This window comes from Streptomyces sp. L500 (assembly GCF_054551825.1).
Genome location: NZ_JBTOLC010000002.1, coordinates 1 through 57424, shown reverse-complemented (window position 1 = coordinate 57424; position 57424 = coordinate 1). Strand labels below are relative to the sequence as shown.

The 57424-nt window shown below is 72.1% G+C and carries 49 protein-coding genes and 1 pseudogene (1 of these 50 cut by a window edge); 17 read left to right on the top strand and 33 right to left on the bottom strand.

Going from position 1 to position 57424, the window contains the following annotated elements; genetic code table 11:
- Positions 1-689: the 3' portion of an FAD-dependent oxidoreductase gene (locus ACX9I7_RS03160; RefSeq protein WP_459386424.1), read on the top strand. 535 nt of this gene lie to the left of the window's left edge; 689 of the gene's 1224 nt are visible here — the last part of the coding sequence; the start codon falls outside the window, past its left edge; its stop codon occupies positions 687-689.
- Between the two features lie 51 nt (positions 690-740).
- Here the strand turns inward: ACX9I7_RS03160 and ACX9I7_RS03155 are convergent, their stop codons facing one another.
- The 3 genes from ACX9I7_RS03155 to ACX9I7_RS03145 form a co-directional block, all read right to left on the bottom strand.
- The gene (locus tag ACX9I7_RS03155; protein ID WP_459386423.1) at positions 741-1364 is read right to left on the bottom strand and encodes a TetR/AcrR family transcriptional regulator; all 624 of its coding nucleotides are present in this window, start codon (positions 1362-1364) and stop codon (positions 741-743) included.
- A gap of 145 nt (positions 1365-1509) precedes the next feature.
- Positions 1510-1908, bottom strand: coding sequence for a RidA family protein (locus ACX9I7_RS03150; protein ID WP_358218524.1), 399 nt, complete (start codon positions 1906-1908; stop codon positions 1510-1512).
- Positions 1905-3104 carry an acyl-CoA dehydrogenase family protein gene (locus tag ACX9I7_RS03145; protein WP_459386422.1) on the bottom strand — a complete coding sequence of 400 codons (1200 nt, stop codon included), beginning with the start codon at positions 3102-3104 and terminating at the stop codon, positions 1905-1907. The genes ACX9I7_RS03150 and ACX9I7_RS03145 overlap by 4 nt, the downstream gene beginning before the upstream one ends.
- Before the next feature lie 149 nt (positions 3105-3253).
- Here ACX9I7_RS03145 and ACX9I7_RS03140 point away from each other — a divergent pair, with 149 nt between their 5' ends.
- Both ACX9I7_RS03140 and ACX9I7_RS03135 read left to right on the top strand, forming a co-directional pair.
- The gene (locus tag ACX9I7_RS03140; RefSeq protein WP_459386421.1) at positions 3254-4954 is read left to right on the top strand and encodes an AMP-binding protein; all 1701 of its coding nucleotides are present in this window, start codon (positions 3254-3256) and stop codon (positions 4952-4954) included.
- Positions 4947-5783 (top strand): PaaX family transcriptional regulator, encoded by an 837-nt coding sequence (locus tag ACX9I7_RS03135; protein WP_387571811.1) that lies wholly within the window; start codon positions 4947-4949, stop codon positions 5781-5783. Before ACX9I7_RS03140 ends, ACX9I7_RS03135 begins: the two co-directional genes overlap by 8 nt.
- An 88-nt stretch (positions 5784-5871) precedes the next feature.
- Here ACX9I7_RS03135 and ACX9I7_RS03130 read toward each other — a convergent pair whose 3' ends face one another.
- From ACX9I7_RS03130 to mmuM, 7 genes are all read right to left on the bottom strand, one after another.
- The gene (locus ACX9I7_RS03130) at positions 5872-8142 is read right to left on the bottom strand and encodes a bifunctional salicylyl-CoA 5-hydroxylase/oxidoreductase (protein ID WP_459386420.1); all 2271 of its coding nucleotides are present in this window, start codon (positions 8140-8142) and stop codon (positions 5872-5874) included.
- Entirely contained in the window at positions 8127-8954 is an 828-nt protein-coding gene (locus ACX9I7_RS03125; protein WP_387571817.1) for an enoyl-CoA hydratase family protein, read from the bottom strand. Before ACX9I7_RS03125 ends, ACX9I7_RS03130 begins: the two co-directional genes overlap by 16 nt.
- A gap of 213 nt (positions 8955-9167) precedes the next feature.
- Complete coding sequence (argF, locus tag ACX9I7_RS03120; RefSeq protein WP_459386419.1) at positions 9168-10169, bottom strand: ornithine carbamoyltransferase; 1002 nt, start codon at positions 10167-10169, stop codon at positions 9168-9170.
- 132 nt (positions 10170-10301) lie between these two features.
- Positions 10302-11534 (bottom strand): arginine deiminase, encoded by a 1233-nt coding sequence (locus ACX9I7_RS03115; RefSeq protein ID WP_358629387.1) that lies wholly within the window; start codon positions 11532-11534, stop codon positions 10302-10304.
- 237 nt (positions 11535-11771) lie between these two features.
- Positions 11772-14414 carry a polynucleotide kinase-phosphatase gene (locus tag ACX9I7_RS03110; protein ID WP_459386418.1) on the bottom strand — a complete coding sequence of 881 codons (2643 nt, stop codon included), beginning with the start codon at positions 14412-14414 and terminating at the stop codon, positions 11772-11774.
- A gap of 92 nt (positions 14415-14506) precedes the next feature.
- Positions 14507-16075, bottom strand: a complete 1569-nt coding sequence (locus ACX9I7_RS03105) for a 3' terminal RNA ribose 2'-O-methyltransferase Hen1 (RefSeq protein WP_459386417.1) — start codon at positions 16073-16075, stop codon at positions 14507-14509.
- 34 nt (positions 16076-16109) lie between these two features.
- Positions 16110-17045, bottom strand: a complete 936-nt coding sequence (gene mmuM / locus ACX9I7_RS03100) for a homocysteine S-methyltransferase (RefSeq protein WP_459386416.1) — start codon at positions 17043-17045, stop codon at positions 16110-16112.
- 361 nt (positions 17046-17406) lie between these two features.
- Here mmuM and ACX9I7_RS03095 point away from each other — a divergent pair, with 361 nt between their 5' ends.
- Positions 17407-17637 carry a hypothetical protein gene (locus tag ACX9I7_RS03095; RefSeq protein WP_459386415.1) on the top strand — a complete coding sequence of 77 codons (231 nt, stop codon included), beginning with the start codon at positions 17407-17409 and terminating at the stop codon, positions 17635-17637.
- A gap of 20 nt (positions 17638-17657) precedes the next feature.
- On the opposite strand, the gene ACX9I7_RS03090 is transcribed toward ACX9I7_RS03095, so the two are convergent.
- The 4 genes from ACX9I7_RS03090 to ACX9I7_RS03075 form a co-directional block, all read right to left on the bottom strand.
- Positions 17658-18116, bottom strand: a complete 459-nt coding sequence (locus ACX9I7_RS03090) for a DUF6099 family protein (RefSeq protein ID WP_459386414.1) — start codon at positions 18114-18116, stop codon at positions 17658-17660.
- Positions 18117-18235: 119 nt separating this feature from the next.
- Positions 18236-18595 (bottom strand): nucleotide pyrophosphohydrolase, encoded by a 360-nt coding sequence (locus ACX9I7_RS03085; RefSeq protein ID WP_459386413.1) that lies wholly within the window; start codon positions 18593-18595, stop codon positions 18236-18238.
- A 188-nt stretch (positions 18596-18783) separates the two neighbouring features.
- Positions 18784-19932, bottom strand: a complete 1149-nt coding sequence (locus tag ACX9I7_RS03080; RefSeq protein WP_387571839.1) for an AAA family ATPase — start codon at positions 19930-19932, stop codon at positions 18784-18786.
- Positions 19933-19958: 26 nt separating this feature from the next.
- Positions 19959-20366 (bottom strand): cell division protein SepF, encoded by a 408-nt coding sequence (locus tag ACX9I7_RS03075; protein ID WP_387571841.1) that lies wholly within the window; start codon positions 20364-20366, stop codon positions 19959-19961.
- 241 nt (positions 20367-20607) lie between these two features.
- On the opposite strand from ACX9I7_RS03075, the gene ACX9I7_RS03070 reads away from it, so the two are divergent.
- Entirely contained in the window at positions 20608-21213 is a 606-nt protein-coding gene (locus tag ACX9I7_RS03070; RefSeq protein WP_189448991.1) for a TetR/AcrR family transcriptional regulator, read from the top strand.
- A gap of 32 nt (positions 21214-21245) precedes the next feature.
- Positions 21246-22088, top strand: coding sequence for a putative RNA methyltransferase (locus tag ACX9I7_RS03065; protein WP_459386412.1), 843 nt, complete (start codon positions 21246-21248; stop codon positions 22086-22088).
- Positions 22089-22136: 48 nt separating this feature from the next.
- On the opposite strand, the gene ACX9I7_RS03060 is transcribed toward ACX9I7_RS03065, so the two are convergent.
- Entirely contained in the window at positions 22137-22940 is an 804-nt protein-coding gene (locus ACX9I7_RS03060; RefSeq protein ID WP_459386411.1) for a polyphosphate polymerase domain-containing protein, read from the bottom strand.
- 20 nt (positions 22941-22960) lie between these two features.
- A complete protein-coding gene (locus ACX9I7_RS03055; RefSeq protein WP_459386410.1) occupies positions 22961-23593 on the bottom strand; it encodes a DUF4956 domain-containing protein in 633 nt (210 codons plus the stop codon).
- Between the two features lie 216 nt (positions 23594-23809).
- Between ACX9I7_RS03055 and ACX9I7_RS03050 the strand changes: the two genes are divergently transcribed.
- Genes ACX9I7_RS03050 through ACX9I7_RS03035 form a run of 4 tightly spaced genes read left to right on the top strand, consistent with a single transcriptional unit; the run spans position 23810 to position 31936 of the window.
- Positions 23810-25399, top strand: a complete 1590-nt coding sequence (locus ACX9I7_RS03050) for a TIGR02677 family protein (protein WP_459386409.1) — start codon at positions 23810-23812, stop codon at positions 25397-25399.
- Positions 25396-26631: a TIGR02678 family protein gene (locus ACX9I7_RS03045; RefSeq protein WP_459386408.1), complete on the top strand. Its 1236-nt coding sequence runs from the start codon at positions 25396-25398 to the stop codon at positions 26629-26631. Before ACX9I7_RS03050 ends, ACX9I7_RS03045 begins: the two co-directional genes overlap by 4 nt.
- A complete protein-coding gene (locus tag ACX9I7_RS03040; RefSeq protein WP_459386407.1) occupies positions 26628-30701 on the top strand; it encodes a TIGR02680 family protein in 4074 nt (1357 codons plus the stop codon). The genes ACX9I7_RS03045 and ACX9I7_RS03040 overlap by 4 nt, the downstream gene beginning before the upstream one ends.
- A complete protein-coding gene (locus tag ACX9I7_RS03035) occupies positions 30698-31936 on the top strand; it encodes a TIGR02679 family protein (RefSeq protein WP_459386406.1) in 1239 nt (412 codons plus the stop codon). The genes ACX9I7_RS03040 and ACX9I7_RS03035 overlap by 4 nt, the downstream gene beginning before the upstream one ends.
- 76 nt (positions 31937-32012) lie before the next feature.
- Here the strand turns inward: ACX9I7_RS03035 and ACX9I7_RS03030 are convergent, their stop codons facing one another.
- The 8 genes from ACX9I7_RS03030 to ACX9I7_RS02995 all read right to left on the bottom strand — a co-directional run bounded on the left by ACX9I7_RS03030 (position 32013) and on the right by ACX9I7_RS02995 (position 41460).
- Positions 32013-33341 (bottom strand): class I SAM-dependent RNA methyltransferase, encoded by a 1329-nt coding sequence (locus ACX9I7_RS03030; RefSeq protein WP_459386405.1) that lies wholly within the window; start codon positions 33339-33341, stop codon positions 32013-32015.
- Between the two features lie 139 nt (positions 33342-33480).
- A complete protein-coding gene (locus ACX9I7_RS03025; protein WP_387571882.1) occupies positions 33481-35532 on the bottom strand; it encodes an APC family permease in 2052 nt (683 codons plus the stop codon).
- A 114-nt stretch (positions 35533-35646) separates the two neighbouring features.
- Positions 35647-36774 (bottom strand): cytochrome P450 family protein, encoded by a 1128-nt coding sequence (locus ACX9I7_RS03020; RefSeq protein ID WP_387571884.1) that lies wholly within the window; start codon positions 36772-36774, stop codon positions 35647-35649.
- Positions 36771-38474, bottom strand: a complete 1704-nt coding sequence (locus ACX9I7_RS03015) for a cytochrome P450 (protein ID WP_459386404.1) — start codon at positions 38472-38474, stop codon at positions 36771-36773. The genes ACX9I7_RS03020 and ACX9I7_RS03015 overlap by 4 nt, the downstream gene beginning before the upstream one ends.
- Complete coding sequence (locus tag ACX9I7_RS03010; protein ID WP_387571889.1) at positions 38471-39073, bottom strand: GTP-binding protein; 603 nt, start codon at positions 39071-39073, stop codon at positions 38471-38473. The genes ACX9I7_RS03015 and ACX9I7_RS03010 overlap by 4 nt, the downstream gene beginning before the upstream one ends.
- The gene (locus ACX9I7_RS03005; protein ID WP_126916477.1) at positions 39051-39413 is read right to left on the bottom strand and encodes a DUF742 domain-containing protein; all 363 of its coding nucleotides are present in this window, start codon (positions 39411-39413) and stop codon (positions 39051-39053) included. Before ACX9I7_RS03005 ends, ACX9I7_RS03010 begins: the two co-directional genes overlap by 23 nt.
- Positions 39410-39841 carry a roadblock/LC7 domain-containing protein gene (locus ACX9I7_RS03000; protein ID WP_189449684.1) on the bottom strand — a complete coding sequence of 144 codons (432 nt, stop codon included), beginning with the start codon at positions 39839-39841 and terminating at the stop codon, positions 39410-39412. Before ACX9I7_RS03000 ends, ACX9I7_RS03005 begins: the two co-directional genes overlap by 4 nt.
- A gap of 8 nt (positions 39842-39849) precedes the next feature.
- Positions 39850-41460: an ATP-binding protein gene (locus ACX9I7_RS02995; RefSeq protein ID WP_459386403.1), complete on the bottom strand. Its 1611-nt coding sequence runs from the start codon at positions 41458-41460 to the stop codon at positions 39850-39852.
- A 483-nt stretch (positions 41461-41943) separates the two neighbouring features.
- Here ACX9I7_RS02995 and ACX9I7_RS02990 point away from each other — a divergent pair, with 483 nt between their 5' ends.
- From ACX9I7_RS02990 to ACX9I7_RS02975, 4 genes are all read left to right on the top strand, one after another.
- Positions 41944-42612 carry a potassium channel family protein gene (locus ACX9I7_RS02990; RefSeq protein ID WP_189449203.1) on the top strand — a complete coding sequence of 223 codons (669 nt, stop codon included), beginning with the start codon at positions 41944-41946 and terminating at the stop codon, positions 42610-42612.
- A gap of 85 nt (positions 42613-42697) precedes the next feature.
- Entirely contained in the window at positions 42698-43375 is a 678-nt protein-coding gene (locus ACX9I7_RS02985; RefSeq protein WP_387571896.1) for a potassium channel family protein, read from the top strand.
- 138 nt (positions 43376-43513) lie between these two features.
- Positions 43514-44347, top strand: a complete 834-nt coding sequence (locus ACX9I7_RS02980; protein WP_459386402.1) for an alpha/beta fold hydrolase — start codon at positions 43514-43516, stop codon at positions 44345-44347.
- A 4-nt stretch (positions 44348-44351) separates the two neighbouring features.
- Positions 44352-45068 (top strand): GntR family transcriptional regulator, encoded by a 717-nt coding sequence (locus ACX9I7_RS02975; protein WP_459386401.1) that lies wholly within the window; start codon positions 44352-44354, stop codon positions 45066-45068.
- A gap of 142 nt (positions 45069-45210) precedes the next feature.
- Here ACX9I7_RS02975 and ACX9I7_RS02970 read toward each other — a convergent pair whose 3' ends face one another.
- Complete coding sequence (locus ACX9I7_RS02970) at positions 45211-45603, bottom strand: nuclear transport factor 2 family protein (protein WP_387571905.1); 393 nt, start codon at positions 45601-45603, stop codon at positions 45211-45213.
- Between the two features lie 118 nt (positions 45604-45721).
- On the opposite strand from ACX9I7_RS02970, the gene ACX9I7_RS02965 reads away from it, so the two are divergent.
- A complete protein-coding gene (locus ACX9I7_RS02965) occupies positions 45722-46189 on the top strand; it encodes a MarR family winged helix-turn-helix transcriptional regulator (RefSeq protein ID WP_459386400.1) in 468 nt (155 codons plus the stop codon).
- Between the two features lie 102 nt (positions 46190-46291).
- Here the strand turns inward: ACX9I7_RS02965 and ACX9I7_RS02960 are convergent, their stop codons facing one another.
- Complete coding sequence (locus tag ACX9I7_RS02960) at positions 46292-47764, bottom strand: FAD-dependent monooxygenase (RefSeq protein WP_459386399.1); 1473 nt, start codon at positions 47762-47764, stop codon at positions 46292-46294.
- Between the two features lie 188 nt (positions 47765-47952).
- Between ACX9I7_RS02960 and ACX9I7_RS02955 the strand changes: the two genes are divergently transcribed.
- Positions 47953-48573 (top strand): TetR/AcrR family transcriptional regulator C-terminal domain-containing protein, encoded by a 621-nt coding sequence (locus ACX9I7_RS02955; protein WP_459386398.1) that lies wholly within the window; start codon positions 47953-47955, stop codon positions 48571-48573.
- A gap of 99 nt (positions 48574-48672) precedes the next feature.
- On the opposite strand, the gene ACX9I7_RS02950 is transcribed toward ACX9I7_RS02955, so the two are convergent.
- From ACX9I7_RS02950 to ACX9I7_RS02935, 4 genes are all read right to left on the bottom strand, one after another.
- A complete protein-coding gene (locus ACX9I7_RS02950; RefSeq protein ID WP_459386397.1) occupies positions 48673-49410 on the bottom strand; it encodes a DUF3159 domain-containing protein in 738 nt (245 codons plus the stop codon).
- A 3-nt stretch (positions 49411-49413) separates the two neighbouring features.
- On the bottom strand, positions 49414-49812 hold the full coding sequence (locus ACX9I7_RS02945) for an OB-fold nucleic acid binding domain-containing protein (protein ID WP_126916472.1): 399 nt from the start codon (positions 49810-49812) through the stop codon (positions 49414-49416).
- Positions 49813-49960: 148 nt separating this feature from the next.
- Positions 49961-50650 (bottom strand): response regulator, encoded by a 690-nt coding sequence (locus tag ACX9I7_RS02940; RefSeq protein WP_126916471.1) that lies wholly within the window; start codon positions 50648-50650, stop codon positions 49961-49963.
- A 91-nt stretch (positions 50651-50741) separates the two neighbouring features.
- A complete protein-coding gene (locus ACX9I7_RS02935; protein ID WP_387571920.1) occupies positions 50742-53294 on the bottom strand; it encodes an ATP-binding protein in 2553 nt (850 codons plus the stop codon).
- 286 nt (positions 53295-53580) lie between these two features.
- Here ACX9I7_RS02935 and ACX9I7_RS02930 point away from each other — a divergent pair, with 286 nt between their 5' ends.
- Complete coding sequence (locus ACX9I7_RS02930) at positions 53581-54120, top strand: GNAT family N-acetyltransferase (RefSeq protein ID WP_459386396.1); 540 nt, start codon at positions 53581-53583, stop codon at positions 54118-54120.
- Positions 54121-54201: 81 nt separating this feature from the next.
- Here the strand turns inward: ACX9I7_RS02930 and ACX9I7_RS02925 are convergent, their stop codons facing one another.
- The 3 genes and pseudogenes from ACX9I7_RS02925 to ACX9I7_RS02915 form a co-directional block, all read right to left on the bottom strand.
- Positions 54202-56067, bottom strand: a complete 1866-nt coding sequence (locus ACX9I7_RS02925) for an NAD-binding protein (RefSeq protein WP_459386627.1) — start codon at positions 56065-56067, stop codon at positions 54202-54204.
- A 235-nt stretch (positions 56068-56302) separates the two neighbouring features.
- A complete protein-coding gene (gene kdpC, locus ACX9I7_RS02920) occupies positions 56303-56953 on the bottom strand; it encodes a potassium-transporting ATPase subunit KdpC (protein ID WP_387571926.1) in 651 nt (216 codons plus the stop codon).
- A 5-nt stretch (positions 56954-56958) separates the two neighbouring features.
- Positions 56959-57424 (bottom strand): annotated as a pseudogene (locus ACX9I7_RS02915) (potassium-transporting ATPase subunit B); the annotation flags it as partial.

Sequence of the window (57424 nt, the reverse complement as noted above, 5' to 3'; positions counted from 1 at the left end):
ACGTCGACGTCCCCATGGACGTCTGGCAGATCAAGGTGCCCGCGCAGTCCGACGACACCAAGGAAGGCGCGATCTTCATGCGCGCCAAGGACGGGCAGTTCGCCGCGACGACGGACCGGGGCGATTACTACCAGACGTCCTACCTCATCAAGAAGGGCACCGACCGGGAGCTGCGGGCCAACGGGATCGAGTGGTTCCGGGCCCGGCTCGGCGACCTGTTCGGCTGGGGCGAGGAGGTCACGGACACGATCCGCTCGTGGGACGACGTGAAGCTGCTCGACGTGACCATGGGCAGGCTGCGGCGCTGGTACCGGCCGGGGCTGCTCTGCATCGGGGACTCGGCCCACATCATGTCGCCGACGGGCGGCGTCGGCGTCAACCTCGCGGTGCAGGACGCCGTGGCGGCCGGACGGATCCTCGCGGAGCCGCTGCGGAACGGCTCGGTCTGCGTGCACGACCTGGAGCGGCTGCAGAAGCGACGGCTGCTCCCGGTCGCCGTCATCCAGCGGTCGCAGATCGCCGAACACGAGGCCATGCTGCGGCCCATCCTCGACGGCACGCTCGGCCCCGACCGGCTGCCGGTGCCGGTCCGGCTGATGCGGCGCGTACCGGTGCTGCGGACGGTGTCCGGGTATCTGGGCGGGGTCGGCATACGTCCGGAGCGCGTACCCGCCTTCGCCCGGCGCTGACGGACAACTCCGCGCTGACGGAGACGCCTGCCTGCCGGGACCGTACGGGGGTCAGTCCTGGCGCCGGATCGCGCTGAGCGCGAACGTCTCCAGCTCGTCGGCCGCGGCGTCGAGGTCGTAATCGGGGTGGACGAGCCAGTGGGAGATCACACCGTCGATCGCCCCGCCGATCGCGAGCGCCACGGTCACGGGGTCGAAGGCGCGCACCTGGCCGGTCTCCTGGCAGCGGGCCAGGAGACCGGCCAGGTGGCCCAGGCGGTCGTGGCTGTCGTGGGAGCCCGGATTCTTGAGCCGGGTGCCGCCCTCGTCGTCGAGGAGCATCTCGGTGATGACACGGACGTGGCGGCGGTTGGCCTGCTGGTACGAGATCATCGCGCGGACGTACGCGACGATCGCGGCGCACGGCTCGGTCTCGCGCTCCACCCGCTCGTGGACGTAGGCCCTGAAGCCCTCCAGCACGTGCTCGAACGTGATCCGGGCGAGGTTGTCCTTCGACGAGAAGTGGTAGAGGACGGCGGCCTTGGAGATGCCGGCCGCCTCGGCGATCGCGGAGAGCGAGGTGGCCGGATAGCCCTTGGTGGAGATCAAGTCGATGGTGCACTCGACGATCTGCTGCCGCCGGGCCCGCTCGGTGAAGGTCAGGGCCTGGGGGTCGGCACTCCGACGAGGGGCCATCGACACGCCGCCTTTGCTCTCGCTGATTCCACGAACAGTTTCGCGAACCGCTGCAAACGGTACACCGGGCGCCCCGACCCCAGCAGCACGGCCGCCGGGCGCCCCCGCCCGTCAGAACGGCGGGCACCGCCACCCGGCACCTTCGTCAGGGCAGCACGGCCAGCCCGTCCAGCTCCACCATCGCCTCCTCGTCCCAGAGCCGGACCACGCCGACGACGGCCATCGCCGGGTACTCGCGGCCCGCCAGACGCCGCCAGATCCGTCCGAGTTCACGGGCGTGCGCCCGGTACGCGCCCACGTCCGTCGCGTAGACGGTCACCCGGGCCAGGTGCTCCGGCCCGCCCCCGGCGGCCCGGAGGGCGGCCAGGAGATTGGTCAGGGCCCGCTCGAACTGCTCCGGCAGGCCGCCCGCCACGACCGTGCCGGCCGCGTCGAGCGCGGTCTGCCCCGCCAGGAGGACCAGCCGACCGCCCGTGGCGGCGACGGCGTGGCTGAAGCCGCGCGCCGGCGCGAGCCCGGCGGGGTCGATCCGCTCCAGGCTCACGGGGAGGCCCCCGCGCCCGCCGCCCGGAACAGCTCCTTCGCGATGATCGTGCGCTGGACCTCGCTCGCCCCCTCGTAGATCCGGGGCGCGCGCACCTCCCGGTAGAGGTGCTCCAGGAGGTGGCCGTGGGCCAGGGCGCGGGCGCCGTGGATCTGGACCGCGGAGTCGACGACGTACTGGGCGGTCTCGGTGGCGAAGAGCTTGGCCATCGCCGAGCGCGCGGCCACGCCCGGCTCCCCCGCGTCGTAGGCCGCGGCGGCCGCCTGGACGAGCAGGGCGGCCGCCTCGGTGCGGGTGGCCATCTCGGCGAGCAGGTGGGAGACGGCCTGGAGGTCCTTCAGCGGGCCGCCGAACGCCTGGCGTTCCCCCGCGTGGGCCACCGAGGCGTCCAGGGCGGACCGGGCCATTCCGACAGCGAAGGCCCCGACGCTGGGCCGGAACAGATCGAGGGTGGCCATGGCCAGCCGGAAGCCCCGGCCCACCTCGCCGACGACGTCGCCGGGGCCCACGGGCACGCCGTCGAAGGTGAGCGTGCCCACGGGGTGCGGGCCGAGCATCTCCAGCGGCTCCCCGCCGAGGCCGGGGCGGTCGGCGGGGACGAGGAAGGCGGTGACCCCGGCGGCCCGGGTCCCCGGGCCCGTACGGGCGAAGACGGTGTAGACGTCAGCCTGCGGGGCGTTGGAGATCCAGCGCTTCTCACCATGCAGCCGCCAGCCCGACGAGGCCGACCCAACGCGCAAAGATCCGCCTGCCCCGACCGCCCCTCCCACCCCGGTCGGCTCCGCGCGCAGCTCCAGGGCGGCCGCGTCCGAGCCCGCGCCCGGCTCGCTCAGTGCGAACGCGGCCACGGCGCGCCCCGCGGCGACCTCCGGCAGCCAGCGCGCCCGCTGCGCCCGGGTGCCCTGCGCGACGACGGGGTGGGCGCCGAGGCCCTGCAGGGCGAGGGCCGTCTCGGCCTCCGTGCAGGCGTACGCCAGCGATTCGCGCAACAGGCACAGGTCCTGGGCGCGTACGGGACCGGCGAGGGGCACCACCCGGGAGAGCAGGCCGAGTTCGCCGAGCGTCGCGAGGAGCGGCCTGTTGACCTTGCCGGGAGCGCCCCGGTCCGCGACGGGGCGCAAGCGGCGGGCGGCGAGCGCGCGCAGTTCCACGGAGCCCTTGCGCCGCTCCCCCTCCCCTGTGAACGGTGTGGCCATCCGACCCACCCTTCTCTCGCGTGGTTTATCGCGCTCTATTGACTGCCGTCACCGCCTCGTTACGCTGACAGTGGATCCGCGTCGCTGGCAAGACCTCCGTTCACCTCCGATTTCTCCGGCGATTCCGTCGACGAGGGGGCGCATCCGCGATGGAGCTCATGCCATCGGCCCATATCGACACCTTCCCGCGCGACCACCTCCCGCCCGTCGCCCAGTGGCCGGAACTCCGCTTCGACCTCCCCGGCGCCCCGGACCTGCGCTACCCCGACCGCCTCAACTGCGCCGAGCGCCTGCTGGACGCCACGGTGGACCGGCTGGGCCCCGGGCGACCGGCCATCCGTGGCGGGGGCGCACCCGGAGCCGGGAACGGATCCGGGGCCGGGGATGGAGCCGGGGACGGATCCGGGGCCGGCGTCGTCTGGTCGTACGGACTGCTCAAGGAGCACGTCGACCGGATCGCGCACGTCCTCACCGAGGACCTGGGCGTCGTGCCCGGCAACAGGGTGCTGCTGCGCGGCCCCACCACGCCCTGGCTGGCGGCCTGCTGGCTGGCCGTGCTCAAGGCGGGCGCGGTGGCGGTGACCGTCCTGGCCGCGCAGCGCCCGCACGAACTGGCCACCGTCTGCCGCATCGCACGCGTCCGGCACGCCCTGTGCGACGCCCGGGCGGCCGGTGACCTCCGTGCGGCGGACATACCGGACTTACGCCTCACGCTGTACGGCGGGAACGCACCGGACGACCTTCTGCGGCTCTCGGCAAATAAACCCGCATCCTACGGCGCTGTGGACACCTCCGCCGACGACGTCGCCCTCATCGCCTTCACCTCCGGAACCACCGGACAGCCCAAGGGATGCGTCCACTTCCACCGCGACGTCCTCGCCATCGCCGACACCTTCTCGACGTGCGTACTGCGCCCCCGCCCGGACGACGTCTTCGCCGGCAGCCCACCGCTCGGCTTCACCTACGGCCTCGGCGGTCTCCTCGTCTTCCCGCTGCACGCCGGGGCGTCCACCGTGCTGACCGACTGGGGCGGCCCCGAGCGCCTGCTCGCCGACGTCCAACGGCACCGCGTCTCCGTCCTGTTCACCGCGCCGACCGCCTACCGGGCGATGTTGGAGACCCTCGGCCCGTACGACGTGTCGTCCCTCCGCCGGTGCGTCTCCGCGGGCGAGCACCTGCCCGCCGAGCTCTGGCACGCGTGGCGGCGCGCGACGGGATTACGCCTGATCAACGGCATCGGCGCCACCGAAATGCTGCACGTCTTCATCTCCGCCGCCGACGACCGCATCCGCCCCGGCGCGACCGGCCTCCCCGTCCCCGGCTACGAGGCGCGCGTCGTCGGCCCGGACGGCGCGCCCGTACCCGACGGGCAACCCGGCCTGCTGGCCGTGCGCGGCCCCACCGGCTGCCGCTACCTCGCCGACGAACGGCAGCGCGTGTACGTGCGCGACGGCTGGAACCTCACCGGCGACACCTATGTCCGCGAGCCGGACGGCTACTTCCGCTTCGTGGCCCGCGCCGACGACATGATCATCTCGGCCGGTCACAACATCGCCGGCCCCGAGGTCGAGGAGGCCCTGCTGCGCCATCCCGACGTCCTGGAGGCGGCTGTCGTCGGCCGCCCGGACGAGCGGCGCGGGCAGATCGTCGTCGCCCACGTCGTCCTGCGGGAGGGGGTGCCGCCCACGGAGGAAACGGTCGCGGAGCTACGGGAGTTCACCAAAAAGGAGATCGTTCCGTACAAGTGCCCTCGCGAGATCGTGTTCCTCCCCGCCCTTCCCCGCACGCCCACGGGCAAATTACAGCGCTTTCGGCTGCGTTCCGGAGCTTTACAGTTTCCCCGTGACTGACCAGCAACCGCTTCACACCCCCCGCTCCCTCATCGTCACCTTCTACGGCGCGTACGGGCGCGGGGACGCCGGCCGCCCCGCCGGGCCGGTGCCGATCGCGGCCCTGATCCGGCTGCTGGGGGCGGTGGGCGTGGACTCGCCCTCGGTGCGGTCGGCCGTCTCCCGGCTCAAGAGACGCGGTCTGCTCGTGGCAGGCCGCACCCCCGCCGGCGCGGCGGGCTACGGCCTGTCAGAAGGCGCCCGGCAGTTGCTGGACGACGGCGACCGGCGCATCTACGGCCGCCCCTCGGCCCGTACGGGCCACGGCTGGCTGCTGGCCGTCTTCTCCGTGCCCGAACACGAACGCCACAAGCGCCACCTGCTGCGCTCCCGGCTCTCCCGGCTCGGCTTCGGCACGGCGGCCCCCGGTGTGTGGATCGCCCCCGCCCATGTGCACGAGGAGACCCGGCACACCCTGGAGCGGCTCGGACTGGCCTCCTACGTCGACCTGTTCCGCGGCAGCCACCTGGGCTTCGAGCCGACCGCCGAGTCGGTCGCCCGCTGGTGGGACCTCGACGCGCTGGCCGCCCAGCACCGCGCGTTCCTGGACGCCCACGAACCGGTCCTCCGCCGCTGGGCCCGCCGCAAGCCGGTGCCGCCGGAGGCGGCCTACCGCGACTACCTCCTGGCCCTGGACCGCTGGCGCCGCCTCCCGTACGCGGACCCGGGCCTGCCGGCGGGCCTGCTCCCCCCGGACTGGCCCGGGGGGCGCGCGGCCCGCGTCTTCGCGGCCCTGCACGCGCGGCTGAGGGACGCGGGAGAACGCTTCGTGGCCCCGGCGCTGGCGTAACGGGGCGGGTGCGGCCCGGCGGCCGGGTTCGCACCCACCCGTTCCGCCCTGCGGAACGCCTGCCCGCAAACCCGGGGCGCTGCCGCCCCTACACCCGCCGCCCCGTGGGCGGCCTCCGACTCCCCGCCCGGTAGGGCAAGGGCCACGGCGCACCGGGCCCCGAATACCCCTGCTCCGCCGCCGCGTGCAACGTCCAGTGCGGATCGTACAAATGCGGCCGCCCCAACGCGCAAAGATCCGCCCGCCCCGCCAGAATCAGCGAATTGACGTCGTCCCAGGACGCGATCGCCCCGACGGCGATCACCGGCACCCCCACCTCGTTGCGGATGCGATCCGCGAACGGCGTCTGGTACGAGCGGCCGAACGCGGGCCGCTCGTCCGGCACGACCTGCCCGGTCGAGACGTCGATCGCGTCCGCGCCGTGCTCGGCGAAGGCCCGGGCGATGGCGACGGCGTCGTCCGCGGTCGTACCGCCCTCGGCCCAGTCCGTCGCCGAGATCCGGACGGTCATCGGCCGCTCGGCCGGCCACACCTCCCGCACGGCCTCGAAAACCTCCAGCGGAAAGGCCAGCCGACCGGTGATACCGCTGCCGTAAGCGTCCGTGCGGTGATTGGTGAGCGGCGAAAGGAAGCCGGACAGCAGATAGCCGTGCGCGCAGTGCAGCTCCAGCAGATCGAACCCGGCACGCGCCGCCGCCTCCGCCGACCGCACGAACTCATCCCGCACAACGGCGAGTTCGTCAATGGTCAAGGCGTGCGGCGTCTGATTGACGCCAGGGCGGTACGGAATGGCCGAGGGGGCGACGAGGGGCCAGTTCCCCTCGGGGAGCGGCTGGTCGATGCCCTCCCACATCAGCCGCGTCGACCCCTTCCGCCCGGAGTGGCCGAGCTGGAGCCCGATGGCCGTGCCGGGGGCCCGCTCGTGGACGAAACCGACGACACGCCCCCACGCCCGCTCGTGCTCCGGCGCGTACATCCCCGTGCACCCCGGTGTGATGCGCCCCTGGGCGCTCACGCAGACCATCTCGGTCATCACCAGCCCCGCCCCACCGAGCGCGCGGGCGCCGAGGTGGACGAGGTGGAAGTCGCCCGGAGTGCCGTCCGTGGCGGAGTACATGTCCATCGGGGAGACGACGACGCGGTTGCGCAGGGTCAGCCCGCGCAGCCGGAAGGGCGTGAACATCGGCGGGGTACCGGCCGGAACGCCCGCCTCCTCCTCGACGGCGGCGACGAAGCCGGGATCGCGCAGCCGGAGGTTGTCATGGGTGACGCGGCGGCTGCGGGTGAGGAGGTCGAAGACGAACCGGCGGGGCGGCCCGCCGACGCGGACGGCGAGGTCCTCCATCCACTCCATGCTGGCGCGGGCCGCCCGCTGCAGGGACTCGACGACGGGGCGGCGCTCCTCCTCGTACGCCGCCAGCGCCTCGGTGACGCTCGTGGCGCCGTCCAGATGCGCGGCGAGGGAGACGGCGTCCTCAAGGGCGAGCTTGGTGCCGGAGCCGATGGAGAAGTGGGCGGTGTGGGCGGCGTCCCCCAGCAGGACCGTACGACCGTGGGACCAGCGCTCGTTGACGACCGTGCGGAAGACGTTCCAGGTGGAGCGGTTGGAGCGCAGGGCGTGGCCCTTCAGCGGCCCGGGGAACCAGCCGGCGCAGGCGTCGAGCGACGCCTGCTCGTCGCGGCCGTCCAGGCCGGTGCGGCGCCACACCTCCTCCCGCATCTCGACGATGACGGTGCTGGCGTCCGGGGCGAAGGGGTAGGCGTGGAGCTGCATGACGCCGTACGGGGTCTCGGCGATCTCGAAGCGGAAGGCGTCGAGGGCGAAGTCGGTGGCGAGCCAGATATAGCGGCAGCGGTGGCTGGTGATGGTGGGACGGAAGTGGTCGCGGTGGGTCTCGCGGGTGCGGCTGCCCGCGCCGTCGGCGGCGATGACGAGGTCGTAGGAGCGGGCTAGTTCGGCGGCGGGCGGCGCCTGCGCGCGGAAGCGGATGGTGACGCCGAGGTCGAGGCAGCGCTGGTGGAGGAGGGCGAGGAGGCGGTGGCGGCCGAGGGCGGCGAAGCCGTGGCCGCCACAGGTGACGGTGCGGCCCCGGTGGACGACGTCGACATCCTCCCAGCTGACGAATTCGCGGCGCAGGGCGGCCCGTAAGACGGGGTCGGCGGTCTCGATGCCGTCGAGGGTCTCGTCGGAGAGGACGACGCCGAAGCCGAAGGTGTCGTCGGGGGCGTTGCGTTCCCAGAGGGTGATGTCGCGTTCGGGCGCCTGGCGTTTGAGCAGGGCGGCCGCGTAGAGGCCGGCGGGGCCGCCGCCGACGACCGCAACGCGGGCCACCGCCGGGGCGGTCACCGGCCCCGCCACGCGGGAGGCCGCTTCTCGGTGAAGGCGGCGTGGAACTCGGCGTAGTCGGCGCTGTGCATCAGCAGGGCCTGGGTGGCGGCGTCGAGTTCGATGGAGGCGGCGAGGGACATGTCGAGTTCGGCGTTGAGCAGGGCCTTGGTCTGGGCGTGGGCGAGGGCGGGCCCGTCGGCGAGCCGGCGCGCGAGGTCCTGGGCGGCGGTGGGCGCGCCGCCGGGTTCCGTCAATTGGCTGATGAGGCCGATGCGTTCGGCTTCGGCGGCGTGGACGGGTTCGCCGAGCATCAGCAGCCGGGTGGCGTGGCCGAGGCCGACGACGCGGGGCAGGAGGTAGGCGGCGCCCATGTCGCCGCCGGAGAGGCCGACCCTGGTGAAGAGGAAGGCGAAGCGCGCTGTCGGGTCGGCGACGCGGAAGTCCGCGGCGAGCGCGAGAACCGCGCCGGCGCCGGCCGCGACCCCGTGCACGGCGGCGACCACGGGGAAGGGGCAGTCGCGCAGGGCCCGGACGACCTGGCCGGTCATGCGATTGAAGTCGAGGAGACGGGCGGTGTCCATGGCGAGGGTCGCGCCGATGATGTCGTCGACGTCGCCGCCGGAGCAGAAGCCGCGCCCCTCGCCGCCGAGGACCAGGGCGCGTACGGATCCGTCGCGGGCCAGTTCCGGGAGGAGGTCGCGCAGGTCGGCGTAGGCGCCGAAGGTGAGGGCGTTGAGCCGGTCGGGGCGGTCGAGGGTGACGGTGGCGACGCCTGAGTCGAGGGTCAGGCGCAGGTGCCGCCATTCCTCGGTGCGGGACGCGGAGCCGGTGAACGGACTCATGGAGCGCGGCCTCCTTCAGCCGGACGGCTGGTGCCTGCCCGGTGAAGCTATCACCGTTGTGTGACTGTCGTCACGAGTGCGCGATAGAGCCGGGGGCGGCTTGGAGCAGCTTGAAGCCACCGCCCCGAGCCGCCGCCCCCCCGCTCCATCGCGCACTCGCCGGCGGGGTCAGCGGCCGGGTCGTCGGCGGGGTCGTGCGAGGTGGGGCGGGGGTCAGCGGCCCAGGGTCGCCACCATCAGGGCCTTGATGGTGTGCATACGGTTCTCGGCCTCGTCGAAGACGACCGAGTGGGCGGACTCGAAGACCTCGTCGGTCACCTCCAGGGAGGTCAGGCCGTGGCGCTCGTGGATCTCACGGCCGATGGAGGTGCCGAGGTCGTGGAAGGCGGGCAGGCAGTGGAGGAACTTCACGGCGGGGTTGCCGGTCGCGCGCAGGACGTCCATGGTGACGGCGTACGGCGCGAGGAGGGCGATGCGGGCGTCCCAGACCTCCTTGGGCTCGCCCATCGACACCCAGACGTCGGTGGCGACGAAGTCCGCGCCGCGCACTCCCTCGGCGACGTCGTCCGTGAGCGTGACCCGGGCGCCGCTGGCGGCGGCCAGCCGCCCGGCCTCGTCGATGATCTCCTGCGCGGGCCACAGCTCCTTGGGCGCCACGATCCGGACGTCCATGCCGAGAAGGGCGCCGGTGACGAGGTAGGAGTTGCCCATGTTGTAGCGGGCGTCGCCGAGGTAGGCGTAGGCGACGCGCTCCAGCGGCTTGGCGGTGTGCTCGGTCATGGTGAGCACGTCGGCCAGCATCTGGGTGGGGTGCCACTCGTCGGTGAGGCCGTTGTAGACGGGCACCCCCGCGTTGGCGGCGAGCTCCTCGACGACGTCCTGGCCGTGGCCCCGGTACTGGATCGCGTCGAACATCCTGCCGAGGACCCGCGCGGTGTCCGGGACGGACTCCTTGTGGCCGATCTGGGAACCCAGGGGGTCGAGGTAGGTGGTGTGGGCGCCCTGATCGGCGGCGGCCACCTCGAAGGCGCAGCGGGTCCGGGTGGAGGTCTTCTCGAAGACGAGCGCGATGTTGCGGCCCTGGAGACGACGCTCCTCGGCGCCCGTACGCTTGGCGGCCTTGAGCTCCGCGGCCAGTTCGATCAGGCCGTGGAACTCCTCGGCGGTGAGGTCCGTCTCCTTGAGGAGGTGGCGGCCCTTGAGGTCTGTCGCCATGGCGTGGGCTCCTACGTCGTCAGCGGCTGTAGCGGCGCCGTCATTGGTCAAAAACGGAAGTGTATACAGCCTGCCACATTCTTATGCGCCAGCCTAGAGTGGCCCCCACCCCGGTTGCCCCAGCTCAGGAGGCTAGGCCCCCGGCACCGGGTCCCGCTCGACCGGGCAGCTCATACAGCGCGGGCCGCCCCGGCCCCGGCCCAGCTCGCTGCCTGGGATGGTGATGACCTCGATCCCATGTTTGCGCAGGTAGGTGTTGGTCGTCGCGTTGCGCTCGTAGGCGACCACGACGCCCGGCTCTATCGCCAGCACGTTGCAGCCGTCGTCCCACTGCTCACGCTCGGCCGCGTGGACGTCCTGCCGCGCGGTCAGCACTCTGATCGAGTCGAGCCCCAGGGCGGCGGCGATCGCGCGGTGCATGTGCTCCGGCGGGTGGTCGGTGACCTTGAGATCGCTCTCGCCGACACCGGGCTCGATCGTGTACGAGCGGAGCATGCCCAGGCCCGCGTACTGGGTGAAGGTGTCGCCGTCCACCATGGTCATCACGGTGTCGAGGTGCATGAACGCCCGCCGCTTGGGCATGTCCAGCGCCACGATCGTCCGCGCCGACCCGGCCGCGAACAGGCCCCGGGCCAGCATCTCCACGGCCTGCGGGGTGGTCCGCTCGCTCATCCCTATGAGGACCGCGCCCTCGCCGATGACCAGCACATCGCCGCCCTCGATGGTGGAGGGGTAGGCCGCCTGCCCCTCGCACCAGACGTGGAAACCGCCCGGGGCGAAGAGCGGGTGGTGGCGGTAGACCGCCTCGTAGTGCACGGTTTCGTGCCAACGGGCGGGCCAGCGCATCGCGTTGATGCTCACCCCGTCGTAGATCCAGGCCGAGGTGTCACGAGTGAAGAGGTGGTTGGGCAGCGGATTGAGCAGGAAGTCGTCCAGGTCCATGACGTGGAAGCGGACGGAGACGGGCTCGCTGTGCCGCTCCAGGAACTCGCGCTTGGTCATCCCGCCCACGAGCCACGAGGTCAGCTCGGCGACCGGCATCCCGTCGAAGGCGGCCCGCAGATGGTCGGTGGCGAGGGGGCCGTACTCCTTCTCGTAGAAGACCCGGTCCAGCACCAGCGCCCGGGCCGCCGGCGACCGCAGGCTCTCCTCCAGCAGGTCCTGGAAGAGGTGCACCTCCACACCGCGCTCCCGGAGGACGTCCGCGAAGCCGTCGTGCTCGGCGCGGGCGCGGCGGACCCAGAGCACGTCGTCGAAGAGAAGAGCGTTCTTGTTGGAGGGCGTGAGCCGCTTCAGCTCCAGGTCGGGGCGGTGCAGGATGACGCGGCGCAGCCGCCCGGCCTCGGAATCGACATGGAATCCCATCCCCCCATCCTGACCCCAACCCGCCACGTTCACTCGGCGACCGGGGCACGGAGTGCCGCCCCGCGCCCCATAAGGGGCGCGGGACGGTGCCGATATGCGGCTGCCGCCGCGCTGGCGCGACCAGCCACGGTCGGCCCGCAGCTGCAGGACCGCGCCCCATAAGGGGCGCGGGGAACTGCGCGACCAGCCCCCACCGGCCCGCAGTGCCGGAACCGCGAAACCGCCGGAGGCAAGTCGCTAGAGCCGGGGATCCACCGGCTCGGACTCCAGTGCGAGGACGGCGAAGACCGCCTCGTGGACCCGCCACAGCGGCTCCCCGGCCGCCAGCCGATCCAGCGCCTCCAGCCCCAGCGCGTACTCGCGCAGCGCGAGCGAGCGCTTGTGACCGAGGTGACGTATGCGCAGCCGGGCCAGATTCTCCGGGCGGGTGTACTCGGGCCCATAGATGATCCGCAGATACTCGCGACCCCGGCACTTGATGCCCGGCTGGACGAGCTTTCCGTCCTCCCCGCGTACATACGCCTGGAGCGGCTTGACGACCATGCCCTCGCCACCGGCGGCGGTGAGGTCGAGCCACCAGCGGGTGGCCTCGGCGACGGACGCCTCGTCCCCGGTGTCGACGACGATGCGGCGGGTGGTGGCGAGCAGCCCGCCGGAGCCGCCGACACCCGCGTCCTCCGCCACGGTGTCCTCCGCCACGATCCGGTCGATCATCGCGAGCTGCTCGTCGTGCGGGACGGTGGCCAGACTGCGGCCCTCGGCGGCCAGGATCTGGAACGGCGCCAGCCGGATCCCGTCCAGGACGTCCCCGTCGGTGCCCTCGGCCGGGCCGACGGGCCAGCAGTAGCGGCGGTACGCCTCCGTGAAGGCCTCGGCGTCCTCGGCCCGCTCACGCTGGCGGCCGAGCAGCTCGGCGACGTCCAGGCCCCGGGCGGCGGCGGACTCCAGGGCCGCGAGCGCGCCCGGGAAGACCGCGCCGGAGGCCGCGCCCACGGCCGCGTACTGGTTGCGCAGCAGTCCCTGGGCCTTGAGGGACCAGGGCATCAGCTCGGCGTCCAGCAGCAGCCAGTCGGTGGTCAGCTCCTCCCACAGCCCGGCGCCCGTCACACAGCGGCCCAGCCGCTCCAGGAGACGGGTGGCCACCTCGGTGTCGTCGAAGAACGGCCGGCCGGTGCGGGTGTACACCGCGCCGGGCACGCCCTCGGGCACCCCGAAGCGCTCGCGCGCCACCTCCGCGTCACGGCAGACCAGGACCACGGCACGGGAGCCCATGTGCTTCTCCTCGCACACCACCTGGCGCACACCGTCGGCGCGGTAGGCGGCGAAAGCCTCCGCGGGGTGCTCCAGGTAGCCCTCCTCCTTGGAGGTGGCGCAGGGGGCCATGGTCGGCGGCAGGTACACCAGCCGGCTGGGCTCGACGGCGAAGCGGCTCATGACCTCCAGGGCCGCCGCCGCGTTCTCCTCCCTGACCGCCACCCGGCCCAGGTGCCGGGTCTCCACGACGCGGCGGCCGGTGACGTCGGCGAGGTCCAGCGGGCGGCCGTCGGCGCCGCCGGGAGCCTCGCTGACCAGCGGCCGCAGCGGCTCGTACCAGACGCGCTCGGCCGGCACGTCCACGAGCTCGCGCTCGGGCCAGCGCAGCGCGGTCAGCTTGCCGCCGAAGACGGCACCGGTGTCCAGGCAGATGGTGTTGTTGAGCCAGGTGGCCGTGGGGGTCGGGGTGTGGCCGTAGACCACGGCGGCCCGGCCCCGGTAGTCCTCCGCCCAGGGGTAGCGCACGGGCAGGCCGAACTCGTCGGTCTCGCCCGTCGTGTCGCCGTACAGCGCGTGCGAGCGGACCCGGCCGGAGGTGCGGCCGTGGTACTTCTCGGGCAGCCCCGCGTGGCAGACGACCAGCGCGCCGCCGTCGAGGACGTAGTGGCTGACGAGCCCGCCGATGAACTCGCGTACCCGCTCCCGGAACTCCGGGTCCTGCTCGGCCTCTCTCTCCAGCTGCTCGATCGTCTCGGCGAGGCCGTGCGCGACCTTGACCTGACGACCGCCGAGGAAACGGCCGAGCTTGTTCTCGTGGTTGCCGGGGACGCACAGGGCGTGCCCGGCGGCGACCATGCCCATCACCAGGCGCAGCACACCCGGGCTGTCGGGGCCCCGGTCGACGAGGTCGCCGACGAAGACGGCGGTGCGCCCCTCGGGGTGCGCGGCGTCCACAGGGCGACCGGCGTCGTCACGCACGAGGTCGTAGCCGAGCCGGGTCAGCAGGCTCTCCAGCTCGGAACGGCAGCCGTGGATGTCACCGACGATGTCGAACGGGCCGGTGACGTGGCGCAGGTCGTTGAAGCGGCGCTCGCGCACGACCTCGGCGGAGTCCGTCCGGGCCGTGCCCCGCAGGACGTGCACCTTGCGGAATCCCTCGCGCTCCAGGTGACGCAGGGAACGCCGCAGCTCGCGCTGGTGGCGCTGAATGACGCGCCGGGGCAGAGCGGCCCGGTCGGGCCGGGCGGCGTTGCGTGCGGCGCAGACGTCCTCGGGGATGTCGAGGACGATCGCGACGGGCAGCACATCGTGCTCCCGGGCGAGGGCGACAAGCTCCTTGCGGGGCTCGGACTGGACGTTGGTGGCGTCGACGACGGTCAGCCGGCCGGCCGCGAGGCGCTTGCCGACGATGTAGTGCAGGACCTCGAAGGCGTCCTCGCTGGCGCTCTGGTCGTTCTCGTCGTCGCTGACCAGGCCCCGGCAGAAGTCGCTGGAGATCACCTCGGTCGGCTTGAAGTGCCGTGCGGCGAAGGTGGACTTGCCGGATCCGGTGGCCCCGACGAGGACCACGAGGGACAGGTCGGGAACGTCCACGGTCACACGCTTCTCAGCCGTGCGTTCTGCCATGGTGCGTTCTTCTCCCGTGGTGCGTTCTTCTGCCGTGCGCCCGTCTGCCGTGCTTTCCGCCGTGGTACGGCTCTCTGTTGTGCGGTCCTCGGTCATGCGGTCCTCGCCTCCTTCACGCTCTCGTCGGTGCCGCGCTGCTTGCCACTCACACCATTGACGTAGTTCACGTCATTCACGTCGTTCACATCGCTGTTCGCCTTCTTGCCCGCGTCCCCTCCCGCGTCGTCGCGCCTGTGGAAGACGGCCATCTGCGTCGGCGGCCCCACCTCGGGGTCGTCGGGGCCCACGGGCAGGAACTCCACCGTGTACCCATGGCGCTCGGCGACCCGCTCGGCCCAGGCCCGGAACTCCTTCCGGGTCCACTCGAAGCGGTGGTCCGCGTGGCGCACGTGCCCGGCCGGCAAGGTCTCCCAGCGCACGTTGTACTCCACATTGGGCGTCGTCACGACGACCGTCGCCGGGCGGGCCGCGCCGAACACCGCGTACTCCAGGGCGGGCAGCCTCGGCAGGTCCAGGTGCTCGACGACCTCGCTGAGCACGGCGGCGTCATAGCCCGCGAGCCTGCGGTCGGTGTAGGCGAGGGAGCCCTGGAGCAGCGCCACACGGGCCGCCTGCCGCTCCGGCATCCGGTCCAGCCGCAGCCGCCGCGAGGCCTCCTTCAGCGCGCGTATCGACACATCGACACCCACGATCTCGGTGAAGCGGGCGTCCTTCAGCAGCTCCCCCACCAGCTGTCCCTGGCCACAGCCGAGGTCGAGCACCCGCGACGCCCCGGACCGGCGCAGGGCGTCGAGGATCGCCGCACGTCGCTGCACCGCCAGCGGCACAGGCCGCTCCTCGGTGTCCGCCGTCTCGTCGACCGCGTTGTCCAGCTCGTCGGCCTCGGTGTCGTCGGCCTCGGCCAGCCGGGCGAGCGCCAGGCGGTCGAGGGCGTCTCTGGTGAGGCCCCAGCGTCGGGAGAGGTAGCGGCTGGTGATCAGTCGCTGCTCGGGGTGGTTTTCCAGCCAACCCTCGCCGAAGCGCAGCAGCTTCTCCACCTCGTCGGGCGCGACCCAGTAGTGCTTGGCGTCGTCTAGCACCGGCAGCAGCACATACAGCTGCCGCAGCGCCTCGACCAGCCTCAGCTCCCCCTCCAGAACCAGCGACACATAGCGCGAGTCGCCCCACTCGGGGAACCGCTCGTCCAGTGCCACCGGACGGGCGGTCACCGTCCAGCCCAGCGGCGCGAAGAGCCGCTCCACGAGCGCGGCACCCCCTCGGGCCGGCAGCGCCGGAATCTCGACGCGCAACGGACGGGCTCGCTCGGGCAGTTCGGGCCGGGCCGCGCACTGTCCCTTGATGGCGCTGGAGAACACGCTGCCGATCGCCACGGCCAGCAGTGAGGATGCCGCGTACGGACGGTCGTTGACGTACTGCGCCAGCGCCGAGTCGGGTGCGCCGCCCCGCCCCCGGCCCTTGCCGCGCCGGACGAGCGCCACCGGATCGACCTCGAGCAGCAGCGCCGCCGTGCAGCGCTCCACACCGGCCTCGGGGTAGAGGACGTGCGCGGTGCCATGGGAGGTGGAGAACCACTGCGCCTTGTCGGGGTGCTTGTGCAGCAGGAATCCGAGGTCGGTCGCGGGGTTCTGGGCATCGCCGGAAGTACTGATCGTCAGGAACACGCAGTCGATTATCCGGGCCCATCTGGCCGGATTCCTACTGCTTTTCCAGTAGCACGGCCAGCTCCGCGATCCGTTCCGGGCCGACACGGCAGCAGCCGCCGACGATCCGGGCCCCGGCGGCCCGCCAGACCGCGACCCTCGCGGGATCGAATGTCGCACGCCCCCGCCAGTCCTTTGCTCGCGCATCCCATCCCTCCCCACTGTTCGGATAGACCACGACCGGTTTCCCCGTCACCCGGGCGGCGATCCCCACCGCCCGGTCCGCATCACCCGGCGCACAGCAGTTGACCCCTACAGCGATTACCTGGTCGTTCCCGGCGGCCACCGCGAACGCCTCCGCCAGCGGCTGCCCCGCCCTGGTGGCCCCGCCCTCGACGCTGTACGACAACCACACCGGCACTCCGCAGCCCCGTACGGCCCGCAGCAGCGCCCGCGCCTCGTCCACGTCCGGCACGGTCTCCAGCGCCAGCACATCCGGCCCGGCCCCGGCCAGTACCTCGATCCGTGGCCGGTGGAACCGCTCCAGCTCCGCGACGCTCAGTCCGTACCGTCCCCTGTACTCGCTTCCGTCCGCGAGCATCGCCCCGTACGGCCCGACGGACGCGGCGACCCAGGCTTCCCGCTCAGCCCGCGTGGCCGCCCGGCGCGCCAGCTCGACGCTTCGCCGCAGCAGCGCGGCCGCCTCCTCCCTTCCCACTCCCCTTTTCGCGAACGCCTCGAAAGTCGCCTGATAGCTGGCCGTGATGAGCACCTGGGCGCCCGCCCGGACGTAGGCCGTGTGCGCGGCTTCGATCTGCGCGGGGTCGTCGGCGAGCAGCCGGGCCGACCACAGCTCGTCGGACAGGTCACAGCCCTGGGCCACCAGCTGATTGGACAGCCCGCCGTCCAGGACGAGCGGCCCCCGCGCGAGCGCGTCCGTGAGCGAGGCGCCGGGCAGCGCGTCGGGCAGCGCGTCCGGCACACCGGACACGTCAGGCGGTGTCATCGGCAAAGAACCGGGCGGGGTGTCAGGGACGGACGTCAAGGTGTTCCTCCAGCGGCTGGGTGGGCCTCTTCCCCCCACTATCGCGCCCCCCTCCGCGCACCTCAGCCCCGCCTGCTCGAACAGACGTCAACAGGTCGCCTCACGCCCTCCCCTACTCACTCCGGCCGGGTGAAATTCCCCCGTGCCGGGCGGCCCACGGAGCCTCCGCCAGTGTCCGGCGCGTCCGGCTGATCGTTGGCTCGGGCGGAGCCGGACCGCCCGGCCCGCGCACCGGTGTCCGCTGCCGGAGGCGATGATCGCAACGCCGCCCGACCGCTCGGGGAGGGCGAGGGCCGAGGAGGCCATCATGACCCAGGAAGCCGCGCCCGACGAGGCCGTGCCCACCCAGGCCGCTTCCCCACAGCAGGGCGCACCCAAGGGCCTGCTGCAACAGATGGAGGAGTTGATGGCGGCGCTCAACGCCGATCTGACGCAGCTCGACGCCGACCTTCAGTCGTCGGAGCGGCGGGCCGTCGACGACGAGCCCGAGGAGCCCGCCGAGCCCGCCTCGCCCAGGAGCGGCGCCGGCACGGACTGACCTCCACTCCCCCGGGCGCCTCATGCCGCACCGCCTCGCGTCCGCAGGGCGAGCCGTCTGAGCAGCCCTCCGATCCTGTCGCTGGTCTCGTCGGCGGCGTCGATCGCCTCTATGCACTGCCAGTAGACGGCGTCCTCCTCACAGGCGCCGGCGACACCGACCAGCGCGATGCCTACCTCGCCCAGGAGCTCTCCGAGGTCCGTCAACGCCGCCCAGGGGTCGCGAACTTCGGCGAGCTGCGCCGCTCGTAAGCCTCCGGACCGCAGCGCGGCCTGGCGCAGCGCGCCGGAGGCCCGGGCCCCGGCCTCGCTGAGGCCGAGGGCCGCCGCGCGCGCCTCGAAGGGCCCGTGAAGGGCGAGGTGGCTGCCGATGGCCTCGGCCAGCGCCTGCGCCTGCCATGCCTCGATGACGATGTCCCGCACCTCCCTGGCCTGCGCCAGGGCGTGCCGAGTGGCCACGATGAGCCGCACTGCCTCCATGACCGTCCCCCATGCTTTTCCGTCCGCCCGCTCTCACTACCCAGAGTGATGACTAACCGCCGGAAAAGCCAGGGGAATTCAGAAATCTGTGGATACCAAATGCGGTGTGGATAACTCAATCACTCCGGAGAGTGACGGCCGTCGTGATCGGCGACGCCGTCACCGGTCTCCTTCAGTGCCGGAAATCGCCGCTCATTTCGGTCGATCTTCGCCGAAAGCGCCGCCAGGACATCGATGCCCAGCACCTCGCAGAACTGGAGCAGGTAGGCCAGGACGTCCGCGACCTCGTCCTCGACCCGCGCCGCGGTAGAGGGTTCCTCCATCACCCGGGCCGACTGCTCCGGCGTCAGCCACTGGAAGATCTCGACCAGTTCGGACGCCTCGACGCTGAGCGCCGCGACCAGGTTCTTGGGGGTGTGGAACTGCTGCCAGTCGCGTGCCGCGGCGAAGGCCGCCAGCCGGTCCTGCAACGTCCGCACGTCGAGACCCGCCGTCCTGGCGGACCCACGGCGGTCAGATCCGGCAGACCCGTCAGGTCCGGCAGGCCCGTCTGGGTGGTCATGACGGTCGGAGCGGCCACGGCGGGCTTCCTCATGGGACTCAGGGTGCTCAGTCTGTTCAGGGTGCTCAGTCTGTTCAGGGCGCTCAGTTTGTTCAGGGTGTTCACTCACGCCCCCAGGTCTACCATTGATGCCCCTGCCACCTCACCGGCCACTTCCGCCGCAGCCCCCCGCAGCGTCCCCACCAGTCTGATGTGCCCTCGTTCACACATCCGAGCCGCCAGTTCCAGCAGCTCCCGGGCCTGGCGCGCGTCGAGGCACCGATCGAGGCCGTCCGCCAGGACGGTGAGCACCTGCCGGGCCTCCAGCACCTCGGTCGCCGGATCCACCGCCAGCACCCCCGGACCCGTCAGCAGCACCAGGCACAGCGCCAGGTAGCGCAGCTCTCCATCACCCAGCCGTTCCAGCGGGGTGGTGGCCCCGGCCTGCCGCCCCAGGACGGCCCGCACGAACCCGCCGTCGAGGCCCTCCACGGACAGTCCGTCGACCGGCCCGCGGCATCCCGCGTCCGCAGCCGCGACCAGCAGGGCATGCCGGGTGACGCACTCGTTGCGCGTGCGCCCCAGGACCGCGGCAACGTTGTCGCACGCGCCGCGCAGCCGCCCGTCGCGCGCGGCGACCGGCGCGCGCATCAGCTCGGGCCGGGGGTCACAGGGGAAGACCGAGCGCAGGGCGATCACGACCTGCTCTGCGGCGTCGAGAACCATCCGCTGTCCAGCGGTCTTCCCCGCGACCCGCAGCGGCAGGAGCGCCGTGCCCAGCCGGTCGTCGGGCAGGGGCGCGCGGGTGACGGGCACGGAGCCCGCCGTGTGCCAGGCGGCCTCGACCCTCGGCAGCCCCGGGTCGCGCAGCGCCGTGGAGAGCAGCGTCAGCCCCGACCCTGTCAGCCGTTCGCCGACCACGCGCAGTTCGGGCTCGGCCTGGACGGCCACGTCCAGCAGGACCGGCCCCACCGGGCCTTCCACGGTGCACCCGATCCGGAAGCCCCGCCTCCCCTGGGCGTCGGGTCTGGCCTGCTGCGGTACGCACGCCTGGGCGCCGCCGGCCACCGGGGCCAGCGCCTCGTCGAGGGTGTCACCGCCCGCGAGCCGGGCGAGTACCTCGTACGCCTCCAGGGCACTGGACTTGCCGCTGCCGCTGCCGCCCCGGAAGAGGGTCAGCGGATCGAGCGGGAAGACGGCGTTGCGGTGTGACTTGAAAGCGGAAAGCCGCAGTTCGGTCACGACGGGGCGCTTATGCGGATTGGCGGCGTCCATGTCTGAGGACCGTAGGCGGCAAGCTGTCAGCCAAACCGTTTCATCTGATCATTCTTCCTACGATCGGGGTACCCGGAGGCCACCTCGGTCCCTTCCGGGGCCAGCAGGAAGACATTGGTGTCGACCCGGTGCATGGCACTGCCCAGCCCGAAGACGACACCGCTGGAGAAGTCGAGGATGCGCTTGGCCACGTCGGTGTCGGCGCTCGTGAGGTCGAGCAGCACCGGGACGCGGGCGATCAGGTACTCGGCGACCTCGCGGGCGTCCGCGAAGATCTGCACCCGGAGCACGACGAGCCGTCGCTGCTTCTCGGCGGGCTCCTCCTCGGGCAGGGCCCGGTGGTCGGGCCAGGACGGCCATGCCTGGTGGCTCCGCAGCGGAACGACCTGGGCAAGCCCCTCCCACTGCTCATCAGTCGCCTCGGACCGGTTCACCGGATCACCCCTCCGGGGAACGTGCTGGGTATGTACATCCCGCGATTCTAGGGATAAAAAGCCCCCGTTAGGCCCAATGACACGCGCCCCGAGTGGGCCGATCGGCCCAGGGGCCGGCTCTTGGGCGCCCCGACGGCTCCCCGACACCACCACGGCGGCGAGGGGCGGCGAGGGGGCGGCGAGGGGGCGGCGACGGCGAAACGATACGTATCGCCTCGATCACTCGCTACACTCCCGTTCCATGCCCGACAAGACAGCACCCGACGCCGCCCGGCGCAGCCAGCGCTCACGCCAGGCGATCTGCGAGGCCGCCCTCTCCCTCGTGGGCGAGACCGGCTACGACAAGCTGACGATCGAGGGGATCGCGGCCCGCGCCGGCGTCGGAAAGCAGACGATCTACCGCTGGTGGCCGTCCAAGGGGGCCGTCCTGCTCGACGCCTTCACCGAGACCGTCGAAGCCGGCGAGGGCACGCTGCCCGACACCGGCGACCTGGCCACGGACCTCAAGGCCGTGCTGCGGGCGACGGTCGACGAGTTCAACGACCCCGCGTTCCAGGCCCCGTATCGCGCGCTCTACGTGGCCATGGTGAACGACTCCGAGGTCTCCGCCGGCTTCACGAGCAAGGTGATGGAACCGGGCACCCAGGCCTACGTCGACCGGATCCGCGCCGCGCAGGAGGCGGGAGAGGTCGCCGAGGACATCGACCCGCGCCTGGCCGCGGAGCTGATCCTCGGCCCCTTCGCCCAGCGCTGGCTGCTGCGGAGTCAGCCGCTGACGCACGAATTCGCCGACAGCCTTGTCGACATGGCTCTCACCGGCCTGCGCCCCCGGGCTCCCCGGACCTGACGCATCACGCATAACGGTACGATCGGTACGCGATGTTGAACCATATTGTGCGGTACCTGCACTGCCCCCACTGCACCGCTCCCCTGGCCACGAAGGGCCGTGCGCTGGCCTGCTCGAACGGCCACTCCTTCGACGTGGCGAAGCAGGGTTATGTGAACCTGCTCCCGGGAGCGGTCAAGTACAGCGCCGACACCCGCGAGATGGTCGACGCCCGCGCGGAATTCCTGAGCGCCGGTCACTACGCCCCCATCGCCGACGCGCTGGTCGCCCTGGCGCGCGACACGACCGACTCGTCGGCCGAGGGTTGCGTGCTCGACATCGGCGGCGGCACGGGCTACTACCAGTCCCATGTCATGGACTCCTTCCCCGAGGCGGAGGGCATCCTCCTCGACATCTCCAAGTTCGCCGCACGCCGAGCCGCCAAGGCACACGCGCGCATCGGTGCCGTGGTGGCCGACGCCTGGCAGGCCCTTCCCCTGCAGGACGCCTCCGCCGCGCTCGTCGTCAACACCTTCGCCCCCCGCAATGGCCCGGAGCTCCGACGGGTCCTCCACCCGCAGGGCACCCTCCTGGTCGTCACGCCCCGCCCCGACCACCTCCAGGAGCTGATCGACGCCCTCGACCTGATGCGCGTGGACGAGCGCAAGGAGCAGCGCCTCTCCGACCAGCTCGCCCCGCACTTCTCGACCACGGCGTCGCGCGCGCTGACGACGACCATGACGCTCGACCGCCACGCCCTGACCCAACTGGTCGGCATGGGCCCGAATGCCTGGCACAGCGACGGCGAAGCCCTGGCGGCACGGATCGCCGCGCTCCCAGAACCGTACGAGGTCACGCTGTCGGTGACGCTGACGGCGTACCGACCGCTGGCCTGAGAAGCCCGTACGACACGGACGCCATCACGGCCGCTGCCACCCTCCACGTCACCCGCCCTCCCCAAACACCTGCCGGGCCGCCCGCCGCCAGCGGTTCGCCGGGAGGGCGGGGCGTAGGGCCGCCAAGGCTCCGCAGTACTTGGTGAAGACGGCGGGTCGCACCCCATGGGCGTGCAACAGCCGGTCGACGTCGCTGAGGTGGCCTGCTGACTTCGTCTCGACGAGGACGAGCGCGGCGTCTCCGCGTACGGCCCGTCCTGTGCGCGGGTCCCCACAGATCAGACCCGCGTCGCAGGTGACGCGTTCCCCGTCGCCCACCAGAGTCGTCCGTAGATAGTCCGTGGTGAGGGAAGGGCGCAGGGTCGTCGGCGCGTCGATGCCGTGCGCCTGCTGCAGGGTCTCGGCGAGATACGCGCGGCAGTGGGGGTCGAGCGGGGTCTCCGCGCCGGTCAGAGCGCGACGATGCTTGACCGTGGCACCGCGCCTCCCCTTGAGCTTGATCTCGAACTGCCGTTCCCCCGAGTCCTCGTACACCCGCTCACGGATCTTGAAGCGGAGCCGGCGGCCCTGGCGGTGGTCGTGGAAGGAGCGGAGCTCCGGGGTGTCGTAGTAGACGGAGTGATAACGGAAAGCTCGACGCCCGCCGATGGCCAGCACCCGGAAGTGGCCACCCGGCCACCGGGAGTCCGTCAGCCGGCCGGCCATGCTCAGGAAGACCGGTGCGGGCACGAGATAGCTGCGGTCGAAACGGGTCAGCAACTGGGCCCGGTCGTTCACTTCGGTCAGGGAGATGGGTGCGGCGGCCCAAGCGACCCGCTCGACGGCGCGCGCGGCTGCCGTGGAGGCTGCCATGGGAGCTGCCATGTCGGCGCTCACACCGGCTCGCAGACGGGTGCGACCCGGAGCCCGGCCAGGACCTCCGTGCCGAGGTGCGTGCCCTCGTCCAGGTCCGGCTCGCGGTACCGGACGTCGACGACCATCAGGTCGCGGACGTAGTCCACCTCCATGACGGTCCACCGCAGCGGCTCGCCCAATCGCCTGGCGAGGTCGGCCCGGAGCGCGACGGGGTCACGGTGCACCCGGTCGAGAGTGACGACGGCGCGGCGCGAGCGGGCCAGCAGCCAGTGACTGTCCGCGACCCAGAGCACGAGGAGCAGTACCGCGCTCAGCCCGGCCTTGACCGGCACCGTCACATCGGGCAGCCCGCAGACGAGGCCGAGGACGAGCGTGGTGAAGTAGTACGCGACGTCCTCCTGCTGCACCGCGTCCGAGCGCAGCCGCACGATCGACAACACCCCGAACAGCCCGAACCCGAGCCCGGCCGCCCCTCTGCCGCCCACCGCCGCCAAGGCCGCGACGACGGTGAACAGGCCGGCGTTCAGGGCCAGGTAGGCCGGTACGAGGTCGCGTCGGCGATGGCGCGGATAGTAGATCGCGAAGGCCAGCAGACAGACAGCGGCGAGGTCCAACGCCAGGCCGGCGGCGATGTGCCGTAGAGCGTCCATGATTCGCTCCCTCTCGGGTCGGAAGGGTCGGAAGGACCGGAAGGAGCACAGACGATAGGGCTACCGGAATCGAACATGCTTCGCCCTGTGGAGAAACGTTCCCGCATGGGGGCCCGGACGAGCCAGTCACGACCCGCGGCACAAGATCACAGGTGCCGCCTCGACCTGTCAGTTGGCCTGTCAGTCGACCTGTGAGATTCCCAGCTTTACGTACCCATGCCACGAGTTATCGGAAAGAATGACCGGGCGATGACCCCGACGCCCAAATCCCCAGCCCCTCCCCTGTACACCCCCTTCGCTCATCTCACCGCGCCCGGCTCCGCCCTCTATCGGCGGACGATGCAGACGTTCCTCACCGCCAAGGAGCGCTTCGCGGTGCACCTGCGCCCCGAGGACGTGCATGCCGCCCTGCCCGCCGGTGAGCGCCCGGCCGAGCTCGATGCCGTGGTCAACGCGCTCGACAGCCTCGTCAAGTGGGGCAATCTGCGGGCCGATCCCGATACGGCCCGCGTCACCGCTGTCGAGGACTTCTACCGCAAGCGGTTCGTCTATCAGCTCACCCAGGCAGGAGAGGCGGCGGAGGAGGCGCTTTCCGCATACGACGAGGCGCTGGGCCGGCGGGGCGCGCTCCAGGCGGTCGCGCTGCACGACATCGTCACCCAACTGCGTGCTCTCCTCGTCCTGGGGGCCGAAGAGTTACCGGACCCTGCCAAGACCTACCTCGCACTCGACGCGCTGACCAGCCGGTTCGCGACCCTCGCCGAGAACGCCCGGGCCTTCATGGGGTCTCTGCAGCGCACCATCGACCTGCACGACGTCGAGGAGGAGGTCTTCCTCGCCTACAAGGACCGGCTCATCCAGTATCTGGAGCGGTTCATCCAGGACTTGATCACTCTTGGCGGACGCATCGCCCAGCTGATCCTGGAACTGGAGGACGGCGACGTGATCGCACCGCTGCTCCGGACCGCCGCCGCTCGCGAGGCCGCCGACGCCTCTCCGGAGGATGCGGAACACGCCGAGCGGGAGGCGTACGCGCGGTGGACCGGGCGCTGGGACGGGCTCGCCGCCTGGTTCATCAGCAGGAACGGACGGGAATCACAGGCGCGGCTGCTGCGCGGCCGGGCTCTCGGGGCGATCCCCCAGCTCCTGGCGGTCGTGCGGTCGCTGAACGAGCGCAGAGCCGGGCGCTCCGACCGTTCCGCCGACTTCCGTACTCTCGCCCGCTGGTTCGCCGAGGCGCCCGACGACGACGCCCGGCACCGCCTGTGGCGCACCTCTTTCGGGCTCTACCCAACCCGTCACCTCACTGTCGACGCCGACACCCTCGCCACCCGCATGGCCCGGCCCGTGCCGGCTGCCACTCCGTGGGCCGAGGCCGACACCCTGCGCATCAGCCCGCAGTTGCGGCGCACCGGCAGTTACGAACGGCGTGGCAAGCCCCGCAAGGTCGAGGACCGTTCCGAGGCGCGCCGCCATCTCGCCGAGATCGCGGCCAAGCAGGCCGCCGAGACCGCCTCCGCGCGGGCGCGGCTCGCCACCGACGGGGCGACCCGGCTCTCCGCCCTCGGTGACCTCGATCCGCTCGCGTTCGGCCTCTTCCTCCAGCTCCTCGGTGACGCCCTCGCCACCTGGCGGCCCGGCATGACGCACACGTCCGCCACCAGCAACGACGGCTCCATGGAGATTCGTCTCACAGCGCTCGGCGACGGCACGACCGCCGAGGTCACCACCCACGGGGGTACGTTCCGGGGCTCCGACCACATCGTCGAGATCATCGACCTGACAGAGAGAGACAGCAGGCGATGAGCACCCCGCTCGCCGAGGTCCTGGAGGGACAGCACTCCGCGGAACTGCGCAAGGCCGCACGCGCTCTGCTCAAGGAACCTCTCCTCCTCGCCCACGGACCGCGTTCGGACGACTTCCGGCTCGTCCGCCGCCATGCTTCGGAACTGCGGGCATGGTTCGACCGCAACACCGGCTGGTCCCTCCTCGTGGACGCGGAAGCGGCCCGCCTGCGCAAGATCCCCGGCTGCCCCGCCGACCCGACGCACCCCGCTCGTGAGGTCGGTCGGGCCGGCGCTCCCTTCACCCGCCGCCGCTATGTCCTGCTCTGCCTCGCCCTCGCCGCCCTGGAACGAAGCGAAGCCCAGATAGCACTCGGTCGCCTCGCCGATCAGGTCGTCATGGACGCGGCAGACCCCCACCTCATCGCCGCCGGAATCCACTTCACCCTGGACCGCCGCGACGAGCGCCTGGATCTCGCCGCCGTCGTGAAACTTCTTCTGAGTCTGGGTGTCCTGCGGCGGGTCGCCGGTGACGAGGAGGCGTACGTCAGTGGAGCGGGCGACGTCCTGTACGACGTCGAACGCCGCGTGCTGGCCGGTCTGCTCGCCACCCGCCGAGGCCCTTCCACGGTGCGTGCCGACACCTTCGACGGGCGTCTGGCCGAGCTGACCGCCGACACCGCCCTGGACAGCGAGGACCTGCGGTTCCGCGCGATGCGCCGCTCACTGACCCGCCGGCTGCTCGACGATCCGGTGCTGTACTACGACGAGCTGACCGATGCGGAACTCGCCTACCTCACCCGGCAGCGCGGCTTCCTCATCGCCCGCATCACCGAACTGACCGGACTCGTCGCCGAAGTGCGGGCCGAGGGCATCGCCATGGTCGACCCCGACGACGACCTCACCGATGTCCGCATGCCCGAGCAGGGCACCCACGGCCACGTCACTCTGCTGCTCACCGAGCATCTCGCGGCGGCGGACGAACCTGTCACCATCGGCGACCTCCAGCGAAAGGTCCGTGAACTCACCGCCACATACGGCGGCTTCTGGGCCAAGTCCGCCAAGGAACCGGGAGCGGAAGGCGAACTGGTCGAGCAGGCACTCGCCAAACTCACCGCCCTGGGACTCATCACCCGCCACGGCGATGCGATCGCGCCCCGCCCGGCCCTCGCCCGGTACGCCGTCGGCGAGGCCGTCGTCCTCGAACCCCGCAACCGGCGCATGCCCCAGCAGCGAAAGGCGAGCAAGCAGTGACCGCCCTCCCCGTCCCCACGCGCTCCCGCTGGCAACCGATGCGCATCGGGCTCGTCGACCTCTTCCACTACGACGAGGAGGAGTTCCACTTCCGCGACGGGCGGCTGTTGCTGCGCGGCAACAACGGCACCGGTAAGTCCAAGGTCCTCGCCCTGACCCTGCCGTTCCTGCTGGACGGGGACCTCACCCCGCGCCGTGTCGAGCCCGACGGCGACCCGGGCAAGCGCATGGAGTGGAACCTGCTTCTCGGCGGCGAACATCCTCATCCCGAACGGCTCGGTTACACCTGGATCGAGTTCGGCCGACGGGACGGGACGACGGGCGAGGCCCACTTCCGTACGCTCGCCTGCGGGCTCAAGGCTGTCGCCGGGCGTGGCATCGCCCGCCACTGGTACGCGGTCACCGACCAGCGGGTCGGCCAGGGCCTCAGCTTGCTCGACGCCACCCGCACCGCTCTGTCCCGTGACCGGCTCGCCGAGGCGATCGCCGGTCACGGGATGGTGTACGACCAGGCCAAGGCGTACCGAAGGGCCGTCGACGAAGCGTTGTTCGGACTCGGTGAACAGCGGTACGCCGCCCTCGTGGACCTGCTCATCCAGTTGCGCCAGCCCCAGCTGTCGAAGCGGCCCAACGAGGCCGCCCTCTCCCGGGCGTTGACGGAAGCGCTCCCGCCCATGGACCAGGCGGTCGTCGCCGACGCGGCGGAAGCCTTCCGCTCCCTGGACGACGAGAAGGAGGAACTGCGGGCCGCCGCCGAGGCCGAGCACGCCGCCTCGGCGTTCCTGGACCACTACCGGCGCTACGCCCGCGTCGCGTCCCGCCGACGGGCCCGTTTCCCCCGCAGCGAGCACTCCCGGTACGAGCACCTGCAGCGGGATCTCGTGGAAGCGCAGGCGCACAAGGCCCGCGCGGAGGAGGACCGGGCAGCCGCCGAGGAACGCATCGCCGTTCTGGAGGAGACCGAGACACGGCTGCGGGCGCAGGACACCGCCCTGCGCGCGGGGCCCGAGATGCGCAGCGCCCGTGAACTGGGGCAAGCGGCCATGGATGCGGCCCGCACGGCGGGGGAACGGGAGCGCGCGGAAGCCGACTGGGGAGAGGCGAAACGCCTCCACCAGCGAGCAGTGAAACGGCTCGGCGCGGCCGAGAACCGGCTCGCCTCGGCCCGACGTCAGGCCGGCACCATCCTCGCCCGGGCCCGCGAGGAGGCCGGCAATGCCCAGGTCTCCCTGCCGGACGAGCCGAGCCGGGAGGCGGCCGAGGAGGCGACGGATCGCACGTGGCGCAACCTCGCCCACGTGGAACGCCTCGCCGACGAGGCCGACCGGACCGCGAGCGAGCGACGTGCGGCCTCCCGGCGGCTCGACGAGGCGGAATCCGACCTCGCACTCGCGACCGAGGCACAGCAGCGGATGGAGGAGGCCACGGCGGCAGCCGGCCGGGCATTGCTGGACGCCGTACGCCGGCATGCCGAGGAGTGCCACGAGCTGGCATACCCGGATCCGGTCGGCCTCCTCGACGAGCTCCAGGAGTGGACGCGACACCTCGACGGGCCCTACCCGGCCCATATCCGCGCCTCGCGCGCCCACCGCGCCACGTCGGCGCGCCTCGCCGATCACTCGGCGGCCCTGACTCATCGCAAGGCCGGGCTGCGGTCCCGCGTACGGGACGTGGAACAGGAGCTGGCCGCGCTAGAAGCCGGAGGCCAGCGCGGGCCGAAGGCCCCGTACACCCGCACCCCGGGGCTGCGCGAGCGGGCGACCGGCTCGCCCCTGTGGCGGCTCGTCGACTTCCGTGACGGACTCGGCGACACCGACCGTGCCGGGCTGGAAGCGGCCCTGGAGGCATCCGGCCTGCTGGACGCCTGGGTGCTCCCGGACGGCACGGCCCTCGACGCCGATGGGCACGATGTGCTGCTCGCGCCACGGACCGGGCCCGTGACCGAACCGTCCCTGGCCGATGCGCTGCGCCCGGCCGTCGATCACGGTGACGCACGGGCCGCGGCGGTCGGTGAAGAGACCGTGACGCGGCTGCTCGCGGCGATCGGGCTGGGTGAGGCGGGCGGCGCGGCCAGTTGGGCGGCGACGGACGGACGTTTCCGCGTCGGTGCGCTCACCGGACGGTGGGCCAAGTCCGCCGCGGAATACATCGGTGAGGGCGCCCGGGAAGAGGCGCGCCGGTCCCGCATGACCACCCTGCGCACGGAACTCGCCTCGCTTCGAGACGATCTGGCCGCCACCGCGGCCGAGGCCGAGGCCATCGTGGCGCGCCGCCACGCGCTCGACGCCGAGCTGGCCGCCGTACCCGACGACGCGCCGCTCAGGCAGGCGTACGCCCAGGAGGCCGCGGCCGCCGGCACCGTGCGCCGGGACCGAGCCCGGCGCGACGAACGGGCCGCCGATCTCACCGAGGCGGCCGAGCTGGCCGAGCAGGCCGCGGCGGAACTCGGCACGACCGCCGCCGACCTGGGCCTGCCCTCCGACCGGGCCGGGCTCGCCGCCGTACGCCAGGCCCTCACCAGCCTCACCCTCGTCCTCGCCGACCTGTGGCCCCTCCTGCGCGAGCGCGCCGAAGCGGCCCGTCAGGCGGACGAGGAACGCGACGAGGCCCAGCAGGCGGGGCAGCGGGCCGAGGAGCACGCCCTGCGGGCCGCGGACGCGGCCCGCGAGGCCACCACCGCGGCCGAGCACCACAGCACCCTGCGCTCCATGGTCGGCGCGGCCGTCGCCGAACTCCAGCGTCGACTGGCCGAGACCACCGACTCCCTGCGCGAATGCGGAGCCGAGCAGCGGCGCACGCGTGGGCGGCACACCGAGGCGGACCGGCGGGCCAGCAAGGCCGAAGGCCGTATCGAGCAGCTCGAACGGGGAATCATCGAGGCGGCCTCCGCCCGCGCCGAGGCGATCGCGGGTCTCCAGAGGTTCGCCGACACCGGCCTGATCGCGGTGGCTCTGCCAGGTCTGGCGGTACCGCCCGCCGGCGAAGGTCCATGGGCGGCCACTCCCGCCATCGCCCTGGCCCGTTCCATCGAGACCGAGCTGTCCGGGACGGATGACTCCGACGGGGCTTGGGAGCGGGTGCAGAGGCGGCTCAGCGAAGAGTTCAAGACGCTGCAGGACGCCCTGTCCCGGCATGGACACACCGCCTCCGCCCGCGTGATCGAGGACGGAATGGTCGTCGACATCGTCTACCAGGGCCGTGAACGGGCCGTGCCCGAGCTCGCCGAGGCGCTGGCCATCGAGGTCGGTGAACTCACCCGCATACTGTCCGCCCATGAGCGGGAGGTCCTGGAAACCCACCTCATCACCGAGGTGGCGGGGACCCTGCAGGAACTGATCGGCGCGGCGGAACGGCACGTACGGGCCATGAACGTCGAGTTGGAGGAACGCCCGACCTCGACCGGCATGAAGCTGCGCCTTGTGTGGCGGGCCTCTCGCAAGGCCCCGGCGGGGCTCGACCGGGCGCGGGAACGCCTGCGCCAGTCCGCCGATGCCTGGAATTCCGATGACCGGACGGCTGTTGGCGAATTCCTGCAGGCACAGATCGCCCAGCAGCAGTCCGGCGACGCCGCGGGCAGCTGGCTCGAACACCTCACCACCGCCCTCGACTACCGCACGTGGCACGAATTCGGCATCGAACGCCACCAGCAGGGCCGCTGGGTTCCGGCCACCGGACCGGCCTCGGGTGGCGAACGCGTCCTCACCGTTTCCGTGCCACTGTTCGCCGCCGCGTCCTCGCACTACGCGAGCGCGGGCAACCCGTACGCGCCCCGTCTGGTCACTCTCGACGAGGCATTCGCGGGAGTCGACGACGACTCGCGGGCCAAGTGCCTGGGCCTGCTCCACGCCTTCGACCTGGACGTGGTGATGACCAGCGAACGGGAGTGGGCCTGCTACCCGCAGGTGCCCGGCATCGCCATCGCGCAGCTCTCACGGACCGACGACGTCGGGGCGGTGCTTGTCACCCGCTGGGAGTGGGACGGCTCAGCGCGCGTGCGGCGCGACGATCCGGTGTACGAGCGGGACCTGCCGGTCGTGCGGGCGGAGGGCCAGGACCTGCTGTGGTCATGAGCGCCCCGCCGCCCGGCGGGGTGGATCTGAACCGCCTCCGCCGGCTGCTCGGCACCCCCGAGCTCGCGTGGCTGGTCGAGCGTGCGCGCCGACGCCTCGAACGCGAGCAGCCCCTCACCGGGACCGTCTCACTGGCCGCCCCCACCGAAGCGCAGAGGATGGCGGTCGAACGCCTGCTGGGCCGCGCGCCGCGCCCCGGCCGGTCGCTGGCCGTCCGGCTCGACACCGTGGACGAGGTCCTGCGCCGCTCCGGCGTCAGCCCTGACGGTCTCGCCGCGGCTGTGGAATCCCTGACCGGTCCTGTCGCCTCTCTCCGTCAGACCCGCCAGAACGAATCCCGCGCCTGGCAGGAGGCGTATCAGCCGCTCCAGGCGCTGGGCCACGACAGGTCCGGCCTCACCGCCTGGGCCACCGATCCGCGCACCGAAACCCTCGTACGACGCCTCGCCCGTGCTCCCGAAGCTGCCGGCAGGCTGTCCGTAGATGCCGCGAAGGTGCTCCGGGAACTCCCCGCCGAACCGGCTGTCTCGCTGCCCGCTTTCGCCGCCCGCGTCCTCGGCAGGGCCCACGCCCTGGACGACGGAACACCCCTGGCCACGCTCACCCTGTCCGGCATCCGAGCCCTCACCGGCTTCCCCGACGGCAACGGCGCCGCGTGGCGGCGGGAGGCGTGGGCGTCGGCGGGACTGCTGCGCGACGAACTGTCCTCGACGGTCCTCACCCTCAACCTTCGCGGCACCCCGGCCCTGGACTGGCTGGCCGAATCCGGCGAACCATGTGTCCTGACCCTCCGGCAACTCACCCACCAGCGCCCCCAGGCAGCTCGTGGGGTGGTACGGATCTGCGAGAACCCGGCGATCCTGGCTGCTGCGGCAGACACCCACGGCCCCGACTGCCCGCCCCTGGTCTGCCTCCAGGGCCAGCCGTCCGCGGCCGCCCTGACTCTCCTGCGCCACCTCCACGGCGGTGGCACGCGCCTCCTCTACCACGGGGACTTCGACTGGGGTGGACTCCGGATCGCGAACGTGCTGCTAAACCAAGTGCCGTGGCGCCCATGGCGGTTCACAGCCACGGACTACCGCGCCCTGGCCACCAGCGCGCCACAGCTGCCACCCCTGACGGGCACGCCAGCCGTGTCCCCTTGGGACCCTGGGCTGGCACAGGCATTGAGCGAGCTCGGGGTACGGGTCGAGGAGGAGGTGGCTTTGGCGGGCCTTCTAGCGGATCTCGCTTGATCGTGCTATCGGCTCCGCACATCGCCATCGGGCGGCCAAGTGCTGGCGAACATCGCGAACGTACGAAGCCAACAGGTCAGCCGTCCGTCTTCACCGGCTTCAGGATCGCCACGCACTCCACGTGGTGCGTCATCGGGAACAGGTCGAACGCCCGCAGCTTCACCGGCTCGTACCCCTCCTCCGCGAAATACTTCAGGTCACGCGCCAGCGCTGCCGGGTCGCACGCCACGTACGCGATGCGTCGCGCGCCCAGCGTGGCCAGGTGCCGCACCGTCTCCTTGCCCGCACCAGCACGCGGCGGGTCCAGGACGATGATGTCGGCGCTGTCGATGCGGGTGCGCGGGAGGACCGATTCGACCTTGCCCTGTTCGATGCGGACGCGGTCCAGGTCGCGGAGGTTGTGGCGGGCGTCCTCGACGGCGCGCTTGCCGGATTCGATGCCGAGGACGGCGCCCTTGTCGCCGACGCGCTCGGCGAGGGAGCCGGCGAAGAGGCCGACGCCGCAGTAGAGGTCGAGGGCCATGTCGCCCTTGCGCGGCATCAGGCCCTGCATGACGGCCTTGACGAGGGTGTCGGCGGCCTGGGGGTGGACCTGCCAGAAGCCGCCGGCGCCGACGCGGTAGGTGCGGTCGTCGGCGCGCTCGCGGACGAAGGCGCGGCCGTGGACGGGGTGGACCTGCTTGTCGCGCTCGCCGATGCGCATGACGGAGACGGGCTTGTCGAGCTCGACGATGGGCAGGCGGCCGCCCGGCTTGGGGGTGAGGATGACCTGGCGGTCGTGGGAGCCGGTGGCGGCGATGGCCTCGACCGAGGCGATCTGCGGCCACTCGCGCTTCTCGATGCCCAGCTCGCTGACGCCCTCGGCCGCGATCATGCAGTGGTCGATGACCTGGACCTCGTGCGAGCGGTGCTTGCGCAGGCCCGCGTGGCCCTCGGCGTCGATCGCGTACTGGACGCGGGTGCGCCAGGCCGGGACCTGGCCCGCGGGGAGCTTGTCGCCCTCGGCCGGCATGACCGTGCCGTCCCAGCCGGCCTCCTCCGGCGTGAGGCCCGCGAGGCGCATCAGCTGCTCCGCGATCACCTCGCCCTTGAGGCGGCGCTGCGCGCCCGGCTTCGCGTGCTGCCAGTCGCAGCCGCCGCACTTGCCCGGGCCCGAGAAGGGGCAGGGGGCCGGCACGCGGTCCTTGGACGCCGAGAGGATCTCCACCGCGTCCGCTCGCAGGAAGCGTGACGTCGACTCGCCCTCCGTCACCCTCGCCACCACGCGCTCGCCCGGCAGCGCGTGCCGTACGAACAGGACCCGGCCCGACTCCGTGCGCGCCACGCAGTGGCCGCCGTGGGCCACCGGGCCGACCTCGACCTCGTACTCGTGGCCGACCAGCGATGCTTCGGTCTCGTGCTGCATGACTGGTCGACTCCAGAAAGTAGAGAAGTGGGGAGACAAGAGGAAGGGGTGCGGGGGACCCCCTGGACAACAGCCGTCCAGTTTACGTCCCGCCGCACCCCATCAGCGACATCGGTCGCGACATCGGTGCCCCGCGTCGCTACTTCTTCGTCGCCGCCTTCTCCTTCTTCGACTCCCCGACCGGGCCGCGGCGCACCGAGCCCGGCGCGTTCCACTCGGCGCGCTTGCGGGCGCGTCGCTTGGCGACCTCGGAGGAGTCCAGCTGCCACGGCACCGAGGTGACCATCACGCCCGGGGTGAAGAGCAGGCGGCCCTTCAGGCGCAGGGCGCTCTGGTTGTGGAGCAGGTGCTCGTACCAGTGGCCGACCACGTACTCGGGGATGTAGACGCTGACCGCGTCGCGCGGGCTCTCCTTTCGGAGGCCCTTGACGTAGTCGATGACGGGGCGGGTGATCTCTCGGTAGGGCGAGTCGAGGATCTTCAGCGGGACGTCTATGCCGCGCCGGTGCCACTCCTCGCGCAGCGCCTTGGTCTCGGCCGCGTCGACGCTGATGCTCACGGCCTCCAGGTTGTCGGAGCGCATCAGCTTGGCGTAGGCCAGGGCCCGCAGGGTGGGCTTGTGGACCTTGGAGACCAGGACGATGGAGTGCACCCGGGACGGGCGGACGGTCTCCTCGCCGGGCTCGTCGGGAGCGGCGATCTCCTCGGCGACCCGGTCGTAGTGGCGCCGGATGGCGGTCATGGTGGCGTAGAAGATCACCATGCCGAGGATGGCGACCCAGGCGCCGTGGGTGAACTTCGTGACCAGCACGACGACCAGGACCAGGCCGGTGAGGAAGCCGCCGAAGGTGTTGATGGCGCGGGAGCGCATCATGTGGCGGCGCTTGGCCGGGTCGGTCTCGGTCGCCAGGAGGCGGTTCCAGTGCCGGACCATGCCGGTCTGGCTCAGGGTGAAGGAGACGAACACTCCGACGATGTACAGCTGGATCAGCTTGGTGGAGTCCGCGCCGTAGATGTACGTCAGGACGGCGGCGGCGCCGGCCAGCAGCACGATGCCGTTGGAGAACGCGAGCCGGTCGCCGCGGGTGTGGAGCTGGCGGGGCAGGTAGCGGTCCTGGGCGAGGATCGAGCCGAGCAGCGGGAAGCCGTTGTACGCGGTGTTGGCCGCGAGGAACAGCACCAGCGCGGTGGCGGCCGCCAGCACGATGAAGAGGAACGATCCGTTGCCGAAGACGGCCTCGGCGACCTGCGAGATCACCGGGTTCTGGGTGTAGCCGTCGCCGACCGGCGTGCCGTTCTTGAGCAGGTCGGTGGCCGGGTTCTCGGCCATCCGCACCTTGGTGACCAGGGCCAGGGCGATGATGCCGCAGAACATGGTGACGGCCAGGCCGCCCATGAGGGCCAGGGTCGTCGCGGCGTTCTTGGACTTCGGCTTACGGAAGGCGGGGACGCCGTTGCTGATCGCCTCGACGCCGGTGAGCGCGGCACAGCCGGAGGAGAAGGCGCGCAGCAGCAGGAAGACGAGGGCGAAGCCCGCGAGGCCGGTGTGCTCGGCGTTGATCGTGTAGTCGGCGGTGGGGGCCTTCATCGTGTCGCCCGCGACCAGGCCGCGGTAGGCGCCCCAGGCGATCATCACGAAGACGCCGCCGACGAAGACATAGGTGGGAATGGCGAAGAGCTTGCCGGACTCCTTGACGCCCCGGAGGTTCATCAGGGTCAGCAGCACGATCACGGCGATGGCGCACGCGGTCTTGTGCTCGACGACGAAGGGGATGGCGGAGCCGAGGTTCTCGATGCCGGAGGCGATGGAGACCGCGACGGTCAGGACGTAGTCGACGAGCAGGGCGCTGGCGACGGTCAGGCCCGCCTTGGGGCCGAGGTTGACGTTGGCGACCTCGTAGTCGCCACCGCCGCTCGGGTAGGCGTGGACGTTCTGGCGGTACGAGGCGACCACCGTGAACATCAGCACGACGACCGCCACCGCGATCCATGGGCTGAAGTGGTAGGCGGAGACGCCCGCCACGGACAGCACGAGAAGCACTTCGCCCGGCGCGTACGCCACGGAGGAGAGCGGGTCGGAGGCGAAGACGGGGAGGGCGATGCGCTTGGGGAGAAGGGTTTCTCCCAGCTTGTTGCTGTGCAACGCCCGGCCGATGAGGATCCGTTTCGGCAGGTCGGTCAGTTTGGACACGCAGAGGATCGTAAGGGTTCCGTATGGGTGTCGCCCACCCGCCACCCACCGGGAGCCGATCCGGCATACGCTACGCGATCACTCCCGGTGGGTAAAGGGCGGTTCAAATGCCGGCTACGGGCGCAGCCTCACCGGCAGCGCGCGATGGCCGTTGGAGATGAAGGACTCCACCGGGCTGAGCTCCTCCGGAGCCACCGCCAGCGACATCTCGGGGAAACGGGCGAAGAGGGCGGGCAGTGCGACGGCCGCCTCCAGCCGGGCCAGCGGGGCGCCGAGGCAGAAGTGCGCTCCGTGACCGAAGGAGAGGTGCTCCTTGGTGGCACGCATCACATCGAAACGATCGCCGTCGTCGCCGTAGATGCCGTGGTCGCGGCCCGCGGCGGCGTAGGCGGCGACGATGGCGTCGCCCTTGCGCAGCACCACTCCCCCGCCGGCTCCCCCGTCCGCTCCCCCGTCCAGCTCGATGTCCTCCACCGCGTAGCGCAGCGGGAGGTTGGCGACGGGCGCCTGGACGCGCAGGGCCTCCTCGATCACGTCGTCCCAGCCGGCCTTGCCGTCGCGGACGAGGGCGAGCTGCTCGGGGTGGGTGAGGAGGAGGTGAATGGCGTTGTCGAGGAGATTGACGGTGGTCTCGTGGCCCGCGCCGATCATCAGCAGGAGGGTGTCGACGAGCTCCTGCTCGTTCAGCTTGCCGTCCTCCTCGTCGCGGGCGGAGATCAGCACGCTGGTCATGTCGTCGCCGGGCGTCTCCCGTTTGAGGGCGACGAGGCCGCGCAGCAGCCCGTAGAGCTCGGTGTAGGTGGCGGTGACCTCCTCCGGGTCGGCGGAGGTGTGGAAGATCGAGTCGACGCAGCGGCGCAGGCCCTCGCGGGTGGACTCGTCCTCGACGCCGAAGAGCTCGCAGATGACCTGGATGGGGATGGGGTAGGCGTACTCCTCGCGCAGGTCGGCGACCGCGCCGGGCGGGGTGGCGTCGAGGCGGTCGAGGAGGTCCGCCGCCATCCGTTCGATGCGGGGGCGCAGGGCGGCGGTGCGGCGGGCGGTGAAGGCCTTGGCGACGAGGGTGCGCAGCCGCTTGTGGTCACTTCCGTAGGCGGTGAACATATTGGTCACCGCGACCCAGGTGTAGAGCGGCCACTCCGGGGAGATCTCGCCGTCGATCCAGGCGGGCCAGTGCCGACGTGGGTCCTTGGAGACCCTCGGGTCGGTCAGCAGCCGCTTGAGCAGCGGCTGGCTGGTCACTGCCCACGCCACCACGCCCCCAGGGAGCTCCACACGGACCGCTTCCCCGAGGGCGCGGAGGCGGGCGGCTTCGCCGTGGATGTCACGGCCGGCGGGATCGATGACGACGGGGCATGCGGAGCGGTCCATCGGCGGTCTCCAGAGGTCTCGTCCGGGGTCGGCGCGGACGGCTGAGGGCGGGGGGCCATACCGGGGTGTTGAGGGGCCGTACCGGGGTGTACGGGCGGGGGCGCCGGCACAGGGACGGGCACCGGCGGGAAGCGCACCGGCAGCGCGGTGAGCGCGCGGTGGAAGGGGCCGGGCCGCCAGACGAGCCGGTCGGCGGGGACGGCCAACTCCAGGTCCGGGAGCCGGTCCAGCAGCCGCTCGACGGCGGCGGCCGCGATGAGCCGGGCGGGGTCCTTGGCGGGGCAGTGGTGGGGGCCCGCGCTCCAGGCCAGGTGGGCGCGGTTGCCCGCGCGGCTGCCGGCCGGGTGGCCGGTGCGCAGGGCGGGGTCGGTGTTGGCGGCAGCGAAGCTGACCACCACGGGCTCGCCCGCGCGCAGCGGGACGTCGCCGAGGGCGTCGTCGGCCAGGGGGTAGTGGACGGCGTAGTTGGCCATGGGCGGGTCGAGCCAGAGGACCTCGTCGAGGGCGTCGTCGACGGGCAGGCTGCCCCCGGCGAGGTCGCCGGCGAAGCGGTCGTCGGAGAGCAGCAGCCGCAGCGCGTTGGCGATCAGGTTCTGCTGGGGCTCGGTGCCCGCGCCGATCAGGACGACGAGCTGATGGAGCATCTCCTCGTCGCTGAGCCGGGCGGGGTGGGCCATCAGCCAGGAGATCACGTCCGCGCCGGGCTGCCGGCGCTTGAGGGCGATGAGCTCCAGGAGGCTGCTGGTGATGAGGGCGTCCGCGCGTTCGGCCTCGACGCCGTCGAAGATGCCGGAGAAGCCCTCGACGAGCCGGTCGCCGAGCTCGGGCGGGCAGCCGAAGAGCTGCTGGAAGACCAGCAGCGGGAGGGTCTTGGCGTAGCTGCCGAGCAGGTCGGCCTCGCCGAGCGCGGTGAAGCGGTCGATGAGGCTGTCTGCGCTGCGCTCGACGTAGCCGCGCAGGGCGTTGGGGTCGATCCGGGCGAGGCTGTCGTCGACGGCCTGGCGGTAGCGGCGGTGGTGGTCGCCGTCGGAGAACAGGCAGTTGGGCCGGTAGGCCATCATCGGCACCACCGGGTTGTCCGCCTCGACGCGGCCGTCGGCGAGGGCGCGCCAGTGGCGGGCGTCCTTGACGAACCGGCCGGGGCTGCGCAGGACTTCGAGCGCGGCGCGGTAGTCGGTCACCAGCACGGCCCTGACCCGGGGGGCGAGCTCCACGGGCGCGGCGGGCCCCTGCTGCCGAAGCCGCTGGTATACGGCGTGCGGGTCGGCGGCGAAGTCGGGCCCGTAGAGCGGGGTGTACGTCGCGGGCGGCGCCTGCGGGGGGTACGCGGCGGGCGATGCCGGGCGGCCGTACGTCGCGGGCGACTCGGTGCGGGAGGCGCCCCATTCCGGCGAGGGGCACGCCGTGGGCTGCTCCCGCGAGGGGTACGCCGTGGGCTGCTCCCGCGAGGGGTACGTCGCGGGCTGTTCCCGTGACGGGTCGGGCGTGGGCGGCGTCTGCGAAGGGGGTGCCGCGGGCGGCGCCTGGTGCGCGGGGCACCCGGGGGGTGGTGCGTCCGGGCGGAAGGTCACACGTGCTCCTGGGCGGTGCGGGCGCTGAGGTATTCCACGAGGGTGATCAGGGCGCGGGTCGAGGAGACCCGGTCGCGGGCGTCACAGGTGATCAGCGGGGTCTCCGGGAGGAGGTCGAGGGCCTCGCGGATCTCCTCGTGGGGGTAGGTGGGGGCGCCGTCGAAGTGGTTGACGGCGACCGCGTACGGCAGCCCCAGCTCCTCGAGCAGCCCCATGACCTCGAAGGACTGGTCCAGCCGCCGGGTGTCGGCGAGGACGAGCGCGCCGAGCGCGCCCTGGGTCATGTCCTGCCAGAGCCGGGTGAAGCGCTGCTGGCCGGGCGCGCCGAAGAGATAGAGGACGAGGCTCTCGCTGAGGGTGAGCCGGCCGAAGTCCATGGCGACGGTCGTGGTGGTCTTGCCGTCGATGCCGGCCAGGTCGTCGACGAACGCGCCGGCCTGGGTCATGGTCTCCTCCGTGCGCAGCGGCCGGATCTCCGACAGCGAGCCGACGAAGGTGGTCTTGCCGACCGCGAAGTGCCCCACGACGAGGATCTTCGCCGCGGTCCGGACGGTACGGGGCAGGTAGACGGCTCCGTCAGAGGCGAGCGCGGAGTCCATCGAGCACCTCCTGGAGGATCTGGGCCTCGGGCAGCTCTGCCGAGGGGATGGGGGCCCGGGTGGAGAGGTGGCCGCTGTCGACGAGATCGCCGAGCAGCACCTTGACGACGCTGACGGGCAGCATCAGATGGCCGGCGATCTCGGCGACGGACAGGGCGCCGCCGAGACAGAGCTCCATGAGGGCGTGCTTCTCCGGACTGAGGCCGCCGAGCGGCCGGTCCTCGTGTGCCAGCACCAGGGTGACGAGGTCAAAGGTGTTGCGCGTGGGGTGGGAGCGGCCCTCGGTGACGACGTACGGGCGGACCAGCCCTTTGTCGCGTCGCGGCGCCGGCGGGGTCATGCCTGGCTGCCCGGGCCGCCCTGCCAGGTGTCCATGCCCTGCCGGGGCGGGCTCACCAGTTCCTTGCCGAGCCGGTCGACGGTCTTCTGCATGCGGTAGGTGACGGCTTCCATGTCGACGTTCTCGCTCGCCGAGACGGCGAGGTAGGCGCCGGGGCCGGCGGCTATGAGGAAGACGTAGCCGTGGGCGAACTCGATGAGCGTCTGCCGCCAGGGGCTGTCCTGGTTCCGCGGGTGGGTGCAGAACTCGGTGGTGGAGCGGCTGATGGACTGCAGCCCCGAGAGGGCGGCCGCCTGGCGCTCGGCCTCGTCGCGGTCGATGCCCTGGGAGTGGGCGCGCAGCATGCCGTCGGCGGAGAGCAGGATCGCGTGCCGGGCCTCCGGCATCTTGACGACCTCGTCCAGCATCCAGCCCAGCTCTTTGTTCATGTGGTCGTTCACGCGTGCGGGTTCCCTTCGTCTTCTACAGGGGTGGGGGCGTGGGCGTCGGGCGGCCCACCGGCCGCGTCCCGGTCGCCGGGCAGCGGCGGGAAGCGGTGCTCGCCGGTGCGACCGGTGCGGGTGCCGCGGGCGAACGCGCCCATGCGCCGGGCGGTCTCCTCGGCCGAGCGCTCCGGGGGGATGTCGGCGGGCGGCATCGGTGCGGCCGGGCGGGAATGGCGCTGCTGTCCGGGCGCGGGCTGCCTGCGGCGGCGTTTGGGCAGCCCGCCCGCGGTGGAGCCGGTCACGTGCGGGGTACCGGGGGCCTGCGGGGTGTCGCCGTGGTGCGCGGTAGGGGTGTCGCCGTGGTGCGCGGTATCGGTGCTGTGCGGAGCGACCGGCGGGAGCGGCGTCGCCCGGGGGGTGGTGTGCGGCGTGCCCGTGTCCTCGGCCGGCCGGTCCGCGCCACCGCCGTACGCGGGCGGCGGCTCCTGCGGGGCGTGGGTGCGCTCCGGGTGGCGGGTGCGCGAGCGGGAGGGGCCGCGCGGGGCGGGCACGGTCGGCGTGTGGCGCGGCTCCTCGTCCCGGCCGCGCTCCCGCAGGGGCGTGGTGCCGGGCCCGTCCAGCTCCAGCTGGGTGAGCAGCGCGGAGGGCAGGAACAGGACCGCGCGGACACCGCCGTACGGGGAGCGGGTGTCGACCGAGACGCTGAAGCCGTAACGTGCGGCGAGCACGCCGATCACGGGGTAGCCGAACTGCGGGGGGTCGCCGAGGCGGGAGACGTCCACCGCCCGCCGGCCCGAGAGCATGGCGACGGCCTCCTGGATCTCCCGGCCGTCCATGCCCACGCCCGCGTCGTCGATGACGACGCACGCGCCGTTGTGCACCGGCTGGAGGCTGACCTCGACGGTGGTGTTGGGCTGGGAGTGCCGGGCGGCGTTGTCGAGGAGCTCGGCGACGGCGAGGACGACGGGCTCGACGACCCGGCTGACGACGGCGAGCTCGTTCTGGCCGCTGTGCACCCGGACGCGGCGGTAGTCGCGGATCCGGGAGGTGGCGCCCCGGACCACGTCGGTCAGCGGGGAGGCGACGCGCTGCCGGCCGGGCCAGGAGCCGCAGAGCACGGCGATGGCCTGCGCGCGCCGGCCGAACTGGGCGTTGGCGTGGTCGATCTCCAGCAGGTCGCGCAGGACGTCGGGGTTGTCGTGCCGCTCCTGCATCTCCGAGATGGCCAGCTGCTGTTCGTGCGCCAGGCCCTGGAGCGCGCGCATGGACGCCTTGAGCGCGGCCTTCGCGGACTGGTCCGCCCGGCTCTGCGCCTTCTCCACGGCCTGGGCGAAGAGGTCCATCACATCCTGGAGGCGCTGCGCGAAGACGGTGCCGGCGAGCCGCGCGTCGAGCGGCCCGGGCAGCGGCACCTCCTGGCTGACGGCGTCCGCGACGGCGGGCAGCCGGACACCGACCAGATGCCCGATCTCCTCGTCACGTGCCTGGACGCTCTCCTCCAGCTGGGCGACACGCCTGCGCAGTCCGGCGGTGATCGAGCGCTGACGGGTCAGCAGCACCGCGACCGCGGCCACCGCGACGACCAGACACCAGATCACCACCTGGGATATGTGATCAGACATCAATTCCTCTTGGCCGAAGGGAGCTTGCGGTCGGAGGGACAGGTCGGTAGCACCCTGACGTCCCGTCCAGAAGCGGAATACGCGGATCATCCTAACCGCGTACATGACCATGCGTCCGATCTTCGTCACGAGTCCCGAACATGCTTGCGCATGCCTTTCGTCCCTTCAAGGGAATGGGGTTCACGTCACCCCGATTCAGGCGTGCCGGGAGGGGTACGGGGACCCCCGTCACACCCTCCTCCGGGGCAGCGGCACGAAAGGGCCCCGGCCCCCGCGCCGTCCCCGGTCGGAGGTCCTGGCGCCCGGTCCCGTGGGGGTTGCGGATACGGTGGTGACATGCGCTCGGTGCGGACAAAACTCCCATCGGGCACATCGCGTCGTACCCTCGGGCCCTCGCCCGTCGGGCCGTGAGTCGAGGAAGAAAGTTGTGAGCAGGGTGTTGGTGCAGGTCAGCGCGGTAGTCCGGAGCTTGGGGCAGGCGTAATGCACATCGTGATCATGGGGTGCGGGCGAGTGGGCTCGGCCCTCGCGCAGACCCTTGAGCAGCAGGGCCACACGGTCGCCGTGATCGACCAGGACCCGACGGCCTTCCGCCGTCTGGGCTCCGGGTTCGGCGGGCGCCGGGTGACCGGCGTCGGCTTCGACCAGGACACTCTGCGCGAGGCGGGCATCGAGGAGGCCGGCGCCTTCGCCGCCGTGAGCAGCGGCGACAACTCCAACATCATCGCGGCCCGGGTGGCCCGGGAGATGTTCGGCGTCGAGAACGTGGCGGCCCGGATCTACGACCCCCGCCGCGCCGAGGTCTACCAGCGGCTCGGCATCCCGACCGTGGCCACCGTGCGGTGGACCGCCGACCAGATGCTGCGGCGGCTGCTGCCGTCCGGCGCGGAGCCGCTGTGGCGCGACCCCAGCGGTGGCGTGCAGCTCGCCGAGGTGCCCATCTCCGAGGAGTGGGTCGGCCACAAGGTCAGCGTCCTCCAGGACGAGACCGGGGTGCGGGTGGCGTTCCTCACCCGGCTGGGCGAGGCGATGCTGCCGACGTCCTCCACGGTGCTGCAGGAGGGCGATCTGGTGCACGTGATGATGCGCAGCGACGAGGTCGAGAAGGTCGAAGCGGCGTTCTCCGCGGGTCCCGAGGAGGCGCACCGGTGAGCGACGCACACGCGGCCGCTCAGCCGCGGACGACGTACGACGCGCGCTTTCGCCGCGTGGGCGGAGAAGCGAACGGAGTAATGCTGTGAGGGTCGCTATTGCTGGTGCCGGTGCCGTCGGCCGTTCCATCGCGGGCGAGCTGCTGGAGAACGGGCACGAGGTCCTGCTGATCGACAAGGCCCCCTCGGCCATCTCGGTGGAGCGGGTGCCGCTGGCGGAGTGGCTGCTGGCCGACGCCTGCGAGATCACCTCGCTCGACGAGGCGGCGCTCCAGCGCTGCAACGTGGTCATCGCCGCGACCGGTGACGACAAGGTCAACCTGGTCGTCTCGCTGCTCGCCAAGACCGAGTACGGGGTGCCCCGGGTCGTGGCCCGGGTGAACAACCCCAAGAACGAGTGGCTCTTCAACGAGTCCTGGGGCGTGGACGTCGCCGTCTCCACCCCGCGTCTGATGTCGGCGCTGGTCGAGGAGGCCGTGAGCGTCGGCGACCTGGTGCGGCTGCTGCGCTTCAGCCAGGGCGACGCCAACCTCGTCGAGCTCACCCTGCCGCCGGAGTCGGCGCTGGCCGGCACCCGTGTCGGCGACGTGGACTGGCCGGAGGACACCTCGCTGGTCACCATCATCCGCGGCAACCGCGTGCTCACCCCCAACCGGGAGGACGCGCTGGAGGCCGGCGACGAGCTGCTGTTCGTGGCCGCCCCGGCCCGCGAGGAGCAGCTGGAGGACCTGCTGTCGGTGCGCCGCGAGGCTTCCGCCGACTGAGTCCGGTCCGTTGTGCAGGCGCTCGGCTGGGGTTTCCCAGCCGAGCGTTTTGCGTGGGCCCGATCTGAGATCTCAGATTGCTTTACAGAGATCTTAGAACGATACTGGCGACGAGCCGCTGCCATACGGAGTTGAGCGATGACGATCTTCGAACCGATCACGGGCCGCTACGTCGCGGTCAACGGTGCACGCACCTACTTCGACGAGGCCGGCGAAGGCATCCCGATCGTGTGCGTTCACCCGGGGGCCACGGACTCCCGGATCTACCGGCACCTTCTGCCGTTGCTCGCTGAACGCGGATACCGCGCGATCGCGCCCGATCTCCCCGGGCACTGCCGTTCCTACCCGGCACAGTGGCAGCCCGGGAGTTCCATTCACGACCACGCCGAGTTCGTGCACGCGTTCGTGCGCACGGTGCTGCCCGGAATCTCGCCCTTTGTGCTCGGCGCCTCCGTCGGCGGCCTGACGGCACTGGATCTCGCCGCTCACCACGGAGAGGGCTATCGAGGTGTCGTCGCGATGCAAGCGGCGTCATGGACACCGCTGTCGGCCGAGGCCGCCGCATTGCTGGCAGGCCGGACAAGCGCGCCCGACGCCGGCTGGACGGATCACCTCGAGTACGCGGCGGTGGCCTCGGCGAGCAAGAAGCTGACAGCCGAGCGGGAAACCGAGCTGAGGTGGCTTCAGCGCAGCACCTCCCAGCAGGCCGGTCAGCTCGACGGCCAGGCGTGGGCTTCCCACGATCTGCGCGGCCGGCTCGGCGATGTGCGGTGCCCGGTCCTGCTCGTGCAGGGCACCGACGATTTCTTCGTGCAGGACGAGCTGGTCGACGACACGGTCGCCGAGATGGGCTCGGCGGCGCGGCTACTGAGGGTGCCCGACATCGGGCATTACCCGCCGCTCGAGAATCCCGAGTGGGTCGCGCAGGTCGCGGACACTTTTGTGAAGCAGCTGACGGCGACGACGGACTGAGCACGTGAAACATCTGCCCGCCATCCTGCGCACGGACCACCCCGACCTGAGCGCCACCGAGCGCGCGTATCTCGCGATCAAGCGGCGGATCATCGAGCTCGACCTGGCGCCCGGCGCCCATGTCACCAAGACGGATCTGACGCGGTTGACCGACGCCGGCACCATGCCGGTGAGAGAGGCCCTGACCCGGCTGCAACGCGATGGGCTGGTCGACGCGCTCCCCCGCTCGGGATACCGGATCCTGCCCGTGACCTTGAAGGGGACACGCGATCTGTGCGCCTTCCGCCGGCTTCTGGAGACGGAGGCCGCCGCCCTCGCGGCAGAGCGCGGCTGCCCGCAGGATGATCTCGCCCGCATGGAAGAACTCCTCGGCCAGTCCTACGAGCCGCGCGATACGGAGAGCATCGAGGCGTTCCTCCGCGCCACTCTGGAGTTCGATGCGATCATCGCCGACAACTGCGGTAACGACAGGCTGGCCCGGTCGGTCGTCCAGGTCTTCGACGAGCTGGAACGCGTCCTGCGGATCACCTTGGGATCGCTCCCGTTCTCGGCATCGGCCGCGCATCAACGACGCGCGGTCTGGGAAGCGGTCCGCGACCGCGATCCGGTCGCGGCCCGAGCCGCCATGGACGACCGCACGCGAACCTCTCAACAGCAGATCATCGACGCGCTCACGGCCAGCCAGTCGATCGCCGAGGCGAGCATCACCATCTCGCGATGACCGGGGTACGGGCCGTACTCGCCGATCGGCAGGTACGGCCCTGTGAACTCCCCATCCAGGCCGGTCAGTTGCGCTCGCGTCACGTTATACGGCCTATCGGACCGGGCCGTGCCGTGCCACGAAGGCACATCCCGCGAATTGATCAGCGAGCACTGCCGAGATCGCGGTCGTCCGCGCCCCCTTCGAGCATGAGAGTGGTCTCCTCGATCCGGCGAAAACGCCCGTCGGGCGCGAACTCCCCGAAGAGGTAGACCTCCATACGAACGGTGGCTCCGTCGTTCTTGGTCACGTTCACCGTGTGCCGGTCGGCGTACCGGTCGCCGCCCACGAGCTCGTCGTGCACCTCGACCGAGCCGCTCGCCACGACTTTGCGCAGGTGGGCGATGTGCGTCAGGAACTCCTGCCGGTCGTCCCACCGGCCGTCGGTGCGCTGACGGTAGTCAGGGGCGAAGTGACGGTCGGCCGCCTCATCCAGATCGAGTCCCGGGGTGAAGAGCAGATCGGTGAGGGCCGTGCTGATGTCGGTGCGAAACATGAGACTTCCTTCTGTTTGCCGTGACTGCCGACGTGGTGCGCCGAACGAATAATGCGTGCCTGAAGCACGCATCAAACAGTAGCGCATAAGCGTGCTCCGCGCACGCTAATCTGGAGGCGTGAAGAACGGGACCGGAAATGAGATCGCCGACGCGCTGGGACTGCTCCTACGACGGAGCACCCGCGACCACCTCTACGCACAGCTGACCGAGGGCCTGGGAGAGGCGGTCGACGGCTCCACCTACCCGGTGCTCAGCGGTCTGGCTCGAACCGGCGCTTGTAGCGCCGCCGACCTCGGTCGCGAGATCGGACTCGACCGCACCACCGTCACCCGGCGGGCCGACCGGCTACAGCAGGCCGGCCTGCTGCGGCGCGAACCGGACCCCGCGGACGGCCGCGCGACCCTGCTCGCCCTCACCGACGAGGGCCACGATGCGGTGCGCACCACCAGGCAACGACTGGCCTCCCGTATCGAAGACTCGCTCCACTCCTGGCCTCGCGAGGACGCCCGCACCTTCGCCCGCTGGCTGCGGCGGTTCGCCGACGAGGGCCCCTTCGCCCCCGGCAGCACGCGGGAGACCGACTGACCGTCACCTCCGCCTCGCGGCCTTGGCAGCCGGACGCAGGAAGCGCCGGCCCATCGCACTGATGGGCCGGCGCTGTCCGGCAGGTGGGCTCGTCGAGCGCGCTCAGCGGCACAGGGCGCGCAGGGCGGTGAGGCAGTCCGCGGCCCGGTGCCGCGGGTCGGTGTCGGTGCCGGCCCAGGCGATCCGGGCGTCCGGTCGGATCAGAACGGCGGTGACGTCCCGCCAGATCGGATCCGTCGCTTCGGTGTTGACGGTGACCGTCCGCCGTTCCAGACCGGGTGCGGAACACGGAGTCCGCGTCCCGCCGAGGTCCAGCAGCAGCGGCCGGCCGTGGTGCATCAACGCGTGGGCGGTGGACCCGTCGACCGCGTCCAGGGCGAGGCCGGCCAGTCGCGTGCCGCTCAGCGGGTGCGCGCCGGGTGCGGTGCCGGCGGGGAGCGGGTCGTCGAAGCCGGCGATCCGGCGGGCCCACCGGCGGTTGGTCCGCGGTTCGGCCAGCGCGTCGGACCAGACCTCGCGCAGCGCGATCTGCTCCGGGCTCGCCGCGGCGAACAGGGCGAGCTGCGCGCGGGTGTTGTCGATGACGGCCCGGGCGGCCGGCCGGCGTTCCGTGTCGTAGCTGTCGAGCAGTCCGTCGGGCGCCCGGCCCTGGAGGGTGGCGGCCAGCTTCCAGCCCAGGTTGGTGGCGTCCTGGATGCCGAGGTTCATGCCCTGTCCGCCTGCCGGGAAGAACATGTGCGCCGCGTCCCCGGCCACCAGCACCCGTCCGGCCCGGTACCGCGCGGCCTGGCGGGTGGCGTTGCCGTAGCGCGACAGCCACCGGGGGTTGCGGATGCCCAGGTCCCGTCCCAGTAGCGTACGAGTCTGCTCGCGCACCTCCTCCAGGGTCAGCGGTTCGTCGACGCCGTGGTGCATGGTCGCCGTGGAGAGGCCCGCCAGCCGGTGGACGCCGTCGCCGATCGGGGCCACCAGGAACGAACCGGCGGGCCCGGTGGCGCCGAGCGGAGTGGTGGGCGGATCGTCGAGTTCGACGTCCGCGAGCCACCCGGTGAGGGTGGTGTCCTGACCGGGGAAGTCGATGCCGGCCGCCCGGCGCACCGCGCTGCGGGTGCCGTCGCAGCCCACCACCCAGCGGGCCCGCACGGTCCGGTGGGTACCGCCGGCCCGGATCACCGCCTCGACGGCGTCCGGGTCCTGGGTGAGCGAGACGACCTCCTCCCCCCGCAGCACCCGGGCGCCCACGGCGACCGCGTGCTCCTCCAGGAGCTGTTCGGTGACGGACTGACCCAGCGCCAGCATGAACGGGTGCACCGCCCCGATCGTGGAGAAGTCCAGCCGGGTGGTCGCCGCCCCGAAGTGGCCGGTCGGCACCGGGGTGCCGCGTTCGATGAAACGCTCCGCGAGTCCGCGGGTGGCGAAGGTGTCCAGCGTGCCGGCCTGCATGCCGACCGCGCGCGACCGTCCGTCCGGTGCCGCCCGGCGTTCCACGACCGCCACCTCCACCCCGTGCAGGCGCAACTCCGCGGCCAGCCAGAGCCCCACCGGGCCCGCTCCGGCGATGAGTACGTCGATCACGACAACCACACCCTCTCGGTCTTGTCCATTGGACAAGGGTGAGCATGCCCTATGATTGTCCATTGGACAACAGGGTTGGGCAGCAAGGGTTGGGCAGCAAGGGTTGGGCAGCAAGGGTTGGACAGCAGGGGCTGGACAACAAAGGTTGGGCGGCAGGGGTGCGGAAGCCGACCGGGAAGGCGCAACGGATGGGTACGACACAGGGCGAGATCGTCGCCGCCACGCTGGCGGTCCTCGACGAGCACGGGTTGGACGGTGTGACCATGCGCGCCGTCGCGGCCCGGCTCGGCGTGCAGCACAACACCGTCCGCTGGCACGCCTCCAGCAAGGGTCGCCTGCTCGAACTGGCTTCCGACGAACTCCTCGCGCACTGTCTCGACGAGCCGCTGCCCCAGGCGTTCCCCGACCGCCTCAAGGAACTGAGCCGCCGCTGTCGCACGGCGCTGCTCTCCCACCGCGACGCCGCCAGGATGGTCGCGGGCGTCTTCGCCGCCGAGCCCCGCACGCTGCGCTACGCCGACACCGTGGTCGCCACCCTGCTGGCGGCCGGCCACTCACCGCGCACGGCCGCGTGGACCCACTGGACGATCTTCTATCTGACTCTGGGCCTCACCCAGGAACAGCAGGCCGCCCAGGAGACCGCGCCGGCCCTCCTCCCGGAGCAGGCCCCGGCCGACAGCTACCCGGCCCTGGCCGAGGTCCTGCCGTACGTCGGCCCGGACAGCTTCGACCAGCGATTCGAATTCGCCCTCGACCTGATCATCGCCGGCCTTCCCCGGGCCGAGGGAGCGGCCGACCAGCGCCACTGAGCGCTTCGCTGGAAGTCCGTAACGTCATCCGCGGGTGCGTCGTGGCCGGTCGCGTAGTGCCCCGCGCTCCTTCGGGGCACTACCGAACCGCACCGGACTTCAGCGGGCCGTCGCCTCCGCCTCGCGCTCGCGCTCCGCGCGCTCGGCGGCCTCCATCTCCGCGAAGACGTCGATCGGCGGCGGGGCCTTGGAGAGGAAGATCCAGGTCAGATAGACCGACAGCAGCATCGGCGGGATGCCCAGGGCCACCTTCACCCAGCCCAGCTGGGTGACGTCGCCCCACCAGTAGAGGGGGAAGAGGACCGCCGACTTGGCGAGCAGGATCAGCCCCCAGGCCCAGCTGGCCTTGGTGTAGGCGAGCTTCCGGCCGGGGTTGCGGGTGCGCCAGGAGAGGTTCTCCTTGAACACCGGGCCCAGGATCAGGCCCATCAGCGGATAGCCGGCCAGGGCCGAGACGATGTAGCCCACCGCCAGGCCCAGGGTGTAGAGCATGCCCGGCAGGTAGAAGTTCTTGGCGTCGCCGGACATCATCGCGAAGACCGCGCCGAAGGCCACGCCGAAGACACCGCTGAAGGCGTGCTTGAGGGTGTCCTTGCGGACCAGGCGGGCGATGCCCAGGAGGAGCGAGAGGCCCAGCGCGGCGATGGCCGCGATGTGGATGTCCCGCTTGACCGTGTATATCGCGACGAAGACCAGGCCGGGGACGGTGGTCTCCACCATGCCGCGCACGCCGCCGAAGGCCTCGAAGAGGGCGGCCTCGGTGGCCGCCCTCGAGTCCGCGCCCTGCGCGTCCCGCGTCGCTTCCTGCTGATCCGTCGGCTTGTCGAAGGACGGCAACGGCTACTCCTGTCCGAGCGGTCGGAGTTCGTATCGGGGATTGAACAGCACCCTCCGGCCGCGGCTCATGGAGATCCGCCCGGAAGCGATCAGCTTACGGCCGGGCTCTATGCCCGCGATGGACCGACGGCCGAGCCAGACCACGTCGAGCGCGGCCGAGCCATCGAACAGCTCCGCCTCCAGGGCGGGCACGCCGGCGCGGGGCCGGAGGGTGACCGTCCGCAGGGTGCCGGTGACCTTGACGATGGCACGGTCGTCGCAGTCGCAGATCCGGGTGCAGCCCGTGGCCTCCGTGTCCTGCTGGAGCTCGGCGTGATGGAGCTCCTCCTGGGAGGACGACAGCCGGTCGAGCATCCGGCGGAAACGGCCGGTCGGCTTCTCGGGACGGGGTACGGCACTCATGTCCCCAGCGTACCGGGGGCCCACGCGATCGGGATCAGCCTCGACGGGCCCGGCGCGGCCCCTCACCCCTCGAAGCGGTACCCCATCCCCGGTTCCGTGATGCCGCATCCCCCGGGGGCAACCCCCGGACCCCCGGCCGACGGGCCCCTCACCCCTCGAAGCGGTAGCCCATCCCCGGTTCCGTGATGAAGTGCTTGGGGTGCGAGGGGTCGAGCTCCAGCTTGCGGCGGAGCTGGGCCATGTACACCCGCAGGTAGTTCGTCTCCGTGCCGTACGACGGCCCCCAGACCTCCTGAAGCAGCTGCTTCTGGCTGACGAGACGGCCCGTATTGCGTACCAGCACCTCCAGCAGGTGCCACTCCGTCGGCGTGAGGCGTACATCCTTCCCGCCGCGGTTGACCTTCTTCGCCGCGAGGTCGACCGTGAAGCCCTCTGTCTCGACGATCGCGTCGTCGCCCGCCGCCGACACGCCCGTCGGCTCGGCCCGCCGCACGGCGGCCCGCAGCCGGGCCAGGAGCTCGTCCATGCCGAACGGCTTGGTGACGTAGTCGTCGGCGCCCGCGTCGAGCGCCTCGACCTTCTCGTCGGAGGTCTGGCGGGCGGAGAGGACGAGGATCGGCACCCGGGTCCAGCCGCGCAGGCCCTTGATGACCTCGACGCCGTCCATGTCGGGCAGGCCGAGGTCGAGGATGACCACGTCGGGGTGGCGCGCGGCGGCGAGCTGGAGCGCGGTGGCGCCGTCGGGCGCGGCGTCGACCTCGTACTTCCGCGCCTTGAGGTTGATCACGAGCGCGCGGACGATCTGCGGCTCGTCATCCACCACGAGCACCCGGTTCATGCTGAACCACCTCTGCTGTTCGTGCGGGCCCCGCCAAGGGGTCCCGGGATTCCGTCGGGGTTGCTGCGGGGGCCGCGCCGCGACCCGGGCCTCACGAGGTGGCCTGGGCCGGGAGGTCCGGCCGTACGGGCGGCCGGCCGGCGGCCGCCCGCAGGGTCAGGACCATGGTCATCCCGCCGCCGGGGGTGTCCTCGGCGGCCAGCGTGCCGCCCATGGCCTCGGCGAAGCCGCGGGCGACCGCGAGGCCGAGGCCGACGCCGGCGCCGCGCGGCGCGTCGCCGTAGCGCTGGAAGGGCTCGAAGATGCGGTCCTTGGCGCTGTCCGGGACGCCGGGCCCCTGGTCGGCGACCCGGACCTCGACCCGGTCCCCCAGGGCGCTGGCGGACACCAGGACCCGGGAGCCGTCGGGGCTGTACTTGACCGCGTTCTCCACGACGTTCGCCACGGCGCGCTCCAGCAGGCCGGGGTCGACGGCCACCATCGGCAGCGTCTCGGGGATGTCGAGGACGACGCTGCCCTCGGGGACGCCGCCCAGCGCCATCGGGACGACCTCGTCGAGGTCGATCTCCCGGATCAGCGGGGTGACGGTGCCGGTCTGGAGGCGGGACATGTCGAGGAGGTTGCCGACGAGGTGGTCGAGGCGGTCGGCGCCGTCCTCGATGCCGGCGAGCAGCTCGGCCTCGTCCTCCTCCGACCAGGCGACGTCGTCGGAGCGCAGCGAGGTGACGGACGCCTTGATGCCGGCCAGCGGGGTCCGCAGGTCGTGGCTGACGGCGGCCAGCAGGGCCGTGCGGATGCGGTTGCCCTCGGCGAGCGCGCGGGCCTCCTCCGCCCGGTCCACCAGCCGCTGCCGGTCCAGGACGACCGCGGCCTGCGCGGCGAAGGCGGCCAGCACCCGGCGGTCCTCGGCGGGCAGCACCCGGCCGGAGAGCGCGAGGGCCATGTTGTCGCCGACGGGCATGTCGACGTCCGCGTCCTCGGGGCGCAGCAGGGGCTTGCCGTTGTTGGTGACGACGCTGCTCGCGCAGGTCCAGGGGTCGACCTCGCTGGCGCGTTCCAGCAGCGCCACCGACTCCATGCCGAAGGTCTCGCGGACCCGTTCCAGCAGGACGTCCAGGCTCGTCTCGCCGCGCAGGACGCTGCCGGCGAGGAAGGAGAGGATCTCCGACTCCGCGCGCAGCCGGGCGGCCTGGTGGGTGCGGCGCGCGGCGACGTCGACGACGGACGCCACGGAGACCGCGACGAAAACGAAGATCGCGATCGCGATGATGTTCCGGGTGTCGGTGATCGTCCACTGGTGGACGGGCTCGACGAAGTAGTAGTTGAGCAGCAGCGAGCCGAAGGCCGCCGACGCCAGGGCCGGGAGCATGCCGCCCAGCAGGGCCGCGCCGACCGTCGCGCACAGGAACAGCAGCATGTCGTTGGCGAGGCCCAGGTCCGGGACGACCCGCGTCAGCATCAGGCTGAGCACCGCCGGGCCGGCCACGCCGACCAGCCAGCCGGCCACGAGCCGGCCCCGGCCGAGCCGGGCGCCGCGGGCCACGGGCAGGCCGCGGCCCTTGGCGACCTCGTCGTGGGTGACGATGTGGACGTCGAGGTCGGGGCCGGAGTCCCGGGCGACGGTCGCGCCCACGCCGGGCCCGAAGATGTACTGCCAGGTCTTGCGGCGGCTGGACCCGAGCACGATCTGGGTGGCGTTCACCCCGCGCGCGAACTCCAGCAGCGAGGCGGGGACGTCGTCGCCTATGACGTGGTGGAACGTGCCGCCCAGGTCCTCGACGAGGGTGCGCTGGACGGCCAGCTCCTTCGGGGAGGCCGAGGTCAGCCCGTCGCTGCGGGCGATGTACACCGCGAGGATCTCGCTGCCGGAGCCCTTGGCGGCCATGCGGGCGGCGCGGCGGATGAGCGTACGGCCCTCGGGGCCGCCGGTGAGGCCGACGACGATGCGCTCGCGGGCGTGCCAGATGGTGGAGACGTCGTGTTCGGTGCGGTACTGCCGCAGGTACTCGTCGACCCGGTCGGCCGTCCACAGCAGGGCCAGCTCGCGCAGGGCGGTCAGGTTGCCGGGGCGGAAGTAGTTGGAGAGGGCCGCGTCGACCTTGTCGGGCTTGTAGATGTTGCCGTGCGCCATGCGGCGGCGCAGGGCCTGCGGCGACATGTCGACCAGCTCTATCTGGCCCGCGCGGCGCACGACCTCGTCGGGGACGGTCTCGCGCTGGCGGACGCCCGTTATCGACTCGACCACGTCGCCCAGCGACTCCAGGTGCTGGATGTTGACGGTGGAGATCACGTCGATGCCGGCCTGGAGCAGCTCCTCGACGTCCTGCCAGCGCTTGGTGTTGCGGGAGCCGGGGACGTTGGTGTGGGCGAGCTCGTCGACAAGGGCGACGGCCGGGCGGCGGGCGAGGATCGCGTCCACGTCCATCTCGGTGAAGCGCGAGTCCCGGTAGACGAGCTCCCGCCGGGGCACCTCCTCCAGGCCGTGGAGCATGACCTCGGTGCGCGGGCGGCCGTGGTGCTCCACGAAACCGACCACGACGTCCGTGCCACGCTCCACGCGGCGGTGCCCTTCGGAGAGCATGGCGTAGGTCTTGCCGACGCCCGGTGCCGCGCCGAGGTAGATCCGGAGGTTGCCGCGTCCCATGGCCCCTATTGTCTTTCACGAGTCGCGGCGGTGTGCAGGCTGCCGCGTATCCCCGACCTTACGGCCAGAGTTTTGGACATTTCGGGCGGTAGCCGGTCGGGGGGCGGGTATTGACGCAGTCCTGACGCCTCGGGCCGTAACCGTCGGCCCGCAGGTCGGAGGCGCGACGGCGGCCGGGGAGGCGGAAACCCGGTGCGGCGCTCCGGGCACCCCGGCGAGAATGACGCGGCCGGGACCCCGGCACACCGCCGCATCACCCCCGCCGACGCGAGGAGGCCCCGCCACCATGCCCGAGCCGCGCACCGCGCACACCTCCGACCTCACCGCCGCCGAACTGGCCGCGATCCGCACCCTGCTGGACGACTCCTTCGAGGGCCGCTTCTCGGACGACGACTGGGACCACGCGCTGTGCGGCATCCACGCCACGGTGTGGGAGGGCGACGCCCTCCTCGCCCACGGCGCCCTGGTTCAGCGCCGGCTGCTGCACGGCGGCCGCGCGCTGCGCACGGGCTATGTCGAGGCCGTGGCCGTGCGCGCGGACCGCCGCCGCGAGGGCCTCGCGTCGGCGGTGATGACGGCGCTGGAGGGGGTGCTGCTGCGGGGCGGGTACGAGCTGGGCGGCCTCGGCGCCTCGGAGGAGGCGGCCGCCCTGTACACGGGCCGGGGCTGGCGGCAGTGGCGGGGCCCGCTGTCGGTCCTCGCCCCGTCGGGGATACGGCGCATCCCCGAGGAGGCCGGGAGCGTCTATGTCCTTCCGGTGGGCGCGCCGGGGCCGGATCTGGACGGGGAGCTCGTCTGCGACTGGCGGGCGGGGGACGTGTGGTGACCCGGCGCTGACGACCGGGTCCGGCATCGGGGCCGGGCGACGCCCGGAGGGGCCGGTCGTGGTCACCCCTGCGGGCGCCCCTCACGTCGTCCGGCCGCCGCCCGTGTCCGTACGGGAGCGGGGGCGGCGGTCCAGCAACTCCGCCAGGCCCTCCCGGGTCGCGGCCACGATCACCCGCTCGCCGGGGGCCAGGACGTGCCCGGGCGGCGGGTCCCAGCGCGGCGTCGCCTCCGGGCCGCCCAGGGCGAGGACCCGCCAGGCGCCGGGGCTGAACGCCTCCCCCGCCGTACGTCCCTGGAGCGCGACGTGGCCCTCGACCTCCACGGCGGCGATGAGGACGACCTTCCGCTCGACGGGGACCGCCCCCAGGATCCGGCGGCCCATCATCGCGCCCGCGAAGGCCGGGGCCACCAGCGAGGAGACGCTGCGGCTGCGGGTGAGGGCCTGGGGGTGGGAGTCCCGCAGGGTGCGGTAGACCGCGCCGGCGAAGCGGTCGTCGTACAGCCGCATGACCACTCGAAGGTCGGGTTTGACGCCTCGCGCGTACAGAACGGCTTCCAGGTTCGTGATGTCGCTACTGGTGAGCGCCAGCAGGGTGCGGCTGTCGGCGATCTTGGCCGCCTCCAGGACGCCGTCCTCCGTGATGTCGCCGATGACCGTGGGGACCCGTAGCGAGCGGGCGAGGGCGACGCCCCGGGCCTGCGGGTCGCGCTCCACGCAGACCACCGGGATGCCGAGCTCCCGCAGCCGGGCCAGCACCCGCGCCCCGATCTTGCCGAGCCCCAGCAGCACCACGTGCCCGGACAGCCCGCGCGGCGGCCGCGGCAGCGCCGAGGCGGACCGGAACGTACCGAGGCCCTCCAGGGCCGCCGCCACCAGCAGCGGCAGCAGCAACAGCCCCAGCAGCCCGGACAGCAACTGGAGGATCTGCCGTCCCATGGGCTGTCCGATGGCCGGGTCGTTCATGGCGAAGAGGTCCAGCAGGGACAGATACGCGGCGTGCACCGGCGCGTCCCCCGTCACCAGCCACGACGCGACCGCCAGCCCGCACACGGCCGCCACCAGCCCCGCCAGCGCCCAGCGCAGCCGCCGGGAGAAGAACGACCCCAGCGGCAGGCTGCGCGCCGCCGCGAACCGCGAGGCCGGCGGTGGCGGCGGCGCCGCGAACCGCACGGTCTCCAGCACGACCCGCCCCCGCCGCCCGGCTCGCGCCACCTGCCGCTCGTCGGGCAGCAGCACCGGCCCGTCGCCGTCCGAGAGCAGCGCGAGGGTGACCGCCCCGGGGCCCGCGTCCTCCCCGCCCGGCCCCGGGGCGGGCGCGGGCCGTTCCACGGCGCGCAGCATCAGGTCCCCCGCTTCGATGGCCTTGCTGGTGCCCGTCACGGCGGCGGCCACCAGCGCCGGGGCGGCGGTGTCCGCGTCGGAGAGCACCGTGGTGGTCCCGGCGTCCGCGTCGCCCACCAGGGCGGCCTGGTCGAGGAGCTCCTCCAGGTACTGGCCGAGGCGGCGGTTGTAGAGCCGGATGACCAGCCGCAAGCGGGGGTTGAGCCGACGGGCGCGCATCGCGGCGTTGACGTTCGTCTCGTCGTCCTCGTAGACGAGCGCCAGCGCGACGGCCCGTTCGACACCGGCCTGCGTCAGCGCCTCGTCGTCCGGCTCGGCCGCCTCGACGACCCTTACCGGCCCACCGGACGAACCGTCGGTCCCGGCCGGCCCGTTGGGCGCGGACGGACCGCCGGGGCCGGCCGCGCCGTTGGGGCCGTTCGCGCCCCGTCCGACCGCGCCGGTCACCCGTCCGAAGAGCGCGGCGGCCCGCCCCGCGACCGCCACGGGGCGGCGCCGGTCGTCACGGGCGGGCGGCAGCACCAGGACGACCCGCTCGCCGTGCACACCCGACAGCTCCGCCGTGAGGCGGTGCGCCAGGCCGTCGTCACCGCACACGACCATGTGCGGTGCGGACGAGGCGACATGGGACTGCTGAGGTAAGGAGGCCACGCCCCTACAGTGCCCTGCCGCGGCCCCTGACGCCGCGCCATTCGCCGACGACGCGCCAAGGAGTACGCGACGACGCGGGGCATGACCGGCGCGGTACGACGCCCGGCCCCCCGGTCACCGCCGCACGCGCGGGGTGTCCGGGGGGCCGGTCCGTCGATGCCGGGACGCGGCTCGCGCGAAGGGAGGATCAGCCCTTGGCGAGCTTCTTCAGCGCGATGTTGAGCTGGAGGACGTTGACGTGCTCCTCGCCCATGAAGCCGAGGATCCGGCCGTCCACGTGGTCCTCGACGAGCTTGTCGACCTTGGCCTCCGGCAGGCCGTTGGCCTTGGCCACGCGCTTGGCCTGGAGCCGGGCGTAGTCCGGGGAGATGTGCGGGTCGACGCCGGAGGCCGAGGCCGTCAGGGCGTCCACCGGCACGGAGGCCGGGGAGACGCCGTTGAAGGCGGCGACGTCGGCGCGGCGCTGCTCGACGCTGGTCAGCAGGACCTTGCTGTCGGCGGCGAGGTTGGAGGCGCCGGAGACGAGCAGCTTGTAGCGGGTGTTCTCGGTGTTGGGGCCGGCGGCCGAGGGGCGGGGCTGGAAGTACTGGGGGTCCGGCAGGGGGTTGCCGTCCTTGTCCTTCTTGTCCGCGAGGTTGAAGCTCTGGCCGAGGAACTCGGAGCCCACGGACTTGCCGTCGACCTTGATCTCGGAGCCGTTGGCCTTGTCGTTGAAGGCGGCCTGGGCGATGCCGGTGACGACGAGCGGGTAGATCACACCGCAGACGACCGTGAGGACGAGCAGGGCGCGCAGCCCCGCGCCGAGCAGCCGGAACGTGTTCTGTACGGAGTTGTTCACGGTGGTCACCCGATGCCAGGGATGAGGGAGATGAGCAGGTCGATGATCTTGATGCCGATGAACGGGGAGATCAGGCCGCCCAGTCCGTAGATCAAGAGGTTGCGGCGGAGCATGGCGTCCGCGCTCATCGGGCGGTAGCGCACGCCCTTGAGGGCGAGCGGCACCAGGGCCACGATGATCAGCGCGTTGAAGATGACGGCGGAGAGGATCGCGGACTTCGGCGAGGCCAGGCCCATGATGTTGAGCTTGTCGAGGCCGGGGTAGGCCACGGCGAACATCGCGGGGATGATCGCGAAGTACTTCGCGACGTCGTTGGCGATGGAGAACGTTGTGAGCGCGCCACGGGTGATCAGCAGCTGCTTGCCGATCTCGACGATCTCGATGAGCTTGGTGGGGTTGGAGTCCAGGTCCACCATGTTCCCGGCCTCCTTGGCGGCCGAGGTACCGGTGTTCATGGCCACGCCCACGTCG

Excerpts from the sequence above, each read along its gene's own strand:
- ACX9I7_RS02945 (WP_126916472.1), bottom strand. The coding sequence starts at position 49,812 with ATGAGTGCCGTACCCCGTCCCGAGAAGCCGACCGGCCGTTTCCGCCGG.
- ACX9I7_RS03000 (WP_189449684.1), bottom strand. The coding sequence starts at position 39,841 with ATGAACAAAGAGCTGGGCTGGATGCTGGACGAGGTCGTCAAGATGCCG.
- ACX9I7_RS02955 (WP_459386398.1), top strand. The coding sequence starts at position 47,953 with ATGGGTACGACACAGGGCGAGATCGTCGCCGCCACGCTGGCGGTCCTC.
- ACX9I7_RS02980 (WP_459386402.1), top strand. The coding sequence starts at position 43,514 with ATGACGATCTTCGAACCGATCACGGGCCGCTACGTCGCGGTCAACGGT.
- ACX9I7_RS03055 (WP_459386410.1), bottom strand. The coding sequence starts at position 23,593 with ATGGACGCTCTACGGCACATCGCCGCCGGCCTGGCGTTGGACCTCGCC.
- ACX9I7_RS03035 (WP_459386406.1), top strand. The coding sequence starts at position 30,698 with ATGAGCGCCCCGCCGCCCGGCGGGGTGGATCTGAACCGCCTCCGCCGG.
- ACX9I7_RS02995 (WP_459386403.1), bottom strand. The coding sequence starts at position 41,460 with ATGTCTGATCACATATCCCAGGTGGTGATCTGGTGTCTGGTCGTCGCG.
- argF (WP_459386419.1), bottom strand. The coding sequence starts at position 10,169 with ATGGCGACAGACCTCAAGGGCCGCCACCTCCTCAAGGAGACGGACCTC.
- ACX9I7_RS03005 (WP_126916477.1), bottom strand. The coding sequence starts at position 39,413 with ATGACCCCGCCGGCGCCGCGACGCGACAAAGGGCTGGTCCGCCCGTAC.
- ACX9I7_RS02925 (WP_459386627.1), bottom strand. The coding sequence starts at position 56,067 with ATGGTCGTGTGCGGTGACGACGGCCTGGCGCACCGCCTCACGGCGGAG.
- ACX9I7_RS03050 (WP_459386409.1), top strand. The coding sequence starts at position 23,810 with ATGCCACGAGTTATCGGAAAGAATGACCGGGCGATGACCCCGACGCCC.
- ACX9I7_RS03145 (WP_459386422.1), bottom strand. The coding sequence starts at position 3,104 with ATGGCCACACCGTTCACAGGGGAGGGGGAGCGGCGCAAGGGCTCCGTG.
- ACX9I7_RS02930 (WP_459386396.1), top strand. The coding sequence starts at position 53,581 with ATGCCCGAGCCGCGCACCGCGCACACCTCCGACCTCACCGCCGCCGAA.
- ACX9I7_RS02935 (WP_387571920.1), bottom strand. The coding sequence starts at position 53,294 with ATGGGACGCGGCAACCTCCGGATCTACCTCGGCGCGGCACCGGGCGTC.
- ACX9I7_RS03125 (WP_387571817.1), bottom strand. The coding sequence starts at position 8,954 with ATGAGTCCGTTCACCGGCTCCGCGTCCCGCACCGAGGAATGGCGGCAC.
- ACX9I7_RS02970 (WP_387571905.1), bottom strand. The coding sequence starts at position 45,603 with ATGTTTCGCACCGACATCAGCACGGCCCTCACCGATCTGCTCTTCACC.
- ACX9I7_RS03080 (WP_387571839.1), bottom strand. The coding sequence starts at position 19,932 with ATGGACGCCGCCAATCCGCATAAGCGCCCCGTCGTGACCGAACTGCGG.
- ACX9I7_RS02940 (WP_126916471.1), bottom strand. The coding sequence starts at position 50,650 with ATGAACCGGGTGCTCGTGGTGGATGACGAGCCGCAGATCGTCCGCGCG.
- ACX9I7_RS03030 (WP_459386405.1), bottom strand. The coding sequence starts at position 33,341 with ATGCAGCACGAGACCGAAGCATCGCTGGTCGGCCACGAGTACGAGGTC.
- ACX9I7_RS03155 (WP_459386423.1), bottom strand. The coding sequence starts at position 1,364 with ATGGCCCCTCGTCGGAGTGCCGACCCCCAGGCCCTGACCTTCACCGAG.
- ACX9I7_RS03115 (WP_358629387.1), bottom strand. The coding sequence starts at position 11,534 with ATGGGATTCCATGTCGATTCCGAGGCCGGGCGGCTGCGCCGCGTCATC.
- ACX9I7_RS03090 (WP_459386414.1), bottom strand. The coding sequence starts at position 18,116 with ATGGAGGCAGTGCGGCTCATCGTGGCCACTCGGCACGCCCTGGCGCAG.
- ACX9I7_RS03095 (WP_459386415.1), top strand. The coding sequence starts at position 17,407 with ATGACCCAGGAAGCCGCGCCCGACGAGGCCGTGCCCACCCAGGCCGCT.
- ACX9I7_RS03065 (WP_459386412.1), top strand. The coding sequence starts at position 21,246 with ATGTTGAACCATATTGTGCGGTACCTGCACTGCCCCCACTGCACCGCT.
- ACX9I7_RS03070 (WP_189448991.1), top strand. The coding sequence starts at position 20,608 with ATGCCCGACAAGACAGCACCCGACGCCGCCCGGCGCAGCCAGCGCTCA.
- ACX9I7_RS03110 (WP_459386418.1), bottom strand. The coding sequence starts at position 14,414 with ATGGCAGAACGCACGGCTGAGAAGCGTGTGACCGTGGACGTTCCCGAC.
- ACX9I7_RS03140 (WP_459386421.1), top strand. The coding sequence starts at position 3,254 with ATGGAGCTCATGCCATCGGCCCATATCGACACCTTCCCGCGCGACCAC.
- ACX9I7_RS02990 (WP_189449203.1), top strand. The coding sequence starts at position 41,944 with ATGCACATCGTGATCATGGGGTGCGGGCGAGTGGGCTCGGCCCTCGCG.
- ACX9I7_RS03010 (WP_387571889.1), bottom strand. The coding sequence starts at position 39,073 with ATGGACTCCGCGCTCGCCTCTGACGGAGCCGTCTACCTGCCCCGTACC.
- ACX9I7_RS03060 (WP_459386411.1), bottom strand. The coding sequence starts at position 22,940 with ATGGCAGCCTCCACGGCAGCCGCGCGCGCCGTCGAGCGGGTCGCTTGG.
- ACX9I7_RS03045 (WP_459386408.1), top strand. The coding sequence starts at position 25,396 with ATGAGCACCCCGCTCGCCGAGGTCCTGGAGGGACAGCACTCCGCGGAA.